The organism is Micromonospora sp. NPDC047467 (genome assembly GCF_040643095.1).
In the GTDB taxonomy this organism is placed as follows: Bacteria; Actinomycetota; Actinomycetes; order Mycobacteriales; family Micromonosporaceae; genus Micromonospora.
In genome coordinates this window covers 43877-100574 of the sequence record NZ_JBEYTO010000002.1, presented here as the reverse complement: position 1 = coordinate 100574, position 56698 = coordinate 43877, and the positions used below count along the sequence as shown (strand labels likewise).

Here is a 56698-nt window from a genome sequence, read left to right as displayed (position 1 = left end):
CAGACCAAGCTGCCGCAGCTGCTCGGGCTGCTGCAACGGCAGGGCTACGCCAGCGACCCGCAGATCATGTTCGGCGCGATCGGCGACGCCACCTGCGACCGGGTGCCGTTGCAGGTCGGCCAGTTCGAGTCGGACAACCGGATGGACGACGACCTCGGACGGATCGTCCTCGAAGGCGGTGGCGGCGGGCAGATGACCGAGTCGTACGAGCTGGCCATGTACTTCATGGCCCGGCACACCGTCACCGACAGTTGGGAGAAGCGCGGCCGGCGCGGCTACCTGTTCATCATCGGCGACGAGCTGGCGTACCCGCAGGTGAAGGCGCGGGAGGTGGCCGGCCTGATGGGCGACGACCTGGCCGAGGACATGCCGCTGCGGCAGATCGTGGACGAGGTGACCCGCCGCTGGGACACCTACTTTCTGCTCCCCGCCGGCAGCCACTACGCCGGCAACGCCAAGGTGCTGGACTTCTGGCGGGACCTGCTCGGGCAGAACACCGTGGTCCTCGACGACCTCGACGCGGTCTGCGAGACCATCGCGCTCACCATCGGCCTCGGCGAGCAGGCCATCGACCTGGACGAGGGCCTGCGCGACCTGGACCGCGCCGGTTCCGGCGCCACCGGCACCGTGTCGAAGGCGCTGGCCCGTCTCAACCGGGGGCGGCGCGCCGAGGTGTCGACGCTGCCGGCCTTCCGTGACACCACCGGCGGGGTGACCCGGCTGTGAGGCACGTGGCGGTGGTCGACCTCGGCTATGGCGATGCCGGTAAGGGCACGGTGGTGGACTGGCTCTGCGCCACCCGCCCCGTGCACACCGTGGTCCGTTTCAACGGGGGCGCGCAGGCGGCACACAACGTCGTGTTGCGCGACGGGCGGCACCACACGTTCGCGCAGTTCGGCGCCGGCACGTTCCACCCCGGTGTCCGTACGCACCTGTCGCGGCACGTGGTGGTGGACCCGCTGGCGCTGGCCGCCGAGGCCGACCATCTCGCCACGGTCGGGGTGCACGACGCGCTCGACCGGCTGACCGTGGACGGGGCGGCGCTGCTCGCCACCCCGTACCACCGGGCCGCCAACCGGGCTCGGGAGATCGCCCGGGGAGCCGACCGGCACGGCTCCTGCGGGCTGGGGGTGGGCGAGGCCGTCGCGTACGGTCTCGCCCACCCCGACGACGCGCCACGGGTCGCCGACTGCCATCGCCCGGCGCTGCTGCGCCGCAGGCTGACCGCCCTGCGGGACCGGCTGACCGCCGAGCTCGGCCCGCTGGACGCGCCGCCGGTCGAGGACTGCCTGCCCGCGTTCACCGGGTTCGCCGGGCGGGTCGCGATCGTCGACGAGAGCTGGCTCGCCGGGGCGCTGCGCGCCGGGACGTGCGTCTTCGAGGGCGCGCAGGGGGTGCTGCTCGACGAGTGGCACGGCTTCCACCCGTACACGACGTGGAGCACCACCACGTTCGCCAACGCCGACAGCCTGCTCGCCGAGGCCGGCCTGCCCGGCGCCGTGACCCGGATCGGAGTCCTCCGGCTGGTCACCACCCGGCACGGGGCCGGCCCGCTGGTGACCGAGGACCCGGCGCTGCCGCTCACCGACCGGCACAACGCCACGAACCCGTGGCAAGGTCCGTTCCGGTTCGGCCACTTCGACGCCGTCGCCCACCGGTACGCCCTCGCCGCAGCCGGCGGGGTCGACGGCCTGGCGCTGACCCACCTCGATCTCGCCGGACCGCAGCTCAAGATCTGCCGCCGCTACGACACCACCGACCGGCTCACCCCCGGCCCGCCCGGCGACCTGGACCGGCAGGCCACGCTCACCGCCCGACTGCTGCGCTCCCGCCCGATCTACGACGACCCGCCGTCGGACTGGGCGGAGGCGGTCGGCGCCGAGCTGGGAGCGCCGGTGGTGCTGACCTCGCACGGCCCCACCACCGACGACAAGACGCCGCACGGCCCGCTGCTCGCCCCGCCAGCCCTGGTCCACTCGGCGTAACGCCCAGGCGGTGGTAGGTGCGTTACGCCCGGACGGGTGGTGGGTGCCCAACTCCCGGGCGGTGGTGATCCGGCGACTCGGCACCCGGGCGGGTCGCGCCCGGCGAGCATGGGGGGCATGGAATCGGCGCTCGACCTGCTCCGGCAGCTGGTCACCTCACCCTGGGTGTACCTGCTGATCTTCGGGCTCACCGCGGTCGACGCGTTCTTCCCCGCCGTGCCGGGCGAGGCGGCGGTGATCACCGCAGCAGTGCTCGCCGCCGACGGCGGTCGCCCCAACCTGGCCCTGGTGATCACCACCGCCGCCCTCGGCGCGCTCGTGGGTGACCACATCTCGTACGCCATCGGGCGTGGCGGCGGCGCGCACCGGCTCGCCCGGTTTCCCGACGGCAGCCGCCGGCAGGCCAGCACCGAGTGGGCCCGACGCGCGGTGGACCGGCGCGGCGGGGTGATCCTGACGACCTCCCGGTACGTGCCGGGAGGTCGGACGGCCGTCACCCTGACCATGGGCGCGGTGCGGTACCCCCGCCGGACGTTCCTGCTCTACGACACGATCGCGGCGATCACCTGGGCGCTGTACTGCGGGCTGCTCGGCTACTTCGGTGGACTCGTCTTCGAGCGCCACCCCATCAAGGGCATCATCGCCGGGATCGGCCTCTCGGTGGCGATCACGTTCCTGCTGGAGTTGATCCGCTGGCTCCGCCGCCGCGCCCACCAGCGCGCCCGTCGCTGACGCGTTCGTTGCGTACCGGCCCCGCCGCCGAGCGGTGGTCAGGCAGCGTCCTGCTGTGGGTGCCAGGTGACGCCGTGCAGAAGTTGGCCGGCACCGAGCCAGGCCACGTTCATCATCCGGGTGGCGGTCTTCTCCGGGTCGGCGTCCGGGTGGTCGGCGAGCCAGTCGGCCAGCGACTCGGTGGCGCCCACCAGCGCGTACGCGACGACCTCCAGGTCGACGGCGCTGACCTCGCGGCCCTCGGCGCGCAGCGCGTGGTCGAGCATCCCGGCGACCACCTCGACCAGCCGGGCTCGCATGGCGGCCAGTTCACCGGCGAAGGGCTGCTCCCCCCGGGCCTGCCGGTAGAGCACCGCCCAGCCGTCGCGGTGCGCGCCCACGAAGCCGAAGAACGCCTTCAGGCCGCGCCAGAGCCGAACGTCCGCCGGCAGATCGGGGGCGGCTGCCCCGGCGATGGCCTGCATCATGCGGGTGCCCTCGCGATGCAGGCAGGCGACGAAGAGTTCCTCCTTCGTCCCGAGGTACGCGTAGACCATCGGCTTGGAGATGCCGGCGTCCTCCGCAATCTCGTCCATGCTGGCTGCGTGAAAGCCACGTTTGGAGAAAACCTTCACCGCCGCGTCGAGCATCTGCTGCTCACGGACGGCGCGCGGTAGGCGCTTGAAGGCGGGAGGGGTGGACACCTTGCGAGCATACCTACTCGTGCGTAGGGTTACGCACCAGTAGGCAAATCTCCCCGGAAGGCGCATCTCATGACTGACTTCGACCCGGCCACCTTTGCCAACGTCGGGCCCAAGGAATTCGCCAAGCTGGTCAAGTCCACCCCGGACGACAAGATCGCTCAGGTGATGTCCGGAGACCTGCGCGGCAAGGTCCTCGGCGAGGTGTTCGGCCGGATGCCGTCGCTGTTCCGCGCGGACCGGGCCGGCTCCACCAACGCGGTCATCCACTGGGTCGTCACCGGTCGCCCGGACGGCGGCAGCGACACCTACGAGGTGGTCATCGCCGACGGCAAGTGCCAGGTGAACGAGACCCCGCAGCACGACCCGAAGCTGAGCCTCACCATGGGCCCGGTGGAGTTCCTGAAGATCGTCTCCGGTGGCGCCAACCCGGTGATGATGTTCATGACCGGCAAGCTGAAGGCCAAGGGCGACCTCGGTCTCGCCGCCAACATCGCCAACCTGTTCGACATCCCCAAGGCCTGACATGGCCGAGTTCTCGCTCGACCTGAACGAGGAACAGCGGGACCTGCGGGACTGGGTGCACGGCTTCGCCGCCGAGGTCGTGCGCCCGGCCGCCGCCGAGTGGGACGAGCGCGAGGAGACCCCCTGGCCGGTGATCCAGGAAGCCGCCAAGGTCGGCCTCTACGGCTTCGAGTTCCTCGCCACCTGCTGGGCCGACCCGACCGGGCTCTCCCTGCCCATCGCCAGCGAGGAACTCTTCTGGGGTGACGCCGGCATCGGGCTGAGCATCTTCGGCACCTCGCTCGCCGTCGCCGCCATCTACGGCGCCGGCACCCCCGACCAGCTCGTCGAATGGGTGCCGCAGTGCTTCGGCGACGTCGACTCGCCGGCCGTCGCCGCGTTCTGCACCAGCGAGCCGGAGGCCGGCTCCGACGTCGGCGCCATGCGCAGCCGCGCCGTCTACGACGAGGCGACCGACGAGTGGGTGCTGAACGGGCAGAAGGCGTACGCCACCAACGGCGGCATCGCCGGCGTGCACGTGGTCACCGCCTCGGTCGACCCCACGCTCGGCTCCCGCGGCCAGGCCGCGTTCGTCGTACCGCCCGGCACCCCCGGCCTGGCCGCCACCCGCAAGCTGCGCAAACTCGGCCTCCGCGCGTCGCACACCGCCGACGTCTTCCTCGACGACGTACGGGTGCCCGGGCGGTGCCTGCTCGGTGGTCGGGACGCGCTGCTGCAACGCCTCGACCGGGCCCGCTCCGGACAGCGGGCCACCGGACAGGCCGCGATGCGTACCTTCGAGTTGTCCCGACCGACAGTGGGCGCCCAGGCGCTCGGCGTGGCGCGGGCCGCCTACGAGTACGCCCTGGACTACGCCAAGGACCGGGTCCAGTTCGGCCGGCCGATCATCGAGAACCAGGCGGTCGCGTTCACGCTGGCCGACATGCGGATGGAGATCGACGCGGCACGGCTGCTGGTCTGGCGGGCCTCCTGGATGGGCCGCAACAACCGCCCGTTCACGGCCGGCGAGGGCTCGATGTCCAAGCTCAAGGCCGGCGAGGTGGCGGTGTCGGTCACCGACAAGGCCGTACAGCTGCTCGGCGGGGCCGGCTTCGTGCGCGACCACCCGGTGGAGCGCTGGTACCGGGACGCGAAGATCTACACCATCTTCGAGGGCACCTCCGAGATCCAACGACTGGTGATCTCCCGAGCGATCTCCGGTATGCAGATCCGCTGACCGATCAGCACGTCGGCCCGACCTCGCGTCCTGGCCGGCTGCTGACCCGGGCCACGTCTCCATCCCGTCGGTTTCCTGGCCCGACTCGCCTTGGCAGGGGCCGGGCCAGGAAACCCGTCCGCGTACCAACCCCAAGGAGGTCTGCGGCATGGACCTGCCGTTTGTCGTTGCCACGCTGACCCGTCGCGGCCTGCTCACCCCCGGCCGGCCGGTCCGCATCGTCTCGCAGCTAAACGCGTTGCGCACCTGGGGGTGGAGTCTCGCCGGCGAACTACGCCAGGCAGCCGCCCGAGACCCCGGCCGTCCGGCGATCATCGACGAGGACGGCGTCGAGCTGACCTATCAGGACCTCCTCGACCGGGCCGAACGAATGGCCCGGTCGATGCGGGCCGGGCTCGGCGTACAGGCCGGCGACCGAATCGGTCTGCTCTGCCGCAACCACCACGGGTTCATCGAGGCGATCGTGGCGGCCACCCTGCTCGGCGCCGACGCGGTCCTTGTCAACACCGGGCTCTCCGCCGCCCAGTTGGGCACGGTCGCCGAGGAACAGCAGCTACGGCTACTGGTGCACGACGACGAGTTCGCCGAACGGGTCCTCGCGCTCCCCGCCGAACTGCCCCGCCTCGACGAACGCGCCCGCGAGGAGCTGGTGGCCGGGGCGCTGCCGGGCGAGCTGCGGCCACCAGAGCGCGACGGCCGGATCATCGTGCTCACCTCCGGCACCACCGGTGCGCCCAAGGGCGCCCGCCGGCGCACACCGAACGGGTTCGGCCCGCTCGTGTCCATCATCGACCGCATCCCGCTGCACGTCCGGGACCGCGTGATGATCGCCGCACCGATCTTCCACACCTGGGGGTTCGCCGCTCTCCAGTTGAGCTTCGCGCTGCGCGCCACAATCGTGCTGCACCGCCGCTTCGACCCGGCCGCCACGCTCGCCGCCCTGGCCGCGCACCGGTGTGACGCCCTGTTCGCCGTACCCGTGATGGTCCAGCGACTGCTGGAGGTGCCCCCACCGGAGCCCCGCCCCACCCTCAAGGCCGTCGCGGTCAGTGGGTCGGCGCTGCCGGGTGGACTGGCGCCGAAGTTCATGGACGTCTACGGCGACGTCATCTACAACCTGTACGGCTCCACCGAGGTCTCCTGGGCGTCCATCGCCGGCCCGCAGGACCTACGCCACGCCCCCACCTCGGCCGGCCGGCCGCCGTACGGCACCCGCGTGCAGATCCTCGACGACGACGGCCAGCCCGTACCGATGGGACACGTCGGGCGGATCTTCGTCGGCAACGAGATGCTCTTCGAGGGCTACACCTCCGGCGCCAGCCGGGAGAGCCGGGGCGGCCTGCTCGACACCGGCGACCTCGGTCGGCTCAGCGCCGACGGGTTGCTCTTCGTCGACGGCCGAGCCGACGACATGATCGTCTCTGGCGGCGAGAACGTCTTCCCGTCCGAGGTGGAGGATCTGCTCGCCCGACTGCCACAGGTACGCGAGGCGGCGGTGATCGGGGTGCCCGACCCCGAGTACGGCCAGCGACTGGCCGCATTCCTCGCCCTGCACCCCGGCGAGACACTCGACCCCGACGCGGTCCGCGAGTACGTCCGGCACTACCTGGCCCGCTTCTCCGTACCCCGGGACGTGGTCTACGTGAAGTACCTGCCCCGCAACGCCACCGGCAAGGTGCTCACGCGGGAGCTGCGCCGCTACGTCAGTTGAGGGTTGGCGTACCGCCGGGGCTCAGCCGGGGATCGTGATCCGGCCGTCGACCGCCGCGGCGGCGATGTCGGTACGGTGCTGCGAGCCGGCCAACTCCACCCCGTCCACCAGCGCGTACGCGGCGTCCCGGGCGGCGGCCAGGTCGGTGCCGGTGGCCGTACCGCAGAGCACCCGGCCGCCGGCGGACAGCAACGCGCCGTCGCTGGCCCGGCGGGCGGTGCCGGCGTGGATGATGCCCGGACGGTCCGCGCCGGTGATCACGTCACCGGTATGCGGCGCGGCCGGATAACCCTGCGCGGCCAGCACCACGGTGACCGCGGCGCCGTCCCGCCAACGCAGCGGCGGGTGCTCGGCCAGCGTGCCGGTTGCCGCCGCGTGCAGCAGCCCGCCCAGCGGGGTCTCCAGCAGCGCGAGCACCACCTGGGTCTCCGGGTCGCCGAAGCGGGCGTTGAACTCGATCACCCGAGGGCCGGCGGCGGTCATCGCCAGCCCGACGTAGAGCAGACCGGCGAACGGCGTGCCCCGACGGCGCATCTCGGCCAGGGTCGGGTGGACCACGTCGCGCATGACGTCGTCGACCAGGCCGGGCGGGGTCCAGGGCAGCGGCGCGTACGCGCCCATGCCGCCGGTGTTCGGGCCGGTGTCGCCGTCGCCGATCCGCTTGAAGTCCTGTGCGGGCAGCAGCGGCAGCGCCGCCTCACCGTCGGTGACCACGAAGAGGCTGACCTCCGGGCCGTCGAGGAACTCCTCGACCACCACACGGCCACACTCCCGCGCGTGGGCCAGCGCGGCGGCCCGGTCGTCGGTGACCACCACGCCCTTGCCGGCGGCGAGGCCGTCGTCCTTCACCACGTACGGTGCGCCGAACTCGTCGAGCGCCCGCGCGGTGCTCTCCGGGTCAGTGCAGGTGTAGGCGCGTGCCGTGGGCACACCGGCGGCCGTCATCACGTCCTTGGCGAAGGTCTTCGAACCCTCCAACTGGGCAGCCTCACCCGAGGGGCCGAACACGGCGATGCCCTTGGCGCGTACGGCGTCGGCGACCCCGGCGACCAGCGGCGCCTCCGGCCCGATCACCACCAGGTCAGCGCCAGTCTCCACGGCCAGCGCCGCCACCGCGGCCGGATCGGAAGCGTTCACGGCCCGCAGCTCAGCCACGCCAGCGATCCCCGGATTACCCGGTGCCGCGATCAACGCAGAAACAGCCGGATCGCCAGCCAACCCGAGCGCAAGCGCATGCTCCCGCCCGCCACCACCCACCAAGAGAACCCGCACGTCCGAGATCCTACTGCCCCCGCCCCCACCCCTGTTGACAGCCGGTGATCAAGAGGTTTGTGTCAAGGTTCGGCTTGTTTCTGACGCAAATCTCTTGATCACGGGGTTCGGTAGCGGGCGGCGGCAATCGCCTGGCGGACGGTGTGCGGGATGTAGTCGGGGTTCAAGGTGTCCTGCCAGGTGAAGCGGAGGATGGTCCAACCGGCGTTGACCAGGCGGTTCTGTCTACGGCGGTCGGTGTAGACCGCCTCCGGTGTGCCGTGGACGTCCCGGCCGTCCGCCTCTGCGATCACCCTCGGGCCGCGCCAGCCCAGATCACCGACGCCGAGCAGGTATCCGTCGTCGTCGCGTACCTCCAACTGGAGGGCGTCCGGAGGCACTCGACCATCGACACATCGCAGCCGGGTGCGGGTTTCCAGGGGTGACTGGGCACGGCCATCCGCTTCGGCGAGGTGACTGCGGGCCGCCACAGCACCCCGCCGCCCCCTAATGAGACCCGGCATCAGGGTCAACTGTTCCGGGGTGAGGTGGTCCTGGTTCAGTGCTGAGTCGAGGACAGAGACGGCCGGGTAGCGATCGACCCGGAGGATGACGTCCGAGACGGTGCGAAGCGGAGAGGTCGCGCGAACGCCCACGACCTCGGCGACGTCGCCGGGACGAACGGTGACCTGATGCACGATCAGCCACGGCGCGAGAGCGCGCTGGGGTCGTGGGTGATCAACCGGCACCGAGACGTGAACCAGCAGAGTCCGGCGAAGACCCGCGATGCCGTGTAGCTCAAGAGCGGTGTCCAGAACAGCAAAGGCGCTCGGCCCGAGGCTCACCAGCGCCGCCCGGATGCGCGCCCGCCGCATTGCCGAATCGCTCAACTCCACACCGGGGACGAAGCATCCACGCAGAATTCGTTGCCAACTGCCGGACCGGTGCAGCTGTCGAACCTGGTCCCTGGTCAGGCCGGCGCGCAGCGCCTGCGCCAGAGTGATCATCCCATCCTGGCGGGCTGCGGCGTCGCGAAGAAGCTGGTGAGGTCCCACCGCCTCACCCTGCCCACCCGCCCCGCTCCACCGAAGCCCCTGTGGACAACCACCGAGGCCCTGTGGAAAACCCCGCCGCCTCTCCCGGTGATCAAGAGATTCCCGTCAGGATTCCGCTCGAATCTGACGCAAACCTCTTGATCACCGGGGAAAGGCGCAGCAGGAGGGTGGGTGGGGTTAGGGGAGGAGGGGGTGGATTTGGACGTTTTCTTCTCGGCCTGGGCCTACGCCTACCACGCTCACTCGGGTGTTGCAGAGTTCCTCTACGCGGGCGATGTAGCGGCGGGCGTTCTCCGGGAGGTCTTCGACCGAGCGGGCCTTGGTGATGTCCTCCCACCAGCCGTCCAGTTCCTCGTACACCGGCGTGGCGTGGTGGAAGTCCGTCTGGCTCATCGGCATGTCGTCGACCCGGACGCCGTTGATCTCGTAGCCGACGCAGATCGGCACCTTGGGCAGGCCGGTGAGCACGTCCAGCTTGGTGATGACCAGGTCGGTGACACCGTTGAGGCGGCACGCGTACCGGGCCACGACCGCGTCGAACCACCCGCACCGGCGCTCCCGCCCGGTGGTGGTGCCGTACTCCGCACCGATCTTGCGCAGGTGCGCGCCGTTCGCGTCGAACAGCTCGGTCGGGAACGGCCCGGCACCGACCCGCGTGGTGTACGCCTTGCTCACCGCGATCACCTTCTTGATCGCGGTCGGCGGGATGCCAGCGCCCACGCAGGCACCACCGGCGGTCGGGTTGGACGAGGTCACGAAGGGGTACGTGCCGTGGTCCATGTCGAGCATGGTGGCCTGCGCACCCTCCAGCAGCACCGTCTCGCCCCGGTCCAGGGCGTCCCAGAGCATCGCCCGGGTCTCCGCGATGTACGGCTTGAGCCGCTCCGCGTACGCCAGGTACTCCTCGACGGTCGCCTCAAGGTCGATCGCCTTGCGGTTGTAGACCTTGAACAGGATCTGGTTCTTCTCGCGCAGGGCGAGTTCCAGCTTCTTGCGCAGGATGCCCGGGTCGAGCAGGTCCTGGAGCCGGATGCCGATCCGGGCCACCTTGTCGCCGTACGCCGGGCCGATGCCCCGCCCGGTGGTGCCGATCCGGGACGAGCCGAGGTAGCGCTCGATGACCCGGTCCAGCGCCCGGTGGTGCGGCATGATCAGGTGCGCGTCACCGGAGATCCGCAGTCGGGACACGTCGACGCCGCGCTCGGCCAGGCCGTCGATCTCGGCGAGCAGCACCTTCGGGTCGACCACCACACCGTTGCCGATGACGATCATCGCGTTCGGCGAGAGCGCACCGGACGGCATCAGGTGCAGCGCGTACTTCTGGCCGTCCGGGGTGATCACCGTGTGGCCGGCGTTGTTGCCGCCGGAGTAGCGCACGACGTAGTCGACCCGCTCACCCAGCAGGTCGGTAACCTTGCCCTTGCCCTCGTCGCCCCACTGAGCGCCGAGGAGCACGATCGCTGGCATCTTTTCCGCCTCCAGAAGGCTCGGGTGCCAGGTGGCGACCGGTTGGCGAGCCCGGGGTGTCAGGTTAACAAGTAGTGACGGCGCGGCCGGCAGGGGTCGCGCCGAGAGTCAGGAGGCCCTCCGTGTACGACGTGGTGCTGCTCACCCTCGCTTCGGAGCGGGACGCTCCCGGGGGCTGCGGCAGCGGCGGAGCCTGCTGCGGCGGCACGACCGGGGCCGACACCAAACCACCGACCGAGGCCGACACGAAACCATCGACCGAGGCCGGCGCCAAACCACCGACCGAGCCCGATGCCAACCCGCCGGCCGAGGCCGGTCGCGGCGCTTCCGGCGGTGGCGGGCAGGGCGACGCCGACGGGTGCGCCACCGATCGGCCCCGGGTGCCGGTGCTGGCCTGCGCGGACGCGCTGACCGCCCGGGGCGCCCGGGTGCAGACGGTCACCGCCCGGTCGGACGCCGAGATCGACGCGGTGCTGGCCCAGCTCGACGGTCCGGTCCGCCCGGACGGCCTCACCTGGCCGGATTCGGACGGCAAGACCCGGCTGGTCATCGCCACGGCGAGCGACGCGCAGTTGCGCGCCGTGCTGCGCCGGCTCGTCCGGCGGTACGCGCCACCGCCGAGCCGCCGCCCGGCGGACCTGCCAGGCGACCGGACCCTGCCCGACCTGCCGCCTGTTGCCGTACTCCCGCTCGACCCGGCCCGTGGTGGCACCCACCGTGACCTGGCCGCGCAGCTCGGGCTGCCCCGCGACCCGGCGGCCGTGGCCGCCGCCGTGCTGGACGGCACGCCGCGCCGCCTGGACCTGCTGCGCAACGACGGCGGCTCGGTGACCCTGGACGGTGCCCTGCTGGGCGCCGCCGACGACGCGGGCCGCCCGCTGCACTGGCGGGCCCGGGTGGAGGTGGACGACGCCATCCTCACCGATGGCGACGAACCGCTGCTGGCCTGCGCGATCGGCAACGCCGGCGGGTACGCGTCGCTCGACGACGTGACGTTGCTGTCCGCACCGGACCCGGCCGACGGCCAGGTCGAGGTCGCGGTGGCCGTCCCGGTGGTCGTCCGCTCGGCGTTGGGGCGCAAGCGGGTACGCCTGGAGGTTCGGCGCGCTCGCGGACGGGCCGTGTCGGTGCTGCCCAGGGAGGGGAAGGTTCCCTACCTCGACGACGGTGTCGAGGGCGAGCTGACCCGCAAGCGTTCCTGGTGGATCGAGCCGGGTGCCTGGGCGGTCTGGGTGATCTGACCCTGGCTGCGTCGCCCGGCCCCCGTCGATCGATGGGCCTATCCTCGCAGGAGGACTGGGGAGGAACCGTAATGGACAAGAACGCCGACCGGGCGCAGGTGCCCGGCCAGCAGCCGGTGCCGGAGCGGGACATCGAACCACTCTGGCCCCCGGAGCCGACCGACCGGGGCACGGATGACGTGGTGCCACCGTGGGCGGCGGTCGCCGAGACGCGGGGCGGCCCGTTGGCGGTGTCGCCGTCGACCGTTTCGCCGCCGGTGGCCGCGCCACCGATCGGCCGTCCGCCGGTCCCCGGGCAGCCGGGGGCGACGCCCCTGCCCCCGCCGTCGCCGTCCGACTATCCGTCGCTGAGCGGTACGGTGCCGCCGCCGACCGGCTGGGGAGCCACCGGTGGCGCGGGATCGGGCTGGGCTCCGGCCCAGCCGAGTTGGCCACCAGCCGACACGCCGGACGACGCCCGACCCGTCACCGCCCCGACGAGCGGTGCCACACCAGGCGCCGAAACGGGGCCGTCGAGCACCGCCACGCCGAACTCGACCGAAGCGGCGGGCACCGCGTTCGGGGCGGCGCAGTCCGGCGAGCCGGGTTCGGCTACCGTCCCCACCCCGCCGATCACGCCGGGCGGCGTCGACCTGGACCTGCCGTTCTCCCTGGACCGCCCGCCGGCAACCACCGCGCCCACCGACCGTCCGACGACCGCGCCAGAAACAGCGACCGGACCCGCAACACCCACGGCAGGCGGACCGGCAGCGGGCGGACCAGGAACTCAGGGCGGACCGGAAACTCAAGGCGGACCAGGAACTCAAGGCGGGTCGGGAAGCGTCGGTAACGGCTCTGGCGAGGACGGTGCCGCGGTCGGTACGGCCCGGCCGACCACCGAGTCGCCGTGGGCGTATCCGCCGCAGCGGCCGGCCGGTTCACCTCCGTCGGCTCACGACCAGGCCGCCACCGCGACACCCCCGATCCCCGCCCCGCCCGTCCCGCAGCCGCCGCAGGTCGCCGGCCCGGCCGCCGGGACGGGGCAGACGTACGCCGGTCAGACCTACTCGGGTCAGGCGTACACGCCGACGATCCCCGGCCAGGCACCGGTCCCGCCCCCACCCGATCCCCAGCAGGCCCCGCCCCCGGGGCCGTTCCCGCCGTCACCGGGCTGGTATCCGCCGCCCTGGCAGCAGGGCGCGGCCGGGGCTCCACCGGCGCCGCCGCAGGCGTACCAGGAGACCGATCCGGTGGCCCGGGTGCCAGCCGCCGGCTACCAGGACGCCACCTGGACGCCGGAGACCACGGCGGCGCCGACCGCCGAGGATTTCGCCCGGCGACGGCAGGTACGGCCCGCCGATCCGGTGGCCACCATGGGTGTACGCGCGGTGGTCAACAAGATCGGGCTGGTCCGGCTCTCACCGGGGCGGCACGAGCAGGAGCTCAAGCGGGACATCGAGATGGTGCGCCGCAACTTCGGCGGGCTGCGGCAGGTGACCGTGGTCAACCCGAAGGGCGGCGCCGGCAAGACGGTGGCCATCCTGCTGCTCGCCATGACGTTCGGTCAGAAGCGCGGCGGCTACGTGCTGGCCTGGGACAACAACGAGACCCAGGGCACCCTCGGGATGCGGGCCCAGCAGGATTTCCACTCCCGCACGGTGCGCGACATGCTGCGTGACCTCGGGCAGTTCCAGGGCGCGCACGGGCGGGTCGGCGACCTGTCGCAGTACGTCCGCTCGCAGGGCGAGGGGATGTTCGACGTGCTCGCGTCGGACGAGTCGGCGACCGGTGGCGAGATGCTCACGGCGGCCGCGTTCGCCGAGATCCGCGAGGTGGTCAGCCGGTTCTACAAGTTGATCTTCGTGGACACGGGGAACAACGTCCGGGCGCAGAACTGGCAGGCCTCGATGGACGCCACCGACCAGCTCGTGGTCACCATGTCCGCCCGTAACGACTCGGCGGAGACCGCCGCCCGAATGCTCGACCACCTGGAGCAGAGCGGCCGGCAACGGCTGGTCCGGCAGGCGGTGACCGTGGTGTCGATGCCGCCGTCGCGCAAGGAGATCGACCTGCCGGCCATCCAGGAGCACTTCGCGGCCCGGACCCGGGCGGTGCTGCTGGCCCCGTACGAGCGGCTCATCGACAGCGGCGAGCCGATCCGCTACGGCGGGCTCTCCTCGGCCACCCGGGACGCCTGGTTGAAGATCGCCGCCGCGGTCGCCGAAGGTCTGTAGCCCACCGAAGGCCGGCCCGGCGCCGGGCCGGCCTTCGGTCGGGTGTCAGTTGCTGGCCAACGCGTCGGCCGCCGCCGGGTCGCAGTCGCGCAGGAACTGGGCGCAGCGGGCCGCCTCGTCGGCCTCGCCGATCTCGTCTGCAGCCCGGGACAGCACGTACAGGCAGCGGAGGAAGCCCCGGTTGGGCTCGTGCGACCACGGCACCGGCCCGTGGCCCTTCCAGCCACTACGGCGCAGTTGGTCGAGGCCACGGTGGTAGCCGGTGCGGGCGTACGCGTACCCCGTCACCACCTGGCCGTTCGCGAACGCTCGCGCCCCGAGCTCGGCCCAGGCCGCGCTGTAGGTCGGGAATCGGGCCGCCACCTCGGCGAACGCCTCGTCGGTGCCGGCCTCCTCGGCGGCGGCCAGGGCGGCGTCGGCCTCGTCGTCCGCCGGCAGGAGGGTGGCCGGTGGCTCTGGCAAAAGGTTCTGCATCGCCCCATTCAACCCGCTGAGCGGGGCGACACGCGAGCGGGTCGGCTGACGTGTTCCGCTGAACGGCTGAGGATTTGGTCACGCCTGCGGCCTATGCCGCCGCCCGGTGTTTTCCACTACAACTAATGGTCCGGAGCCTCCCCAGGACCCGGTTATGCAGGAGCCCGATGGCCACCACCATCGGGCTCCTGTCAGTTCACCCCTCCGCCCGAGGTTTGGCCGACTCCGGCAAGGGGGCAGGATGGCCCGGTGCCGACCCCACCTCCCGCGGACGTCATCGAGCCGCACCTGCACCCCGGCGAGATCCAGACCCGGGACGAGTTCGACCGACAGTTGACCACCGGCCGCCTGACCGGGCTGACCGTGCAGGGGCTGCGCCTCGACCTCGCCCCGGCACCCGACCTGACCGGTATCGAGGTCGCCGGCACCCTCTTCGTCGGCTGCCGGTTCGCCTCCCGGGAGGTCGGCGCCGACCTGGTCCGGCGCGGCGCGAACGTGGTGCCGCCGTTCTCCGGGCTGCCGTACCCGACCCAGCCGACGCATCTCTACACCCCGGAGGAGTTGGCCGCCGGGTTCGCCGAGGGCGGCTTCGCCGGGATGTACGACACCCGGGTGTACGAGCACTACCGGGCGCACGGCGGGGCGCTGCCGGACGTGAAGGAGGCGCTCGGTCAGCGCCTGCACGACCACGGCGTGGACAACGCCCTCGCCGACGCCACCCGGGCCTGGCTGGCCGGGCACGGGCCGCAGTCGGTGGTGGGCATCATGGGCGGCCACGCGGTACGACGCGGCAGCCCCGCGTACCGGATGGCGGCCGTGCTGGGTTGGGAGCTGGCCCGGGCCGACCGGCTGGTGGTGACCGGCGGCGGCCCGGGGGTGATGGAGGCGGCGAACCTCGGCGCGTTCCTGGCGGACCAGCCGGCGACGGAGCTGACGGCGGCGATCGACCTGCTGGCCACCGCGCCCGACTTCGCCGACCACCAGCGGTACACGGCCGTGGCGCTGACGGTGCGGCAGCGGTACGCGGGCGTGCCCCGGCAACGCGGCGACGCCGGCTGGGCACGGGCCGGCGGGCTGGCCATCCCCACCTGGCTGTACGGGCACGAGCCGGCGAACCTGTTCGCCGGGCGGATCGCCAAGTACTTCTCCAACGCGATCCGGGAGGACACCATCCTGCGGCTCGCTCGGGGCGGCATCGTCTTCGCCCCAGGCCGGGCGGGCACCGTGCAGGAGGTGTTCCAGGCGGCCACCAAGACCTACTACGGCACCGACGGGGCCAGCGGCGCGTACATCTTCCTGGACCGCGACTACTGGACGCGGGAGCTGCCGGTGGAGGCGTTGTTGCGCCCGCTGCTGACCGCCTCCCCGTTCGGCGATCTGTCGTCGACGATCCACCTCACCGACGACGTGCACGAGGCCGTACGACTGTTGACGACCTGACGACGACGGCCGGCTCCCCGTGGGAGAGCCGGCCGTCGGACGGTACGTCGTTACTTGGACATCGTGGTGCCGGTGGAGCGCAGGTGCTCGCACGCCTCGACGACGCGGGCGGCCAGGCCAGCCTCGGCGGCCTTGCCCCAGGCACGCGGGTCGTACTGCTTCTTGTTGCCGACCTCGCCGTCGATCTTCAGCACGCCGTCGTAGTTGCGCAGCATGTGGTCCGCGACGGGCCGGGTGAAGGCGTACTGGGTGTCGGTGTCGATGTTCATCTTCACCACGCCGTAGTCGAGAGCCTCGCGGATCTCGCTCAGCAGGGAGCCCGAGCCGCCGTGGAAGACCAGGCTGAGCGGCTTGTCCTTGCCGTACTTGGCGCCGACCGCCTCCTGGATCTGGTTCAGGATCTCGGGGCGGAGCTTCACGTTGCCCGGCTTGTAGACGCCGTGCACGTTGCCGAAGGTCAGCGCCGCCATGTAGCGGCCCTTCTCGCCGAGGCCGAGCGCCTCGACCATGGCCAGGCCGTCCTCGGTGGTGGTGTAGAGCTTGTCGTTGATGGCATTCTCGACGCCGTCCTCCTCGCCACCGACGACGCCGACCTCGATCTCAAGGACGATCTTGCCCTTGGCGGCCTCGTCGAGGAGCTGGGAGGCGATCTGCAGGTTCTCGGCGACCGGCACGGCCGAGCCGTCCCACATGTGCGACTGGAACAGCGGCTCCTCGCCGCGCTTCACCCGCTCCTGCGAGATGGCCATCAGCGGACGGACGAACCCGTCCAGCTTGTCCTTCGGGCAGTGGTCGGTGTGCAGCGCGATGTTGACCGAGTACTTCTTGGCCACCTCGTGCGCGTACGCGGCGAACGCCACCGCGCCGGTGACCATGTCCTTGATCGAGGGACCGGACAGGTATTCGGCACCACCGGTGGAGACCTGGATGATGCCGTCGCTCTCCGCGTCGGCGAAGCCCTTCAGCGCCGCGTTCAGCGTCTGGGAGGAGGTCACGTTGATCGCGGGGTACGCGTACCGGCCAGCCTTGGCGCGGTCCAACATCTCCGCGTAAGCCTCGGGGGAAGCGATGGGCATGTCAAACGCTCCTTACTAACCACTCTCGGCCGTGCTGGCCGCTGTTGTTCATTTGTGCGCCGGACCGCGCTGTCCTCCGCCCGGCAGTATCCCGTAGACGAGGTGCGCGGGGCCAATCGCCCCAGGGCTAGCCGTTCACCGCTCACCCAGGCTGTCCGGCACGATGACGCTGATCAGCCAGGTGACCACGGTCATCACGATCGCTCCCCAGAACGCCGCCCAGAAGCCGTCCACGTGGAACGGCAGGTCGAGCCCGCGGGCGATCCGGTCGGTGAGCAGGAAGAGCAGCGCGTTGACCACCAGCGCGAACAGGCCCAGGGTCAGCAGGTAGAACACACAACCGACGACCTTGATCACCGGCTTGAGCACCGCGTTGATCACACCGAAGATGAGCGCCACCACGATCAGCGTCAACACCGTGTTGCTGCCCGAGCGGCCGTGCACGTCGACCCCGGGCACGATGAGCGTGGTTATCCACAGCGCGACCGCGGTGATCACCAGCCGGATGAGGAAGCCCACCGCCCCATCCTGGCATCGGGTCGCACCGTGACGGGGTGATTCGGCCGAGTCGGCTTCCGCGCGCCGCGCCGGCACAGCCCGTACGGTGGTGGGAACCGTGCCCCGAGAACCCGGGAGGGAGCAGCATGGGTCAGCCCGATGAGGACTTCGTCCCCGGCGACCACCTCGCCGCGGACGAACGCGACCCCGAGGCGGAGCCGGCCGACGCCGTCGAGCAGGCGGCCATGGTCGACCCCGCCGACATCGACTCCGAGCCGCACCGCGGCCTGGAGGTCGACGACTGGGACGCCATGGAGCAGGCCCGGGTGGTCACCGGCGACGAGGACGACTACCGCTGATCCCGCCGGAGGGCGGGCTGCCCGGCCTCCGGCCCAACGGCCGGGAAAGGGTTAACCGAACGTCGCGGAAACGCTTGCCGAACTTTGCGGTGCACCTTGGCGCTGGGTGGTGATCAGGGCAGCGGCGGACCTTGGGAAGTTCTTAAGATCCGCAGGCTGCACTGAATCCCCTACTGGAGGATCCCCTTCATGCTCACCCACTCCACCCGGCGTTGGCTCGCCGGGCTGGGCGTCGCAGGCGCGCTCGTCGCCGCCTCCGCCAGCCCCGCCGCCGCCGAGGAGGCGCCCGTCAAACTGGGCGTCTTCTTCACCGACACCACTGTCGCCGCAGGATCCACGGGCAAGGTCGACTCACCTTTGCTGTCCGCCTCCAAGTCCGTGGTCGTCGACGGGCTCACCGTCCAATACGACTTCCGTGATCTCGACGGAATCCTCACGGTCACTCCTGAAAGCCCGAGTTTCGGGTGCGAGCCACGTCAGTCGGGCGTCCTGGTCTGCACCACCCCCTTCGAGACCGACCTCTACGAGTGGGCCTACAGCGGCCTGTTCAGCGTGGTCATGGCGCCGACCGCGAAGGCTAAGGACGGGGACGCTGGTGACCTCAAGGTCACGGTCGCCGCCAAGGGAATCGCTCCGGCCAGCCACACCGCCAAGGTGCGGATCGGCGAAGGCGTTGACCTGGCTGCCCCAAGCGAGGAGACCACCGTGTCGACCGCGCCCGGGGGCAGGTTCAGCGCGCCGCTCACGCTGCGCAACGCCGGTAATACCGAGGTGAAGGGCGCGGTCGCGGTCTTCGACCTGGACCACTCGATCCGCCCCGAGAAGCAGTACAGCAACTGCACCTACGCGGATGGTCGCCTGCGGACCTGCAGCTTCTCCGAGGCGACCGCCGCCGAGCAAACGCGCTCAGCGTCGCTGCCCTACCTGCTCGGCAAGGACACCTACGCGCCGGGCAAGGAGTACGGCTACTACAACTGGATGACCATCGCCGAGTTCGAGGACTACAGCGCCTACCTCCGCTCGCGCGGCGTCTCGGCGGGGCAGCCGGGCAACGGCCCCGTTCTGAGTCTTTCGGATACCACCAAGACGACGGCGCGCGGGTTCCAGGCCGACACCGATCCCACGAACAACGGGTCCGGGATGACAGTCCAGGTCAACGGCAAGAATGGTGCCGACCTGGTAGCGGTCGGTGACACGCTGGCCGGCAAGGCGGGCGACGTGGTCAAGGCCACCCTCGGGGTTCGTAACGACGGGCCGGCAGCGCTCGACTTCGGTCGCTCGGGCACGCCGGTCACGAAGATCGACATCGCTGTACCGGCGGGCACCACCGCCGTCAAGGTGCCCGACGTCTGCGCGCCCCTCAACGGCGACACGCAGGACTGGGCGAACGCCGGCAAGCCGGGCATGAAGCTCTACCGCTGCTACCCGGACATCTTCATCGGCGTCGGCGAGGAGCAGACGGTCGACATCAGTCTGCGGATCGACAAGGTGATCGAGAACGCGACGGGCACCGTAACCATCAACGCCAAGTGCGAGTGCGATGGCTTCACCGAGGACCTGAAGCCGGCCAACGACGTGGCCAAGATCCTGGTGAACTCGACCGGCGGCAACGGTAACGGTGGCGGTAACGGCGGCGGCAACGGTGGTGGGCAGGGCGGTGACGACGGCGGCGCGCTGCCGATCACCGGTCAGCCCACCGGCCTGATCGCCGGCCTCGGCGCCCTGCTGCTCGCCGCGGGCCTCGGCGGCTTCCTGGTGGCGAAGCGTCGCCGGACCCGTTTCGTGGCCTGATCCGTCCCACCCGACCGGTGCCCCGCCGACCATTTCGGTCGGCGGGGCACCGTCGTTGTGGCAGCGACCACCGTTGATCCCGCCGGAGGGCCGGCCGCCCGTTGGGGCAGACGTGCTCAGCCGTTCGGGTCGATAGACAGGGAACGATCACATTGCACAAGCGGAGGGGCCGGCGCTCTCACTAGGTTGACCGGGCGCCACCTGAATCCCCCCAGGAGGATCCCCCATGCTCAAGCATTCGACCCGCTGGATAGCCGGGCTCGGCGTCGCAGGCGCGTTGGTCGCCGCGTCCGCCACCCCCGCCGTCGCAGCGGCGTCCGCGACCGAGCCCTACTTCCAGGACGCCACTCTGGCTGTCGGCTCGGCACCCACCACCCGCACCCTGTTCCTGTACTCCGACGAGCCGACGGTTCTCACCGACGTCTCCGTGCGGTACGACTACCGCTCCCTCGCCAACAAGATCACCGTTGCTCCCGCCAACGGCCAGCCGTGCGCCGTCCCGGAGCCGGGCGTTCTCGTCTGCACGGAGCCCGGCGACGTCGTCCTGCACGAGATGGTGCCGCCCGGCAGCGGCATCTATCGCAACGCGACCAAGCAGGTACGCATCGCCGCTACCGAAGATGCTCAGCTCGGCGACTCGGGGGACGTCGCTGTGAGCTTCCAGGCAGCCGGCGAGCGGCGGGGCAGCTACACCGCCCGCGTACGTGTCGGCGAGGGGGTCGACCTGGCCGGCGGGCCGTTCACGGACCACGCCTCCAAGCCGGGCGGGACGTTCACGGTGCCGCTGGCCGTGACCAACGTCGGCGACACGACCGTCAAGGGATTCGCCGCGGTCTTCGACCTCGCCTACTCGATCCGCACCAAGGACCGGTTCAGCAACTGCCTCTACTCCGACGACCACCTGGTCTCCTGCCAGTTCGACGAGGAGATCCCGGTCGGCGAGGGCCTCGCCACCACGCTGAACCTCGAACTCGCCAAGGACACCTACGCCCCGTCCAACCAGTCCGGCTATGCCCAGTTTATGACCACCGCCGACTTCGAGGACCTGACCCGGGTGCGGGACGCGGCTGGTGCCCGCACGGCCACGCGCGGCGGCGGCCCGAAGCTGACCCTCACCGAAGCTCCCAACAGGATGCGGCAGGCCGACCAGACCGACGTCGGCCCGGGTTACGACTACACCGGCTGGACCATCAAGACCACCGGAACGAACGGCACCGACCTCGCGGCGATCGGCGACACGCTCAAGGGCGGAGCCGGCGCCGTCGTCACGGCAACCGTCGGCTTCCGGAACAACGGCCCGGCGACGCTCGACAAGGTGAACGAGGACTACGAGGCCGCCACCCACGTGGACGTCGAACTGCCGCCGGGCACCACCGCCGTCGAGGTCCCCGATAGCTGCACCTTGCGACAGGGCACCCGAACGTACCTGTGCGGCTCGGAGATGCTGCTGGTGGCCGGCAGGGCCTACACCATGGAGTTCCGGCTGCGCATCGACAAGGTGATCTCCAACGCCCGGGGTGCGGTGCGGGTCAACGCGCCCTGCGAGTGCCCCGGTGGCGGCGGCTTCGCCGACGACATCACGCCAGCCAACGACAGGGCCCTGATCGTGGTCAACGCGGTCTCGGGCGGCGGCGCGGGTGGCGGTGACGGTGACGGTGGTTCGCTGCCCATCACGGGCTCCCCCACCGGTCTGATCGCCGGCCTCGGCGCCCTGCTGCTCGTTGTCGGCGTGGGCGGCTACCTGCTCGCCAGGCGTCGGACCACCCGCTTCAGCGCCTGACCCTGCCCCGCACCACCGGTGCCCCGTCGACCATCCGATCGGCGGGTCACCGGTGGTGCGGGAGGCGCTGCCAATGGGCGGCTCCGAGCCCACCGCGACTGTGACGTCGAGCACCGGGCGGATCGACTGGCCACCTAGACTACGGTCGTGCCGTCGCCACGGGCGACTCACCGCACACCAACCCGGTACACAATTCGGAGGTCACCTCGTGTCGACGCCCATCACGACCCTGGCCCTGGGCCCGGACTGGCTCGATCCGGAGGTGTTGATCTCGTCATTCGGGCTGCTCGGCATTCTGGTCATCGTCTTCGCCGAGTCCGGCCTGCTGATCGGCTTTTTCCTGCCTGGCGACTCGTTGCTCTTCACGGCCGGCCTGCTGACCGCCGACGGGAAGTACATCACCTACCCGCTCTGGCTGGTCTGCCTGCTGATCACCCTCGCGGCGATCGCCGGGGACCAGGTGGGATACGCATTCGGCCGGAAGGTGGGCCCGGCGCTGTTCCGCCGTCCGAACTCCCGGCTGTTCAAGCAGGAGAACGTCATCAAGGCACACGAGTTCTTCGAGAAGTACGGGGCGCGCTCCATCGTGCTGGCCCGCTTCGTGCCGATCGTGCGGACGTTCACGCCGATCGTGGCCGGCGTCAGCCGGATGAACTACCGCACATTCGTCACTTACAACATCATCGGCGGGGTGCTCTGGGGCACCGGCGTGACGGTGCTCGGCTATTTCCTCGGCCAGCTCCCGTTCGTCAAGGCGAACATCGAGCTGATTCTGATCGCGATCGTGGCGATCTCGGTGGTGCCGATCGTGATCGAGTTGCTCCGGGCTCGCATGGCAGCGAAGCGCGGCACGACCGCAGCGGAGCGCGCCGCAGCCGATGAGGCCATCAAGGAGACCCGCGAGAACTACGGCAAGTACTGATCTGTCGCGATCGGCCCGGCCGGCCGTCCGGTGCTTTCCCCGGTGGAGGATTGCACCGGACGATCGGTACGGGTCAGCGGGCCTTCTTGGTGGCCCGCTTACGCGGCGGGGTCAGCAGGTCGGCGATCGTCGCGATCGCACTCGGGACCAGCCGGTAGTACGCCCAGACACCGCGCTTCTCCCGCTCCAGCAAGCCGGCCTCGGTGAGGATACGCAGGTGGTGACTGACGGTCGGCTGAGAGAGGCCAAGCGGCGCCGTCAGGTCACAGACGCACGCCTCGCCCTCGGGGGCCGACTGGATCAGGCTGAGCAGCCGCAGTCGAGCAGGGTCGGCAAGGGCCTTGAGGACCCCGGCGAGACGCTCGGCATCGGCACGTTCGATCGGCTCGCCGTTGAGCGGCGAGATCTGAGGCATTGTCATTTCGGCCAACGCAGTTCCCACGTATTCCATCCTTCCACCAGCAGCATCGATCCGCCTGCATATCAGCAGATCCGAATCGGCAAACTTTTACGCCACAAGGCCGAGGTCAGCCAACGTATAGGCCGCCTTGTACGGCAATCCGGCGGCTCGCACCGCGTCGCCGGCGCCTCGATCAACAATAACCGCCACGCCCACGACCTCGGCTCCGGCCTCGCGAAGAGCCTCGACAGCGGTCAACACACTTCCGCCCGTTGTGGACGTATCCTCCACCGCCAACACTCGGCGGCCAGCCACCTCCGGTCCCTCGATCCGCCGCTGCAGACCGTGCGCCTTGCCCGCCTTGCGCACCACAAAGGCGTCCAGGGCCCGACCGGCCGGAGCGGCGGCGTGCAGCATCGAGAGCGCGACAGGGTCCGCGCCCAGGGTGAGCCCACCGACGGCCTCGTACTCCCAGTCGGCGGTGAGGTCGAGCAGCACCCGGCCGACCAACGGAGCGGCCTGGTGATGGAGCGTGACGCGCCGCAGATCGACGTACCAGTCTGCCTCGCGCCCCGATGAGAGCACGACCCGTCCGTGGACAACAGCCAGGTCGGCAATGAATTTACGCAGGTCGTCGTGGTCCCCCATGGCGATAGAGGTTACTGCGCAAGTCTGAGCGCCGTGTGCGGGGTCCACCCTGATCAGGCCACTGAGGGACCGATGGTTGGCGATGTTCGACTACGCTCAGCAACTGGCCCACTGGCGGCGCGACAACGTACGACAACGGCACCGACGGTGCCGCCGGGCGCCGGTAGCTCAGTGCTCGTCGCGGCCGATCCGGCCGCGGGTGTCCCGGGCGACCACCTGCAGGAGCCGGCGCGGCGCGTGCCGCAGGCCGGCGACAGCGAGCTTGTACTTCCACGCCGGGACGCTCACCAACTTGCCTTTCCGCAGGTCACGTAGGGCTTCGTCGACGACATCCTCGGCCCGCAGCCACATCCAGTTCGGGGTCTTCGACATGTTGATGCCGGCCCGCTGGTGAAACTCTGTGCGGGTGTAGCCGGGGCAGAGAGCCATCACCCGGACGCCGAATGGGCGCGTCGACTGCCCGACGGACTCGCTGAAGTTGGTGACCCACGCCTTGCTGGCCGAGTACGTGGACCCCGGCATCACCGCGCCAAATCCAGCAACGGAAGAGACATTTATCACTGCCCCGTCCCGCCTTTTGGTCATCGGGCGCAGCGCCGCCAGCGTCAACCGCATGACCGCGTGCACGTTGAGCCGCAGCAGGCGTGCCTCGTCCTCCGCAGTGGAGCGCAGGAACGACTGGTTCAGGCCGATGCCCGCGCTGTTGACCAGCAGGTGCACGGGACTTCCGGTGGTGAGCCGCTGCTCGACGGTGGCGCAGCCGTCATCGGTGGACAGGTCGGCCGAGAGCGTCTCCACCTCGCGGCCGTGCCTGGCCGTCAACTCCGCGGCCAACTCGGCCAGTCGAGCCGCGTCGCGAGCGACCAGCACCAGGTGCCAGCCGTCGACCGCCAGCCGCCGGACGAAGGCCGCGCCGATGCCGGCCGTGGCACCGGTGATCAGAGCCCGTCGCTCAGCGGTCGTGGGATCGGGCGTCACGGGCGGTCCTCACCTGGGCGGGTACGGGGGCGCGGGCTGGTGCGGGGCGGGCGTGAACCCGGGTGGCGCGGACGGCACGGTTGGTGCGGTTGGCCGGCGTCGACCGAACCAGGCGTTGGCCGCCGGCAGGGCCAGCAGCGTTGCTACCACAAGGTAACCGAGGCCCTGCCCCACCGAAAGCCCTCCGTTGAGCGGGATCCACCAGGACGGGTACGCGTCCCCGGTCAGGCCCAGCAACTCGGCGGTGGCCCGCTCGTCGGCACCCAGCCGCAGCGGCGCGGAGCGCTCACCGATGAGGACCGCCACGCTGCAACAACCGGCGAGCAAGCCGAGCCCACAGACCACCCAGGTGGCCACCCGGGCGCCGGAGCGACCGGCCAGCAGCCCGAGGGCGAGGCCCGCGAGCACCGGGGCGGAGAGCGCGGCCACCACCGCCGACAGCACCGCCGACGCGCGCAGCAGGGTCACCACGTCGTCGATCTGCTGCGGGCTCGCCGAGGTGTCCCGGGCCGCGAGGCGGAACGCGTCGACCGTCCGGCCCAGCACCGCCAGGTCCACGACGGCGTACGCGAGTGCGGCGACCGCCATCACCAGCAGCACGGCCGTGGCCAGCACGACCACGGCGGGCCGGCGGAACGGTGCCGATTCGGGGTACGACACGACGAATCCCTCCGGTAGGCGTCGGGTTGCAACCTACTCGGAGGGATCGTCGGCGTCGTGCTTATCGGTCGATCAACTCGTCGACGGCGGGGTCGACCCGGGGCGGTCGGCCGGCGGCGTGTCGTCCGGTCGGTCCGAGCTGGACGGCGGCGGCGTGCCCGGCTGGTCCGAGCTGGGTGCCTGGCCCGGCGTCGACGGGTAGCCCGGCTGACCGGTCGACGGGTAACCCGGAGCCTGCGGGTAGCCCGGCTGACCCGGAGCCTGCGGGTAACCCGGCTGACCCGGAGCCTGCGGGTAACCCGGGTAGCTGGTGCCCGGGGTCGGCGGCTCCCAGGTCGCGGGGGCCTTGCGGAAGAACTCGTTGGCCTTCGGCAGTGCCAGCAGGATCAGCGCCGCGAGCAGGGCGAGCAGGCTGATCACGCCGAGCAGCACGCTGACCGGCGTGAGCCAGGAGGGCAGCGCCTCGTCGAGGCGGCGCTGGATCTCCTCGGCGCTGGGCATGTCGCCGCTGGTGCCGCCGGCGGTGGTGAAACTGCCGGCCGCGCTGGTGAGCAGGGTGCCGCCCACGCAGCACACCATGATGCCGCCGACGATCCAGGTGGTGATCCGGGCACCGTTGCGGCCCTGGTTGTTGAAGAGGGCCAGGACGCCCAGCGCGACCGCGATCAGGAGCACGATGATGCTGCTGCCGAGGCCGAAGGCGTAGAAGAAGCCCGCAATCTGGTCAGCGCCCTCGGCAGTGCTGCCCGCGTACGCGTCGCGGAGCACGTCGCGCGTCTTGCCGAGGGTGGAGAGGGTGAGGATGAGACTGATCACCTGGCACGCCAGGAAGAGGTAGAGCAGGTAGCTGGAAATCGTCACGACGGACGGCCGCTGGCGGGCCGGCGTGCTGGGGGAATCGACCACGATTCTCCTTCCCTAAGATCGCGCCCACACCGTATCGACTGTGAGCCACTCTGGCATGCCGGGCGACTCGCGCCGCGCCCGTCGGGTCGGACTCAGTGATCTTCCCTGCCGGGACGAATCGCCAGGTCGGCGGGGTCGAGCAGGTCACCCCGGGCGACCCGCCAGCCCTCTTCGCCGTACGCCTCAAAGGAGAGCCGGGCGGTCCCATCCGACTGGTAGTCGTGGTAGCGCATCGTCCCGGTCGACCGCAGCCCGGTCTCCCCGGTGGCGGTGTAGCGCGCCTGCCCGGTCTCGGACCAGGTGTACCGCCGCCCGCCGAGCTCGATGGTCGGAGCGCCGGGGGTGACTGTCGCGCCGGGCTCGGCGGTCCAGAGCACCAGTTCCAGGTCGGTGCCGCCGACACCCTCCACGGAGAGCCGATGGCCAGCACCGGAGGCGTCGTCGAGGAGGTACTGCGACCAACTCCAGTCCCCCTCGACGAGGCGGATCGTGCCGCTCACGGCGTACTCCCGCTCGCCGATCCACACGCGGTCGCCGGCGGTCAGACGGTGCGCGCCGCCGCGCGCCGGCCGAACGTCCGGCGGTGCGCCGCCGGGCCGGGTCGCGGCCCGCCGGGTCCGCACGACGATCACGAGCAGGGCCATGATGAGTACGACCATGGCCACGACCAGGTACGCAAGCGCCCCGTCCACCCGACCACCTCCCCAGGTACGTCGGCGCAGACGGTAACAACCGTCGGCACCGGAGCGAGTCGCGTCGTGACCGAAAGCTCAGCTACCGACGGCACCGGGTGTGTCGCCGGGCGTGGTCGGCAGCGGCACTGTGGACTCCCCGGTGGGCGGTTCATCCCCGGGTGGGGTGGGTGTCAGGTGCGCCGCCGGGTCCGGGCAGATCAGATATCCGGCCGGGACGTACTGGCCCGGCGGGAGGAGGCCCGGCGTGCCGGGGGCCGGTGCCACGAACGGCATCGGCGGGTACCCGTAGCCGGCAGGGACGAACTGGGGAGCGGCGTAGCCGGGGGGCGGTGACTCCCAGGGCGGCGCGTCGGCGGCTGCGGGCCGCGGCACGAACCATCCGGCGGCCGGTGGCAACGCCAGCAGCAGGACCACGGCCGCGACGAGCGCGAGAACGGCGAGCACGGTCAGCCCCGCCGCCGGGAAGAACAGCTCGCCGAAGGGGTCGTTGCCGGAGTAGAGCGTGTCGAAGAATTCCGACGTCTCCCATTCCTCGTCGAAGTCCGCCGACGACGGGGCCTCGACTTCCGGGGCGACCAGCATGGGCACGAACAAGCCGGAGCAGCACTGGCCGAAACAGACCAGCAGTTGGGCGCCGCTGGCGACGAAGACCAGGATCCGCGCGATGTTCGAGCCTCGGCGGAGCGGCCCGGCGGTGGCCGCGAGCCACCCCGCCAACAGCACGGCTGGTATGCCGACGATCAGGGCCATCGCGACGTTGCTCTGGCGTTCGCCGCTCACCTCGGCCGGGTCGGCGTCGGGCACCAGTGCCGCCGCGCGAGTGATCTGACCATCGAAGTGCACCGCCTGGGCGACCGCCATCGCGGCCAGGCCGAGCAGGATCAGCGCTGCGGCGAGTTGCAGCCAGAACGCGATGGTGACGGTGCCGGGGCGGGGCGGACGCGGCGCTGCGGCTGGCGAACTCATGGCTCGCAACGTACGGGGGAAGGCCGTCGATGGGCAGCACCGATCGGGCAGGCTCGATCGGCGAATGGATCATGCTGCGGCGAGTCGCTGGGTGGCGTAGTCGCCGACGGTGGAGCGCCCCATGACGCAGCCGACGAACGTGGTGAACTCGGTGGAGTCGCCCCGCAGAGACGTCCAGGCCGCTCGGGCCGCCGCCGGTTCGATCCGCTCCAACAGCGTGGCCGCGTACGCCCGGCCGGCGGGTGAGCCCTCGGCCAGCAGCCGGTCGATCTGGCGACGTACCTCTTCGGGGTGGTCGCGGTGCGCGGCCTCGACCCGGAGGTACGCCTCGGTCACCGGCAGCAGTGTGCCGGCGAAGCCGGTGCCGCCGAAGGCGAGCGTGTCAGCCTCCATCAACTCGTCGACGGCCGCGCCCAGCTCCCGCTCCCACGCCTTTCGCATCCCGAACATGCCCCCATCCTTTCCCCGCCCGTCCCCACTCCACCCTCTTGATCAAGGGGTTTTGCGTCATCAGCGGACAGTGGCGGCGTCAGTAGCCGCGCCATTCCGCGCGGGCGTAGTCGAGGACCCTGGGATGCAGCAGGGTGGAGGCGGGCACGTTCAGGCGCGGACGGTCGGCGGGGAAGGTGGCCGCCGCCCGCAGCACCCCCGGGTCGAGGAAACGCAGCCGGGGCGCGTCGGCCGGCAGTTCCAGCACCGGCGGGGCGGTGCCCGGCGCGGCGAGCAGGAACCCCCAGTCGCCAAAGGACGGCACGTCGACGTGGTACGGCACGGTGGCGAAGCCGGCCTCCCGCAGCGACGCCTCGATCGACCAGTACGACCGGGGCGCGAAGTACGGCGAGCCGGACTGCACCACCAGCCGCCCCTGCTCGGCGAGCACCGACCGGATCAGCGTGTAGAACTCGACCGTGTAGAGCTTGGCGGTGGCCGTCTCGTCGGGGTCCGGCAGGTCGGCGACCACCACGTCGAAGTGCTCGGCGGCGGTACGCAGCCAGCCGAAGGCGTCGGTGTTCAGCACCCGTACCCGGGGGTCGTCGAGCGCGCCGCCGTTGAGAGCGCGCAACTGCGGCTCGGTGCGGGCCAGCGCCACCACCGCCGGATCGAGGTCGACCACCGTCACCCGACGCACGTCCGGGTAGCGCAGGATCTCGCGGACCGCGAGGCCGTCGCCGGCACCGAGAACCAGCACCTCACCGCGCGGCCCGCGCAGCGCCGGATGCACCAGCGCCTCGTGGTAGCGGTACTCGTCGACCGAGCTGAACTGGAGGTCACCGTTGAGGAACAGCCGCAGGTCGGTGGCGGCGTGGCCGACCTCGCGCACCGACCGGGTCAGCACGATCTCCTGGTAACGGGACCGTTCGGCGTGCACCACCGGGTCCCGGTAGAGCTGCTGCCGACTGCTCACCTCGAAGTCGGCGGCGGTCACCCACGCGTACCCCAGGCAGAGCGCGACCACGACGGACCCGGCGCCGATGACGAGCCGCGCCCGACGGCTCAGCTCCGCCCGGAACACCGTGCAGACCAGGGCGACACCGGCCACGGCGTTCACCGCGCCGACCAACAGGGCACCCTTGAGCTGGCCGAAGACCGGGATCAACAGGAACGGGAAGGCGAGTCCGCCGAGCAGCGCGCCGATGTAGTCGGCGGCGAACAGGTCGGCCACGGCGCTGCCGGCGGCCTGCTCGCGGATGCGTTGCAGCATCACCATCAGCAGCGGGATCTCCGCGCCGATCAACAGGCCCAGCACGAAGGCGGTGCCGACCAGCGCCGGGCTGTACAGGTCGAGCCAGGCGAAGGCGGCGTAGAGGCCGAGCACGGACAGGCCACCGAGCAGGGCGAGGGTCAACTCGATCACCGCGAACGCGGCGGCGGCTCGGGACTGCAACGGCTTGGCGACCAGCGCGCCGATCCCCATCGCGAAGACCATCACGCCGAGCACGATCGACGCCTGGCCGACCGTGTCGCCGATCAGGTAACTGCCGAGGGCGACCAGGGCCAGCTCGTAGACCAGCCCGCAGGCGGCACAGACGAAGACCGCCAGCAGCACCGACGCGCGGGCCAGCCGCCAGCGCGGCCGTGCTTCGGAACCGCCGTCGACCGCCGCCGGCGCCTCGGTGCTCACGCTCTTTTCCGGGTACGTTCGGGCATCAAATGATCGCGGCGGCGATGATCGCACCGGTGGCCAGGTGCACTGCGGCCGACACCCACACGGCGGGGTGCGGCTCCGGGTCGACCAGCAGCTCGCCGAGCCGGCCCGGGGTCACCGCGTCGAGCAGCAGGAACGCGGCGGCCATGATGACCAGGCCGACGATCCCGTACGCCCCCGCGCCGACCAGGCCGAGGGTGAAGTCGTTGTCGCTGGCGACGATCGCCGCGACCACGATGATGCCGACGCCGAGCAGGTTCGAGGTGAGCAGCAGCGCCGCGTTGCGGTTGCGCTCGGTCCAGATCAGTTCGTGAAGCTTGCCGGGCGTGGCCAGGTCGACCAGCCCGTAGCCGACGCCCATCAGGACGACACCGACCACCCCGAAGGCGAGGGTGACCAGCAGATCGGTGACGAGGTTCTGCACAGGGGGCTCCAGGGTGAGGGGTCGGTCGTCGGGCTACTTGCCGCTGCCGGGGCCGCCGCCCCGGACGGTGCTGCCGCGTCCCCAGCCCCAGTACGACCCGACGATCGAGTGGTAGCGGGGATAGGCGGTGCTCATGTTCTCCAGCAGGATCACCGAGCCGGCGGCGATCGGCAGGATCACCACCGAGTCGTCGTCGTAGCGCAGGTACACTCCGCTGCCGTCGACGTACCGGTCGGCCGGCCGCCACGCGTCGGTCAGGTCATTGGCGACCTGGGTCGGCGACTTCGACGAGGTGTACGCGATCGCCTGCCTGCCGATGTCCCGGCTGGCCGCCCGGGTGTACCTGTCCTGCACGTAGTCGCGGGGCGAGAAGGTGCCGTTGACGATCGCGAAGCCGGCGACCAGCACGCCGACCACGGCGACCGCCATGCCCATCACGATCCAGCGTCGGTACGTCATCGCAGTGCCACCACCGTCTCGGTCAGGACCAACTCGTTGGTCTGGGGGTACGCGTGCCACGTGCGCCAACCGACCGATCCGTCCGGCGCGTCGGTGCGTACGGCCAACGCGGTGACCGCGTCCGGGTCCCCGGGGAAGACCCCGACCAGGGCGTACGGGGCGTCGGCCAGGTCGGCGCGGAGCGCGGCGATCCGGTCGTGCAACTCACCGTCTGCGGGGCGCAGCACGGTGGCGGTGAACCGGTAGCCGCCCGCCTCGTCGTGCAGGACGCCGGGCAGGTGCGGCGGCCGGCCGGGCAGGCAGGCGACCGTCTCGGTGAGCCCGTCGCCACCAGCGGGGGCGGTCAGCACGACCTGGTGGGACGCGCCGAGCAGGCGCAGTCGTACCCGGATGTCGCCGGGAAGCGTGAGGTCACGAACGTGCAGCGCGGGGCGTTCCGGGCCACCGAGTGCCAGGCTCAGGTCCGCCGCGCAGGTGTCGACGTACGGGGTGTCGAGACTGACCAACACGTCAGGTGGCTCCCGGTCCGGCCTGCGGGTACACCATGACGTCGGCACGGTGCAGCTGCTCGCCCCGGGCAACCTCCCAGCCGGCCTGGCCGTACGCCTCGAAGGAGAGCCGCTCACCACTGGAGGCCCGGTAGTCGTGGTATCGGACGGTGCCGGTGGGGTCGAGGCCGGTGCTGCCGGTGGCCGTGTAGCGGGCCTGGCCAGATTCCTCCGTGGCATAGCGGCGGCCGGCGAAGTCGAGGGTGGACGCGCCCGGGGTGATCGTCGCGGCCGGCTCGGCCGTCCAGAGCACCAACTCCAGGTCGGGGTCCTCCTCCACGGAGAGCCAGCGCTTGTCGCCGTCGACGGTGTCCAGCAGGTGCTCGGCCCAGCTCCAGCCGCCCTCGTTCAGGTGCACCGTGCCGCGGACCGCGTACGACACGCGGCGGATCTCGACGATGTCGCCGGGCTTGAGTCTGCGCGGGTCGCCGCGCAGCGCGTCGGAGTCGGAGTCGCGGAACGGGTCCGCGGGTGCCGTCGGTGCGGCCGGCCGGGCGGCCTTGCGGCCCTTGCGCAGGGCCACCACCGCCACCACGACCCCGGCGACGCCGACCAGACACCCCAGCGTCGTCATCAGGTACGCCACGGAACCGTTCACCCCGACCACCTCCCCAAGTGCGTCGGCGGTGACGGTAACAACCTCGCGCACCTGGTGAAACTCGTGCACTCTCGGGTGATGGGCCGACTACCGCGTGTCCCGGTGGACGGCCGGGCCGACCCCCTGCGGGGTCGGCCCGGAGGCGCGACGGATCAGCCGGCGGTGACGGTCAGCCCCTCCTTGGCGTCGGCCAGGTCGACCTTGACCGTGTCGCCGTCGCGGATGGTGCCGGACAGCAGGGCCTTGGCGAGTTGGTCTCCGATCGCGGTCTGGACCAGGCGACGCAGAGGGCGGGCGCCGTAGATCGGGTCGTAGCCGTGCTCGGCGAGCCACTGACGGGCCGGCTCGGTGATGTCCAGTGCCAACCGGCGGTCGGCGAGACGCCTGCGCATCCGGTCGAGCTGGATGTCCACGATGGAGCGCAGGTCGTCCCCGCGCAGCGCGGCGAAGACCACGATGTCGTCGAGACGGTTGAGGAACTCCGGCTTGAAGTGCGAGCGGACCACCGCGAGGACACCCTCGCGGCGCTCCTCCTCGGCCAACATCAGGTCGCTGATCACCGACGACCCGAGGTTGGAGGTGAGGATCAGGATCGCGTTGCGGAAGTCCACCGTCCGGCCCTGGCCGTCGGTGAGCCGACCGTCGTCGAGCACCTGGAGCAGCACGTCGAAGACGTCCGGGTGGGCCTTCTCCACCTCGTCGAGCAGGATCACCGAGTACGGCCGGCGACGCACCGCCTCGGTGAGCTGCCCGCCCTCCTCGTAGCCGACGTAGCCGGGCGGGGCACCGACGAGGCGGGCGACGGAGTGCTTCTCGCCGTACTCGCTCATGTCGATGCGGACCATCGCCCGCTCGTCGTCGAAGAGGAACTCCGCGAGAGCCTTGGCCAGTTCGGTCTTGCCGACACCGGTCGGCCCGAGGAAGAGGAAGCTACCGGTCGGGCGGTCGGGGTCGGCGACTCCGGCCCGTGCGCGACGGACCGCGTCGGAGACCGCGCCGACCGCCTCGGCCTGGCCGACCACGCGACTGCCCAGCGACTCCTCCATCCGGAGCAGCTTGGCCGTCTCGCCTTCCAGGAGGCGACCAGCCGGGATGCCCGTCCAGGAGGCGACCACGGCGGCGATGTCGTCCGCGCCGACCTCCTCCTTGAGCATCGCGCCGTCGGCCTGGAGCTGGGCCAACTCCTCCTCGGCCTGCTTCAGCTCGACCTTCAGGGCGGGGATCCGGCCGTAGCGCAGCTCGGCGGCCCGCTCCAACTCGCCGTCGCGCTCGGCCCGCTCGGCCTCGCCACCCAGGCGCTCCAACTCCTCCTTGGCGGTGGAGAGCTTGGTGATGTGGCTCTTCTCGGTCTGCCAGCGCTCGGAGAGCACGGTGAGCTGCTCACGCTTGTCGGCCAACTCCTGGCGCAGCCGGGCCAACCGCTCGGCCGAGGCGGCGTCCGGCTCCTTGGCCAGCGCCATCTCCTCGATCTCCAGTCGGCGGACCGCCCGCTCGATCTCGTCCACCTCGACCGGCCGGGAGTCGATCTCCATCCGGAGCCGGGACGCGGACTCGTCGACCAGGTCGATCGCCTTGTCCGGCAGGAACCGGTCGGTGATGTAGCGGTCCGACAGCGACGCTGCGGCGACCAGCGCGGCGTCAGTGATCCGGACGCCGTGGTGCACCTCGTAGCGCTCCTTGAGCCCCCGCAGGATGCCGATGGTGTCCTCGATGGTCGGCTCGCCGACCACCACCGGCTGGAAGCGGCGCTCCAACGCCGGGTCCTTCTCGATGTGCTCGCGGTACTCGTCCAGCGTCGTCGCGCCGACCATCCGCAGCTCGCCGCGGGCCAGCATGGGCTTGAGCATGTTGCCGGCGTCCATCGAGCCCTCGCCCTTGCCGGCGCCGACGACGGTGTGCAGCTCGTCGAGGAACGTGATGACCTGCCCGTTGGAGTTCTTGATCTCCTCCAGGACGGACTTCAGCCGCTCCTCGAACTGGCCGCGGTACTGGGCCCCGGCGACCATCGCGCCGAGGTCCAGCGAGACCAGCTTCTTGTCGCGCAGCGACTCGGGGACGTCGCCGGCCACGATCCGCTGGGCCAGGCCCTCGACGATCGCGGTCTTGCCGACACCGGGCTCGCCGATCAGCACCGGGTTGTTCTTGGTACGCCGGGAGAGCACCTGGATGACCCGGCGGATCTCCGAGTCCCGGCCGATCACCGGGTCGATCTTGCCGTCGCGTGCGCTGGCGGTCAGGTCGACGCCGTACTTCGCGAGGGCCTGGTAGGTCTGCTCCGGGTCGGCCGTGGTGACCCGCCGGTCTCCGCCCCGAACGGTCGGGAAGGCGGCGACAAGCGTCTCCTCGGTGACACCGGCGGACTTCAGCGCGTTGGCCACCGCGCCGCCGACCCGGGCGAGGCCGGCGAGCAGGTGCTCGGTCGAGGTGTACTCGTCGCCCAGCGGGCGGGCGATCTGCTCGGCGGCGCCGATGGCGTTGACGAACTCCCGAGCCAACGTCGGCTCGGCGATGCTGGAGCCCCGCGCGGCCGGCAGGCCGTCGACCGCTCGTTGGGCGGTCCGGCGCAGCTCGGCGGGATCAGCCCCGACGGCGCGCAGCAGGCCGGTGGCGGTCGAGCCGTCGGTGTCCAGCAGGGACAGCAGCAGGTGCCAGGGCTCGACGGTGGCGTGGCCGCGCTGGTTCGCCAGCGCGACGGCGCCGGTGATGGCTTCGCGGCTCTTGGTGGTGAGGCGTTCGGTGTTCATGGGCTCCCCCGGATCGGCGTTGTCCATTGGGTTGGACACAACCAGAGTTGAGCGTATTCCACTCAACCTTAGCGCTATGACGCCCATCACTCCCGGCGACGCCACCGCCAGTCGAACTCCCCGGCCGCCGGGGGCGGACCCGGAAGCGGGTCGACGTCCGGCACTGACCAGCGACATCCGTGAGTTCTTCGCCAGTCTGCGCTGACCCGACCCTCGGGTGCCCGCCCTGTTTCGCGCCGGGGCGGGCACCAGCGTGTTTCCCCCCCGATCCATCCAAGATCTGCTCTCTGGATATGGCGCGGTAGCCTTGGCCGGTGCGAGTACGTGTCGAGCAGACCGCCCTGCCGGGCATCGGCGTACGTCATGATCTGGTGACGGAGTCTGGACGCCGCCTGGGTGTCGTTTCCCACCGAAACGGCCGTCGTGATCTTGTCCTCTACGACCCGGACGATCCCGACTCCTGTCAGGCGGACATCCCGCTGACCGATGACGAGGCGGAGGCACTGGCCGACATCCTCGGCGCGTCGCTGATGCTCGGTCAGCTCTCCGGGCTGCGCGACCAGGCCGCCGGCCTGCTCACCGAGCAGATCGCGATCCCGGCCGCGTCGCGGTACGTCAACCGGATGCTCGGTGACACGAAGGCGCGTACCCGCACCAGCGCCTCCATCGTGGCGGTGCTGCGCGACGGCGAAGTCATCGTCTCGCCGCTTCCCACCTTCCGCTTCGCAGCCGGTGACGTGGTGGTCGTTGTCGGGACCCGCAAGGGGCTCGACGGCGTGTCCGCCATCCTCGCCGACAGTGACCCGGACGGCTGAGGCGGATGCACGATTCCACAACACTGCTCGTCGAAGTCGGCGCACTGCTGCTACTGCTCGGGGTTCTCGGGCGACTCAGCCGCAGGGTGGGCCTCTCACCCATCCCGCTCTACCTCCTAGCCGGCCTCGCCTTCGGGCACGGCGGGCTGCTCCCGCTCGACGCCAGCGAGGAGTTCTTCGCGGTCGGCGCCGAGATCGGCGTCATCCTGCTGCTGGTCATGCTCGGGTTGGAATACTCGGCGAACGAACTCGTCGGCAACCTCCGCTCGGCTGCTCCGGCCGGCCTGATCGACGGGGTGCTCAACGCGCTGCCCGGCGCGGCGTTCGCCCTGCTGCTCGGTTGGGACTGGGTGGCCGCCCTGGTGCTCGGCGGCATCACCTGGGTCTCCTCCTCCGGCGTGATCGCCAAGGTCCTCGGCGACCTGGGCCGGCTCGGTAACCGGGAAACCCCGGTGATCCTCTCGGTCCTGGTCATCGAAGACCTGGCGATGGCGCTCTACCTGCCGCTGGTCACCGCCGTACTGGCCGGCACCGGCCTGATCGGCGGCGGCATCGCCCTCACCGTCGCGGTGGGCACGGTCCTGCTGGTGCTGGTGGTCGCCATCCGGTACGGCCACCTGATCTCCGCCGCGCTGTCGGCGAAGGACCCGGAGGCGCTGCTGCTCGGCGTACTCGGGCTGACTCTGCTGATCGCGGGCGTCGCGGCGAAACTCCAGGTGTCGGCGGCGGTCGGCGCGTTCCTGGTCGGCATCGCGCTCTCCGGCCCAGTGGCGCACCACGCCACCGAGATGCTCTCTCCGCTGCGGGACCTGTTCGCCGCGGTGTTCTTCGTCTTCTTCGGCCTGGTCACCGACCCACGGGACATCCCGCCGGTGCTGCTGCCGGCGCTGGCGTTGGCCGTGATCACGATGGCGACGAAGACACTCACCGGCTACCTCGCGGCCCGCCGGGTCGGCATCGGCGAGCCCGGTCGCTGGCGGGCCGGCCTGGCACTCGTACCCCGTGGGGAGTTCTCCATCGTCATCGCCGGGCTCGCGGTGGCCGCCGGCAGCGTCGAGCCGCGGCTGGCGGCGCTCGCCACGGCGTACGTCCTGATCACCGTGGTGACCGGGCCGATGCTGGCCCGGCTGCCGGACTTCCAGTGGTTCAAGCGGTGGCTGCGCAACCGCGCGTTGATTCAACGGAGCGCACCGATTCCCATTCCCGACTGACGTTCGCCACCGTTGTCGTGCCGCCGATCGGCACCGCAGCGGCGGCCGGTCAGCAGATCATCCTTTCGGTCCGGCCCAACCGACGGTTGCCGAATTGCGCCCTGCGGGTACTACCGCAGCAACCGGGCGGCAGGTTACCGTTTCGCCCCAGCAGCCACGGTCCGCGGGTGGCCAGTGCCAACGCGGGCGAGAGCGGAAGGTTGGCCGGTGAGCGTGCAGGAGTCGACGTTCCACGGCTTTGCCAACCCCGTCGATCCGACTCCGGCGGAGTTGCGAGCTTGGGCATTCCAGCCCGATTCGGTGCCGCTGGCCTCCATGCCACCCGACTGGGATCTCCTCGTCTCCGGTGACCGGCTGGTGCTGACGCTCTTCGACCTGGCGATGGACCCGACCTGCCCGGCGCGACGCTTCGCGCTGCACTGCCTCTACATCTACGCCGCCGACGGCATCCGGACGAACTTCCGCGCCCACCCCAAGCGGCGCTTTCGCAAACTGGTCGAGCAGGCCGAGCGTGACGGCGACGAGCTGATGAGGATCTGGGCGTACAACGGCCGAGTGCTGCTCGCCCGACCGGATCTCTTCGTCTATCGGGACTGGTGCGAGGGCGGCCTGGTCCGCGAGAACCGCCGCCTCGGCTGACGGGCTCCGGGTGGCCGACCGCCGCCAAGGGGCCGAATCGCGTCGCCGGATGGTGCCGGCGGCGGTAGCGGCGTGGCCGCCCCGACCGCGGCTATCACTTCGTGGGCCCTATGGAGCTGATGTCGCAAACGATTCACGGTCCGTCGCCCCCGGCGCGCGCACCGGCAGTCCATGGCCACGGAGTTGGGCGCCGCTTGATGCCGTAAACGATTCAACTCCAAAGGGCCCGTAAGACGGACCCGGACCTCCACCGCGAGGCAGGCGGCCGGACGGCGAACGGGCCGGGACCCCCCGTGGGTCCCGGCCCGCACGTCGGTTACCGGTCAGTCCTGCTTCCGCTCGGGCTCAGCACGGCCCTGGTCGGCGCTGCGGTCACCGTGATCCCCGGAGTCGCCGTGGTCGGCGAACCGCCCCTCGACGACCCGGTCTCGGAAGCTGCCCTCGGTCACCTTGTCGAACTTCTCGCGGACGGTGTCGGCCAGGTGTTCCAGCCGGTCCTCCGTCTGCTGCGCCACCTTCTTCGCCGGCTCCGACATCGCTCCCCCTCGCACCGCGCCGACAGGCCCGAATTGAGGCGGTAGGACCCGTATTGACAGGCTAACGAAACGGCCCGGCCTCCGCCGGAAAACCGACGCGGGCCGGGCCGAGGAAACGACGAAGGGTGAGCTGCGAATCAGCGGTCCGGCGTACGGCGGGGGCGCCACACCACCAGCGCGGTGGACGTGCGGTTGGTCGGCACCAGGTCACGGCCCGGAAAGCGGGCCAGCGACTCCAGTTCGGCCACCCGGCGGTACGCGGCGTCCAGCTCCGCCTCCAGCCGGGCCGCCCGCTGCTGCGCCTGCTCCAGCAGTCGCTCCAGCCCGATGATCCGCTTGACCCCGGCCAGGTTGACCCCTTCGTCCTGACTGAGCCGCTGCACCTCGCGCAGCAGCACCACGTCACGAACGCTGTACCGGCGTCCGCCGCCAGCGGCTCGACCCGGCTGCACCAGCCCCAGCCGGTCGTACTGGCGCAGGGTCTGCGGATGCATTCCCGCCATCCGTGCCGCGACCGAGATCATGAGCACCTTGGCCTCGTAGGCCGGGTCACCCGAACCGAGGAATTCGCCCGACATCCCGCTCACCTCCGCGTCCATCCCACCGGACTAGCTGACCCGACGCACCCGGGCGTCGAGATGTTCTCGCGCCGCCGACGGACTCTGCTCGGCGAACGCCTCCAGTGCCGTCCGTGCCTCGTCCGACAGACGGGCCGGCACCACCACCTCCAGCGTGACCAGCAGGTCGCCGGCCTGCCCGTCACGGCGGACCACACCCTTGCCCCGGGCCCGCAGCACCCGCCCGCTCGGCGTGCCCGGCGGAACCCGCAGGGTCACCGCGCCGTCGAGCGTGGGCACCCTCAGGTCCGTGCCGAGCACGGCCTCCGCGAAGGTGATCGGCACGGTCAACGTCAGGTCGTCTCCGGTACGCCCGAACAGGTCGTCCGGCCGAACCTTGACGTGTACGAACAGGTCACCGGCCGGGCCGCCGCGCTCGCCCGGCTCACCGCGCCCGGCCAGCCGGATGCGCTGACCATCGGCGACTCCCGCCGGGAAGCGCACGTTCAGCGTGCGGGTCTTGGTGACGCCACCGCTGCCGTGGCACTCCGGGCACTTCTCCTCGACCACGGTGCCGACACCCTGACAGTTGCGGCACGGCTCGGAGAAGCTGAACGACCCCTGGTCGCGGGTGGTCACGCCGGCGCCGTGGCACACCGGGCAGGTACGCGGCTGGGTGCCGGGCTTGGCGCCGTTGCCGTGGCAGGTGTCGCAGACACCCGGAGCGCGCAGCGTCAGTGGCAGGGTCACCCCGCGGACCGCGTCGTCGAAGTCGAGAGCCACCTCGGCCTCCACGTCCCGACCACGGGCCGGACCACGCGGAGCGGCCTGCCCGCCGGCCTGCCCGCCCGAGAAGATCGAACTGAACAGGTCCTGGAAGCCGGCACCGCCGAAGCGACGGTCGCCGCCACCGCCCGCGCCGCCGTTGAACAGGTCGGAGACGTCGAACGGCATGCCGCCCGATTGCCCGGGGCCGCGGGCGTTGCGCCGGAAGGCGCCCGAGCCGAACAGGGAGCGCATCTCGTCGTACTCCCGGCGACGGCCGGCGTCCGACAACACGTTGTACGCCTCGGACACGGCCTTGAACCGCTCCTCGGCCTTCGGGTCGCCCGGATTGTGATCCGGATGCGATTCCCGGGCCAGTTTGCGGTACGTCTTCTTGATGTCGTCCGCGGAGGCGGCCTTGTCCACGCCGAGCACGGCGTAGAAGTCCTTCTCGATCCAGTCCTTCGAACTCACCGGTTCACCCCCTTCCGACCGTCGTGGCCCGGCCGTCCCGCCCTCCGCCGTGCGGGGGACGGGACGGCCCGGTCACCGTCTCGCACTATTCCGGATCCGCGACCGCGACCAGCGCGGGGCGCAGCAGCCGCTCACCGAGCTGGTAGCCGCGCCGCATGACCTGCACGCAGGTCGGTTCGCTGACCTCGTCCGAGGTCTGGTGCGCGACGGCCTCGTGCAGGGTCGGGTCGAACGGGTCACCCTGTTCGCCGAAGGCCGCCAGGCCGAACTTGCCCAGCGCGGTGGTGAGCTGTTCCGCCACCGAGCCGAACGGTCCGACCAGGTCGCCGTGTTCCCGGGCCCGGTCCAGGTCGTCCAGGATCGGCAGCAGCGCGGCCAGCACCGAGCCGGTCGCCTGCTCCTGCACCAGACTGCGGTCCCGGTCCACCCGCTTGCGGTAGTTGGCGTACTCCGCCGACACCCGCTGCAGGTCTCTGGTCCGCTCGTCGAGCTCGGCCCGGAGCGCCTCCAACTCGGCGCCGAGCGATGTCCCGCCGCCGTCGACCGGCTGCGCCGGGGCGTCCACCACCGGCGGACCGGACGGCGTCGACCCGTCGACCAAGGTCGCCTCGACCTCGATCTCGTCGACCACGACCTCGGCGTCCTCGACGAGACCCTCGGCCGAGACGTCGCTCCCCGCGTCGGCGGCGGTGCCCTCCGGCTCCGTCGTGTCGGTGAGCTTGCGGTTGTTGCGGATGACCACCCGCTCCCCGTCCCCGGTGGCTGGCTCCGTGGGCGCGGAGCCACCCGGCGTCGACCCGGTGTCGTCCGGGTCGACGGCTCGTGGCTTCTGCGTCATGCGGCTACCTCATCCCTTCGCCGTGGATACGTGTCGGAGGCCGACGGTCACTTCTTGCCGTCCTCGTCCACGATCTCCGCGTCGACCACGTCGTCGGGGCCACCGGCAGCACCCGCCTGCGGACCGGCCGCACCGGGACCTGCCGCACCCGGGCCGGCCTCGCCGCCGGGCTGCTGGCCCTGCTCAGCCTGCTGCGCGTAGAGCAGCGAACCAGCCTGCTGGGAGACCTGCGCCAGCCGCTCGTGCGCCGACTTGATCTTCTCGATGTCCTGGCCACCGAGGGCGCCGCGCAGCTCACCGAGCGCCTCGTTGAGCTGCTCCCGGTTCTCGCTGGGCAGCTTGTCGCCGCTCTCGGCGAGGAACTTCTCGGTCTGCCACTGGAGCGCCTCGGCCACGTTGCGGGTCTCGGCGTCGTCGCGGCGGCGCTTGTCCTCCTCCGCGTGCTCCTCGGCGTCCCGGCGCATCCGCTCGATGTCGTCCTTCGGCAGCGAGGAGCCGCCGGTGATCGTCATCTTCTGTTCCTTGCCGGTGCCCAGGTCCTTGGCGTGCACGTTGACGATGCCGTTGGCGTCGATGTCGAAGGCGACCTCGATCTGCGGCACGCCGCGCGGCGCCGGCGGGAGGCCGGTGAGCTCGAAGGTGCCGAGCTTCTTGTTGTAGGACGCGATCTCCCGCTCACCCTGGAACACCTGGATGAGCACCGACGGCTGGTTGTCGTCCGCCGTGGTGAAGACCTCGGAGCGCTTGGTCGGGATGGTGGTGTTGCGCTCGATCAGCTTCGTGAAGATGCCGCCCTTGGTCTCGATGCCCAGGCTCAGCGGGGTCACGTCGAGCAGCAGGACGTCCTTGACCTCGCCCTTGAGCACGCCAGCCTGGAGGGCGGCGCCGACGGCGACGACCTCGTCCGGGTTGACGCCCTTGTTGGGGTCGCGACCGGTGAGCTGCTTGACCAGGTCGGTGACGGCCGGCATCCGGGTGGAGCCGCCGACCAGGATCACGTGCTCGACGTCGGAGATCTTGATCCCGGCGTCCTTCACGGCCTGCTCGAACGGGCCCTTGCAGCGGTCCAGCAGGTCCTGCGTCATCCGCTGGAACTCGGCCCGGCTGAGCGTCACGTCGAGGTGCAGCGGGCCGGCCGCGCCGGCGGTGATGTACGGCAGGTTGATGTTCGTGGTGGTGGCGGCGGACAGCTCGATCTTGGCCTTCTCGGCGGCCTCACGGAGCCGCTGGAGCGCCATCTTGTCCTGGCCCAGGTCGATGCCGTGCTCGCCGCGGAACGTCTTGACCAGGTGGTCGATGATCCGCTGGTCCCAGTCGTCGCCACCGAGCTGGTTGTCACCGCTGGTGGACTTGACCTCGACAACGCCCTCAGCCAGCTCGAGCAGCGACACGTCGAAGGTGCCGCCACCGAGGTCGAAGACCAGGACGGTCTGCTCCTTGGAGCCCTTGTCCAGCCCGTACGCCAGGGCGGCCGCGGTCGGCTCGTTGACGATCCGCAGCACGTTGAAGCCGGCGATCTCACCGGCCTCCTTCGTCGACTGGCGCTGGCCGTCGTTGAAGTAGGCCGGGACGGTGATCACCGCGTCGGTGATCTGCTCGCCCAGGTACGCCTCGGCGTCCCGCTTGAGCTTCATCAACGTCCGGGCCGAGATCTCCTGCGGGGTGTACTTCTTGCCGTCGATGTCGACGGACCAGTTGGTGCCGATCTCCCGCTTGACCGAGCGGATAGTCCGGTCCGGGTTGGTCACCGCCTGGCGCTTGGCGACCTCACCGACGAGCACCTCGCCGTTACGGGCGAACGCGACGATCGACGGGGTCGTCCGCGAGCCCTCAGCGTTGGCGATGACGGTGGGCTCACCGCCCTCGAGAACGCTGACGCAGGAGTTCGTCGTGCCGAGGTCGATACCGACCGCACGTGCCATCTTCGCTTCCTCGCTTCGTAAGGTTGTGCAGGTGGCGGGTGTTGCCCGCGACTGCTTGGCGGGCGCCGCCCGCAGCGGGCCCCACCACAAGTTGAGTGAACTTGACTCAATAGTGCCACGCGACGGCCAATCGTCAAGTCGAGTTGAGTCGACCCGACGCAACCCAGACGTTATTACCGTCCGGTTGTCTTCCCTTGCATCGGTCGGGCACGCTTTAGCGGTGACGACGCACGGCGATTCCGCCACCCGTTCCGGCGCGCCCGCCGTCGCAGCCCGCACCGGCCCGCCGGACGCCGCGGAGGAGCCGCCCGCCACCACCGGGGACGACAGCCTCCCCGGCGCGCTGTCGGGCCTCCGGGCCGCGATCGGCGCCACCCGCTATCCCCTCGCGCTGCCCTCCGCCAGCTCCGCCCGGCGCACCGCCACCGCGCTCACCGACCAGCTCGACGACTACCTGCTGCCCCGGCTCGCCCGGCTGGACGCACCCCTGCTCGTGGTGGTCGGCGGCTCCACCGGCGCGGGCAAGTCGACCCTGGTCAACAGCCTGGTCAAGGCGCGGGTCAGCGCCGCCGGTGTGCTCCGGCCCACCACCCGCTCCCCGGTGCTGGTCTGCAACCCGGCCGACGCGACCTGGTTCCGGCAGGGTGACCTGCTGCCCGGGCTGACCCGCACCACCGAGCCCAGCGAAGATCCCCGCGCCCTGCACCTGGTCACCGCCCCGGCTCTGCCCCCTGGTCTGGCCTTCCTCGACGCACCCGACATCGACTCGGTCGTCGACGCCAACCGGGCGCTCGCGAGCCAACTGCTCGCCGCCGCCGACCTCTGGCTCTTCGTCACCACCGCCGCCCGGTACGCCGATGCGGTCCCCTGGGAACTGCTGCGCAGCGCGCGGGCCCGAGGCGCGGTGATCGCCATGGTGCTGGACCGAGTGCCCGCCGAGGCCAGCGACGAGATCGCCGCGCACCTGACCGAGATGCTCGCCGCACAGGACCTGGGCCGGGCCCCACTCTTCGTGCTCCCGGAAACCTGGGTCGACGGTCAGGGGCTGCTGCCCGAGGGCGTCACCGCGCCGCTGGCCGACTGGTTCGCCCGGCTGGCCGCCGACGCCGATGCCCGCGCCGCCGTGGTCCGGCAGACCCTGGACGGCGCGCTTGCCGCCCTGCATCCCGCCGTCGAGGAGTTGGCCGACGCCGCCGACGAGCAGGTCACCGCCGCCGACGGGCTGGACGAACGCGTCCGAGGCGCCTACCGGGGCGCGGAGCGGACCGTCGAGCAGGGTCTACAGGACGGCCGGCTGCTCCGCGGTGAGGTGCTCGCCCGCTGGCAGGAGTTCGTCGGCACCGGCGAGTTCTTCCGCACCCTGGAGGCACGGATCGGTCAACTGCGGGACCGGTTGGTGGCCGCCGTCACCGGTCGGCCAGCCCCCGCCGCCGAGCTGCGCAACGCCATCGAGTCGCAGCTCGTCACACTGCTGCGCGGGGTGGCGTCCGAGGCCGCCGAGGCCGCGTACACCGGGTGGAAGGCACATCCGGCGGGCGCCGATCTGCTGGAGCCGGGGCTCGCCCATCCGAGCGACGACCTGCCCGAACGCGCCGAGCGGATGGTCCGGGACTGGCAGCGCGGTGTGCTGGAACTGGTCCGGGTCGAGGGCGGTGACAAGCGGTTCGTGGCCCGCACCGCCGCGTACGCGGTCAACGCCACCGGGCTGGCCGTGATGGTCGCCGTCTTCGCCTCCACCGCGTTCATCCCCACCGGGTTGGAGGTGGCCACCGGGGCCGGCACGACCGTCGCCGCGCAGGCCGTACTCCAGGCGATCTTCGGCGACCAGGCGGTGCGTACCCTCGCTGCCAAGGCCCGCGCCGACCTGCTGGCCCGGGTGCGGACGCTGCTGGAGACGGAGGCCGACCGCTTCCTGACCCGCACCGCCGAGGCGCGGCCCGCCGAGGCGGCCGGCGACGAACTGCGCCGCGCCGCCGGCCAGGTCGAACTGGCCCGGCACCGCAGCGGCCTGGCCACCGGCGGCGACATGCCGGCGGACGGCGACGAGGAGGAGTCCCGGTGACCAACATCGCCGGCCGGGTACGCGAGGCGTTCCGGGGCGACCAGCGGATCGACCCCGACGCGCTGATCGCCCGCCTCGACGGGGTACGCCGGTTCCTGACCGCCGTCGACGGCCTGCTGCCCGACGCCGACCTGGTGCCCGCGCACACCCTCGTCGAGCGGGCCGGCACCCGGCTTGCGCTGTCCCGCGACCACACCGTGGTCGCCCTCGCCGGGGCCACCGGCAGCGGCAAGTCCAGCCTCTTCAACGCCCTGGCCCAACTGGAACTCTCACCGGTCGGGGTCCGCCGGCCGACCACCGGCGTCACCCACGCCTGCGTGTGGGGGCCACTGGAGGGCGCCAACCGGCTGCTCGACTGGATCGGTGTGCTGCCCCGGCACCGCTTCGTCCGCGAGAGCGCGCTCGACGGCAACGACGAGACGGCACTGCACGGGCTGATCCTGCTCGACCTGCCCGACTTCGACTCGGTGCAGCGGTCCCACCGGTTGGAGGTGGACCGACTGCTCGGCCTGGTCGACCAGGTGGTCTGGGTGGTCGACCCGCAGAAGTACGCCGACCGGGTGATCCACGACAGCTACCTGCGCGAGTTCCACCGGCACCGGGACGTCACCCTCGTCGTGCTCAACCAGGCCGACCGGTTGCCCTCGGCCGAGCTGCCCCGGGTCTTGGACGACCTGCGCCGGCTGCTCGACTCCGACGGGCTGACCGGCGTGCCACTGCTGGCCACCACCGCCATCGACCCGGCCGGGATGGTCGGGCTGCGCACCGCCCTGGAGCGGACGGTCGCCGGGCGGCAGGCCGCCCTGCGCCGGCTGGCCGGCGACGTCGACTCGGTGGTCGCCGGGCTGGACGAGCTGGTCGGCTCGACCCGGCCGGCCGCCGGGCCGGACGACGCGGCCGTCGCCGGGCTGAACCGGGCACTGGCCGGGGCCGCCGGTGTGCCGGCGGTGGCCGAGGCGGTGGAGCGGGCGTACCGGCACCGGGCGGGCGCGGCCACCGGCTGGCCGGTGGTGCGGGGCTGGCGTCGGCTCCGGCCCGACCCGTTGCGCCGCCTGCACCTGCCCGGCCCGGCCGGCGACCCGGCCGACCCGGCGGAGAGCCTGGTCGCGGCGACCTCCGTACCGGACCCGACCGCCGCCCAACGCTCGGCGCTCGGCCTCGCGATCCGCGCGGTGGCCGACCGCGCCGCCGCCCACCTGCCCGCCGCCTGGCCGGCCGTGGTCACCGGGGCCGCCCGGTCCCGCCTGGGCGACCTGCCCGACGCGCTGGACCGCGCGATCGCCGGCACCGACCTCGGCCTGGAACGGCGACCTCACTGGTGGCGGGTCGTCGGAGCGGTGCAGTGGCTGGTCACTCTCGCCGCCCTCGTCGGGTTGGGCTGGCTGGTGCTCGGCTACGCGCTGCGGGTGCTCGGCCTGCCGGCGCTGGACAACCCGATGGTCGGCCAGGTGCCGCTGCCCACCCTGCTGCTGCTCGGCGGGCTGCTGGCCGGGCTGCTGGTGGCGGCGCTGACCCGCCCGGTGATCCGCTGGGCGGCCCAGCGGGCCCGCGGCCGGGCACAGCAGCGGCTGACGGTCCGGGTGGCCGAGGTAGGCCACGAGTATGTGCTCGCCCCGGTGCGTACCGTGCTCGCCTCGTACGCCCAGGCACGCGAGGCGCTGCGGGACGCCGCCCACCGCTGACGCCTCGCTACCGCTCTGCACAGCTCCTCCGGCGGCGTAGGGTCGGAGCATGGCCACGCCTCAGACCCCCTACGACGCGGTGCTGCACGCCGCACGCGACGTGACCAAGCTGGAGTCCGCCCTCGACGCCGAGATGCTCGGCAGCGCCCTGCTGGGCAGTGTCTACTCGATCGCGGAGACCGACCGCGACACCGCCGTACGGGAGTTCGTGACCGGGTTCCTCGCCGCCACCGCCCGCCGCCGGATCGCGGCGGCGACCACCATCCGGCAGGTCTTCGCCACGCTCGTCCCGAACGCCGAGGGCACCGAGCGGGTGCGCCCCGGCAGCCAGGCACCCGCCTGGGCAGGCCAGCTCGGCCGGGTCCACCTCACCGGCAGCTGGGCGTACGGCGACGTGTACGGCGACCAGACCTCCTACCTCGCCACCTTCGCGTACGACGACGCGGCCGGCGGCCCGGAGCACGCGCTGGTGGCCCTCGTCGATCACAACATCGGGATCACCAAGGACATCTTCGTCGGCGGGCCGGCCGAACGGATCCTGGACCAGGTCCGGCAGATGTGCGCCGACGACGAGCTGACCTGGTTCCGCACCGAGGACCCGTCCCGGCTGCGGGGCGAGGTGGCCCGCCACCTCTCGGTCACCGACGACCTGAGCGAACTGCCCGGCGAGGGCTCACTCGCCACCGACCGCGCGCTGGTCGGCGCCCGACTGGCGGTGCTGCCCACGGCCGCTGGCCCGACCAGCCCGGCGGAGGTCGAGCCGCTGTCCGCCGCCGAGCGCACCGACCTGGTCCGGCGCTTCCTGGCCGCGCCGGAGGCCGCCCGGTTCGGTCTCGACACCGTCGACGGCCCGGAGCTTGCCTCGCTGCACTTCTGCCTGAGCCTGCTGCTGGACCACTCGGCGACCTTCCCGGACGCCGACCCGATGCGGTGGAGCCCGGCGGTGTCCGGGCTCTTCCTGCTCGACTGGGTGCACCGTCGTGCCGTGCTGGACATGGACGACGCGGCGATGCTGCCCCGGGTGCTGCGCGCCTGGGCCCGGTACGCGTCACGCCAGCGCGGGCTGCCCGAGGCCGCCGCGACGCGCACTGACGAGGCGATCGAGGAGATGGTGCCGGAGTTCGCCCGGCTCTACTCGACCGGCGAGCGGCGCAGCCCAGCCACGGCGGCGGTCGCTCAGCTGATGGCCGACGGCGTGGACCCGGACGACCCGGCCGCGCTGGACGCCTGGATCGAGGCGAACCGGCACCGCCTCGCCGACGACGGCGCCTGACGGCATCCGGGCCGGGCGGCACCACGCGGCCCGGCCCGGATACCGAGCCCGCCCACGCGGCGGCCTCGACCCGCGCGGCACGACGCGGCAGGCGCGGCTCAGCGCCGCGCAACGCGGCGCAACGCGGCGCGGCGCGGCGCGGCGCGGCTGGGTCAGCGCAGCAGGCCGAAGGCGAGCGCGGCGATCAGCGCGCCGAGCACACCACCCGCCAGCACCTGCGGCACGGTGTGGTCCCGCAGTCGCACCCGGGACCAGCCGACGACCGCCAGCAGTGGCGCGGCGACGAGGAGACCACGTCCGAAGGTCATCGACAGGATGACCAGCGTGCCGGCTGCCACCGCCGAGTGGATCGACATCTTCCACCAGTGGCTCACCGACACGGCGACCACCAGCCCGACCAACCCGGCCACCGCCAACGCCAGTAACGGCCGGGGCGCGCCGAGCACGGTGAGCAGGGCGAGCCCCGTGGCGACCGAGCCGAGGCCGACCAGCAGCGGCACCCGGCGCTGCTCCCGACGGCCGATGTGGTGGTCGGTGAGCCGGCCACGACGCACCCCGCCCACGATGTAGGCGAACGGGATGCCGGTGACGAAGAGGGTCGCGAGCAGACCCCACGCCAGGCCGCGACCGTTGCCCGGGGAGCTGTGCCAGCTCACCGCGATCATCAGCAGCGACACCAGCACGGCCGGCGCGGTCAGCTCGGTGACCAGCCGGGCGATCCGCAGCCCTGGGCCGGGCCGGACGGCGACCGGGCGGGGCTCCACACCGCCGCCCACGTCACCCCCTCCGGTACGTGCCTACCGTGGACCGTCGCCTCCGGTTCGGTGGCGTCTGATCGTCACCGTACCGCCGGGGGGACCGCGGGATGCCTCGGTCCGGCCAGCGGCGAACTGACCGTTGGTGACGGCGGACCGGCCGGCGACGGCGGCGCGGTCCGGCTGAGCCGGGTGGCCGACGCCGTGGGAGGAACGGTCCGGGTGGCCGACGCCGTGGGAGGAACGGTCCGGGTGGCCGACGCCGCGGGAGAGGCAGTCGGCGCTGTGGGACTGGCGGTCCGGGTGGCCGGCGCGGCCGTGGGGGCGCACGGCGTCGGTGTGCCGGCCGGCGCGGTATAGGTGCTCGTCGGAACGGCGGTGGGTGTCACCGGGTCGGTCGCCGTGGGTGTGACCGGGTCAGTCACGGTGGGCGTCACCGGGTCGGTCGGCGTCGGGCTCGGCGTGGGGGTGGGGTCGGGGTCCGGCGGCCCGGTGGGCGACGGCACCGGCGACGGGCTGGGCGGGGGCGCGGCCGGCGGGGTGCTCCGGGTGGCGCGCGGCACCGGTGCCGGGGGCACCGTCCGGCGGGTGGGCACCCGGTCGTCGGCCGTCGGCCCGGACCACGACTCGTCGGCGGCACGTCGGGGAGCGGCGGGCAGCCAGCCGGCGGTCGCGGGCGGGCCGGCGCTGGGTGTGCCGGGCGGCGGAAGCGCCGGCTGACTGGTCACGGGCATCGGGATGATCACCGGCCCGACCGACGGCGTGGGGATGAACGGGGTGCCGCTGTCCGGAAGGGCGGTGCTGCCCTGGGTGGCCGAGCCCGTGCTGATCGCGGCGAGGATGGGCATCGACGCGGTGCCCATCAGCAGCGCGACGGTGAGCAGGTAACCCCGTGAGGGACCGCCGACGCCGGGGGCGCGGTGCGCCCCGACCACTCGGCGGTACCCACCGGCGGACCGGTGCCGACCGAGCACCGGTGTGCCGGGACCGTCACCTGGCTCGTCCACCGCGCACCCCTTGTCGTCGTCGCTGTCGGAGAACGCGCAGGGGCTTCGCCGGCTGGAAGCCGGCAAACCACCCGATCGACGCGATCCTGCGGGAATCAGCCTGGCGCAGTTACCGTCCGTCAGCCAGTACCCACCGCGTGTCGACACGCGGCACTGACCGAACGGTGACGAATCATCGCCGGATCGCCCGGTGGACGCGCGACGGCATGATGACGACAAAGGACAGCAAACCGTAGTCGGTCGGAATGCAGGGCGGGCGTACTGTGGGCGCGCTCACCTGCTCTGCGAATATGGAGCACGACGGCAACGCAGCCGTGACCGCCGCGCACCCTCGCGGCAGGCGCGGCCCGGCGCCGGCGCTCCCGAACCGGGTTCGGCCAGAATCCGGCTCACGCCGCGCGGCAACCCCCACCGGGGCTAGGCGCGGCCGCCAGGAACCGGTCCGGCAGCAGCCGGACAGGCGCACGAGTTGCGCGGCCGGGTGACCCCCCGGTGCCGCCGCAGACACGACAGGGAGACACCGATGGCAAAGGGCGACCCCGGGGGTACCACCACCCGCAGCAGGCGGGCGGCACCCCGCTCCAAGAAGCGCGCGGCTGGCGATCCGGAACTGGTACAGCTGCTCACCCCCGAGGGTGAGCGGATCGACAGCGTCACCGGACCCGACGGCATCGAGTACCGCGTCGACTTCACCGACGAGGAGTACCGCGGGCTCTATCGCGACCTGGTGCTGGTCCGCAAACTGGACGCCGAGGCCACCGCGCTGCAGCGCCAGGGTGAGCTGGGCATCTGGGCGAGCCTGCTCGGCCAGGAGGCGGCTCAGGTCGGCTCCGGGCGGGCACTGCGTACCCAGGACATGGCCTTCCCGACCTATCGGGAGCACGGCGTCCTCTACTGCCGGGGCATCGACCCGATCATGCCGCTCGGCCTGTTCCGCGGCGTCGATCAGGGCGGCTGGGACCCGAACGAGTTCAAGTTCAACATGTACACGATCGTGATCGGGGCGCAGACCCTGCACGCCACCGGCTACGCCATGGGCATCAACATGGACGGCAAGACCGGCAACGAGGACGGCGAAGCCGTGATCGCCTACTTCGGCGACGGGGCGACCAGCCAGGGTGACGTCAACGAGGCGTTCGTCTGGGCCGGCGTGTTCAACGCGCCGATGGTCTTCTTCTGCCAGAACAACCAGTACGCGATCTCCGAGCCGCTGGAGCGGCAGACCCGCATCCCGCTCTACCAGCGGGCCGCCGGGTTCGGCTTCCCCGGCATCCGGGTGGACGGCAACGACGTGCTGGCGACGTACGCGGTGACGCGCACGGCGCTGGACAACGCCCGGCACGGGCAGGGCCCGAGCCTGATCGAGGCGTACACCTACCGGATGGGCGCGCACACCACCTCCGACGACCCGACGCGTTACCGGATCGCCAGCGAGGTCGAGGCGTGGCAGGCCAAGGACCCGATCGCGCGGGTACGGGCGTTCCTGGAGAAGCAGCAGATCGCCGACGCGGACTTCTTCGCCGAGATCGACGAGCAGGCCCGCCGCGAGTCGGTGCACCTGCGCGAGCGTGTGCTCGCCATGCCCAACCCGGAGCCGGTGACGATGTTCGACCACGTCTACCCCAACGGGTCCCCGCTGCTCGACGAGCAGCGCGCGCAGTTCAGCCGCTACATGGAGTCGTTCGAGGGGAGCGCCCACTGATGGCCACGGAGACGCTCACCCTCGGCAAGGCCCTCAACACCGGCCTGCGCCGCGCCCTGGAGAACGACCCCAAGGTCATCATCATGGGCGAGGACGTCGGCAAGCTCGGCGGCGTCTTCCGGATCACCGACGGGCTCCAGAAGGACTTCGGCGACCAGCGGGTCATCGACACCCCGCTCGCCGAATCCGGCATCATCGGCACCGCCGTCGGCCTGGCCATCCGTGGCTACCGGCCGATCTGCGAGATCCAGTTCGACGGCTTCGTCTATCCCGCGTACGACCAGATCGTGTCGCAGGTCGCCAAGATGCACTACCGCTCGCGCGGCAAGCTCAGCATCCCCATGGTCATCCGGATTCCGTTCGGCGGCGGCATCGGCGCGGTCGAGCACCACTCCGAGTCGCCGGAGGCGTACTTCGCGCACACCGCCGGCCTGAAGGTGGTGTCCTGCTCCAACCCGCAGGACGCGTACGTGATGATCCAGCAGGCTGTCGCCTCGGACGACCCGATCGTCTTCCTGGAGCCCAAGCGGCGCTACTGGGAGAAGGGCCAGGTCGACCTGGACGCGCCGCTGTCCGACGCGTACCCCCTGCACTCGGCCCGGGTGGTGCGGCCCGGCACCGACGTGACGGTGCTGGCGTACGGGCCGATGGTCCGGACGTGCCTGGAGGCGGCGACCGTCGCCGCCGAGGACGGCCGGGAGCTGGAGGTCATCGACCTGCGCTCGCTGTCCCCGCTGGACCTGACGGCCGCGTACGAGTCGGTGAAGCGCACCGGCCGCGCGGTGGTGGTGCACGAGGCGCCGTCCAACATCGGTCTCGGTGCCGAGCTCGCCGCGCGGATCACCGAGGAGTGCTTCTACTCCCTGGAGTCGCCGGTCCTGCGGGTGACGGGCTTCGACATCCCCTACCCGGCCGCCCGGGTGGAGGAGGAGTTCCTGCCCGACCTCGACCGGGTGCTCGACGCCGTCGACCGCACGTTCGGCTGGTGAGCGGCATGTCTCGGATCAAGGAGTTCAACCTGCCCGACCTGGGCGAGGGGTTGACCGAGGGCGAGATCCTGGCCTGGCTGGTCAAGGTCGGCGACACCATTGAGCTGAACCAGCCGATCGTCGAGGTCGAGACGGCCAAGGCGGCGGTGGAGATCCCGGCGAAGTGGGCCGGGCAGGTGCAGGCGATCTTCCACCCGGAGGGCACGACGGTCGAGGTCGGTACGCCGATCATCGCGATCGACACGGACCCGGGCGCCGGTCCGCTGGACGTGCCGTCGACCACGGCGACGCCCACCGGTGACCTGCCCACTCCGTCGGCGGCCTCGCTGGCGGCGGTGGAGGTGGCACCGGCCGAGGGCATGGTCGAGCCGGGCCTGATCGGTGGCCCGGCCCCGGGCGGGCGCACGGCGGTCCTGGTCGGCTACGGCCCCCGCACCACAACCGCAAAACGCCGCCCCCGCAAGGGTGCCTCGACCTCCTCAGCGGTCGATCATGGAGTTGTGGTGGGTGACAAACCTGCCCCTACCGCCACGATCCCGGCACCACAAGTCCATGATCGGCGCAACGGGGCGGGTCAGCAGGGCGGGCTGGTGCTGGCGAAGCCGCCGGTGCGCAAGCTCGCCAAGGACCTCGGCGTCGACCTGCGTGCGCTTTCCGGGTCGGGTCCGCTGGGCTCGATCACCCGGGAGGACGTGCAGCAGGCGGCGAGCGGGGCCGCCGAGCCGGTCGCGGTCACGTCGGTGGTGACGAGCGCCGCGAGCTTCGGCGCCGACCGCGAGCAGCGCATTCCGGTCAAGGGGGTACGCAAGCTCACCGCCGAGAACATGTCCCGCTCGGCGTTCACCGCCCCGCACGTGACGGAGTTCCTGACCGTCGACGTGACCCGGGCGATGAAGGCGCTGGACCGGCTGCGTGGCCGGCGGGAGTGGCGCGACGTACGGGTCTCGCCGTTGCTGCTGGTGGCGAAGGCCGTGCTCCTGGCGGTCAAGCGGCACCCGATGGTCAACTCGACCTGGGCCGGCGACGAGATCGTGGTCAAGGAGTACGTCAACCTCGGCATCGCGGCGGCCACCGAGCGCGGCCTGATCGTGCCGAACGTGAAGGACGCCGGCCGGCTCTCGCTCCGCGAGCTGGCGGACGCGCTGAACGGGTTGGTGCAGACGGCGAAGTCCGGCCGCACCTCGCCGGCGGACATGTCCGGCGGTACCCTGACCATCACCAACGTCGGGGTGTTCGGGGTGGACACCGGCACGCCGATCCTGCCGCCGGGCGAGTCGGCGATCCTGGCCTTCGGCGCGGTGCGGGAGATGCCCTGGGTGCACAAGGGCAAGGTCAAGGCGCGTCAGGTCACCACGCTGGGGCTGAGCTTCGATCACCGGATCATCGACGGTGAGTTGGGCTCGAAGTTCCTGCGGGACATCGGCGACTTCCTCGCCGATCCCGAGGCGGCGCTGCTCGCCTGGACCTGACGGTCCGAACGCCAGGCCACGGCCGGTGTGTCACGGGTTAACACCCGGCACACCGGCCGTGTCCGTTGGGCGACGGAACAACCGGTGGAGCACCCCTCTGGCCTTCGATCGTTAGGCAGGTGTCTCAGCTCACCTAATAATCGATGGCATCTCGCCGTCTCATGCGGTTAAATAGACGCATCAGGGGCCGACAACCGAATAGCCAGGGGGACCCACCAATGAGCATGATTGAGCGAATCCGCAACCACCGCGACGCTGCCCGCCGCGCCCGTGCCATCGAGCACGCGCTGCGCTCGGCCAACTCGCCGTCGGTTCGTGACGAACTCCTCGTCATCGCCCAGCGTCACATCCGCTGACGCTCCACGACATTCCGCACCCTCCTCCAGATCGATGGCCCACCCGGTTCCGGGTGGGCCATCGGCGTTCCTCCACCACCTGGCACCGGGATTCCGCCCTGCCGCGACGCCCGGTACGGTGAGCTTCGGTCGCCACCCGCCGGCACGGCCGATGTCGAGCCGATAGAAGCTGCTCGACACCGACCGGCGACGCGGAGTGATGACCGGTGCTCCTTGGACACCTCGTGCGGCCACCGGATACGGTGCGGGGAGCCTGCACGGCGGTACGCCGGCGACGCCGGCAGCCATGCCGAGGAGACCGATCGGCACCGGCGGCCGACATGTGATGGAGGAGGCGCACCCATGACGTCCGAGGGCCCGCACCGCCCCGGCCAGGAGCCGGACGAGGTGTCACCGGGCGCCGGACCGGCGCCGTACGGCGACCGCCCGGCGCAGCCGGACAACGGCTACAACGCCGCCGGCCCCGACCTGGGCTGGGCGCCGCCGCCGCCCGCGCGGCCGAACCCGCCGGCTCCGGCCTGGGCGACCCAGTCCGAGCAGCAGTCGAACCCCGCCTGGGGTGCCGCCGCCGCACAACCCAGCGACCCCGCACAGCCCGCCTGGGCCACCGGTGGTGGCGCTCCCGAGCAGGGGCAGCCCGCCCAGTGGGCCGCCGCTCCGCAGCAGGGCTGGACGCCGCCCGACCAGGCCGCCCCCGCCTGGCCCGCCAGCGCCCCCGAGCAGCCTGACTGGGCGCAGGCCCAGCCGCCCGTGCGGGGAGCAGCGCAGGTGCCGCCAGCGACCACCGCGTGGCCAGCACAGGAAGACCCGGCCCGCTCCGGTGGCTGGAGCACCGACACCCCGCCGGACGAGGCGTCCGGGCCCGCCGGCTGGAGTGGCGCGGCGCAGGCCAACCCGCCCGCCGCCGAGTGGCGCGGTGCCGAGCCGCCGCAGCCCGCCGGCTGGTCCGGCAGCCCCGCGCAGCAGGACGACCAGTCCGGCTCCGGTGGCTGGGCAGTGGGTGCCGCCGCCCGGGACGACCAGCCGGTGTGGACTCCGGCCGAGCAGTCATCCCAGACCTGGGGCCAGCCCACCGACCAGGCCGAGCAGCCGGCCCCCGCCTGGGGGCAGGCCGAGTCGGCCGGTGCCCGTGGGGCGGCCCAGGTGCCGGCGGCGAACTGGCCCGGCCAGGACGACCCGGCCCGCTCGGGCGGCTGGGCCGCACAGCAGCAGCAACAGCAGGCGCAGCCGGCTGGGTGGGGCGACGGCGCCGACGTGAAGCAGGGCGAGCCCGCGCAGCCCGCCGCCTGGGGTGGCGCCGAGGGCCGTCCACAACAGCCGGACTGGGTGCTCTCGACCCAGGACCAGCCGGCCGAGCGGCCGGAGCCGGCGGGATGGCCCCAGACGGAGCAGGCCGGCCCTCCGGCGGCCCGAGCCAGTGCCAGTGTGCCCGGCAGCGACGCGACGCCCGGCTGGGCCGCCGCTGACCCGGGCAACGCCGCGCAGGGCGGTGCCGGTGTGCCGCAGGTCCAGCCGTGGGCTCCGGGCGAGGTGTGGGGTCGCGCCGAGGCGGAGGCCTCCGCGCAGTCCCGCGGTGGCTGGGACGCTGACCGGGGCGATGAGTCACCGGTCTACCAGCCCGGTCCCGCGCCGGGCATCTCGCCGGCCAACGCGGTCCCTCTGCCGCCGCAGGAGCAGCGTGTGCCGGGCGCGAGCCTGGCCGCCGCGCCGCCGGTCGACTACGCGCCGCCGGCCCAGTACTCCCCGATCCCCGAGCAGCCGGCGTACGCCGAGCGGGACACCCCGGACGCCGCCGCGCAGTACGAGGCGGAGCCGGCCGGTTGGGGTCGCGTCGAGGAGGCTTCGGCGAGTGGTGCCGTGGTTCCCGCTCCGCGTACCTCGCCGGAGTCCGGGGCGGGGCGTGCGGCCGTACCGGTTGCGGACGCCGGGCCGGCCGGCGCGGCGGGCCGCGCCTCGGCGAGCGCCTCGGTGCCGCTGGCCAGCCGGGTGATGCCCCCGGCCGACCAGGCGATGCGGCCGGCCAGCGCGGCCGCGCCACAGCCCCGGGTGTACGGCCGCCCGGCCCAGCCGGAGAGCGAGCCGGAGCAGTCGGCGGCGGAGGCGTTCCAGGCCGACCCAGGCTCCGAGCGCCCGGCCACGCCCGACTGGCGGAGCGGCTCCGCCCAGCCGGGCGCCCCGGACTGGCAGAACGGCGCCGACCGCCAGGGCCCACCAGACTGGCAGAGCGGTCCGGAGCGTCCGGGCTTCCCCGGTTGGGGTGGCGAGTCGTCGCCCGAGCCGCGCTTCGACGGCCGGGACCGGTCGCCGGCGCCCGACGGTTTCGGCGAGCCCGCCTCGGCCGCCGCCGTGCCACCCGCGTTCCCGCCGGGGGTGCCGTCCTTTGTCGACGCTCCCGGTAACAACCGGCCGGTGAACGGCGTCCGGCCGCAGTCCGGTGCCGAGCGCCCGGACGACCGCTTCGGCGGTCCGGCGGCACCGGTCGCCGGCTCCGCCGCGGTGAACGGCACGCCGGGCTTCGGCGGACCGGGCTTCGGCGGCGGATCGGCCACCGAGCAGGCGCCGGGGGCTCAGTTCCCGGCCTTCCCGCCGCCGCAACAGCCCGCGCCCTCCTGGGGCCAGGAGGCCGGCGGATCGGAGCAGGGCCGGTTCGACGCGTTCAAGCCGGACGCCGACGAGCCCAAGGCGGAGCCGCCGGCACCGAAGGTGCGCAACGGGCGGGTGCTCGCGGCGGTGCTGGTCGCGGCGGTGCTCATCCTGGCGGTGCCCCTCGGCCTGCTGATGCTGCTCGGCAAGTTCGGTGGTAACGACAACGCACCGGCCTTCGACCCGGCGGTCGGCAGCTGCGTGAAGCAGGCCGGTCAGGCCGCCTCGGCGGTGGACTGCGGCGAGGCGGGTGCCTTCACGATCGTTTCCAAGGTGGACGCGAAGGACAAGTGCGCCGACCCGGCCCAGCCCCACGTGGTGCTGCCCGGTGACGGTGCCAACCGGGTGCTCTGCCTCAAGCCGGCCGCGAGTTAGACCGACCGGCGGCGGGGCCACGGGCAACCGTGGCCCCTCC

The 56698-nt window shown here is 71.9% G+C and carries 55 protein-coding genes (1 of these 55 only partly in view); 28 read left to right on the top strand and 27 right to left on the bottom strand.

Going from position 1 to position 56698, the window contains the following annotated elements; translation table 11 throughout:
- The 3 genes from ABZ780_RS04700 to ABZ780_RS04690 all read left to right on the top strand — a co-directional run.
- A protein-coding gene (locus ABZ780_RS04700) for a hypothetical protein (RefSeq protein ID WP_357003549.1) crosses the window boundary here: on the top strand, window positions 1-726 show its 3' portion. The gene continues 234 nt to the left of window position 1, outside the view; the window shows 726 of its 960 coding nt (coding positions 235-960); its start codon lies beyond the left edge, outside the window; it ends in the stop codon at window positions 724-726.
- Window positions 723-1985 carry an adenylosuccinate synthetase gene (locus tag ABZ780_RS04695; RefSeq protein ID WP_357484218.1) on the top strand — a complete coding sequence of 421 codons (1263 nt, stop codon included), beginning with the start codon at window positions 723-725 and terminating at the stop codon, window positions 1983-1985. The genes ABZ780_RS04700 and ABZ780_RS04695 overlap by 4 nt, the downstream gene beginning before the upstream one ends.
- Before the next feature lie 117 nt (window positions 1986-2102).
- On the top strand, window positions 2103-2717 hold the full coding sequence (locus tag ABZ780_RS04690) for a DedA family protein (protein ID WP_357003545.1): 615 nt from the start codon (window positions 2103-2105) through the stop codon (window positions 2715-2717).
- Window positions 2718-2755: 38 nt separating this feature from the next.
- Here ABZ780_RS04690 and ABZ780_RS04685 read toward each other — a convergent pair whose 3' ends face one another.
- Complete coding sequence (locus ABZ780_RS04685; RefSeq protein WP_357484215.1) at window positions 2756-3400, bottom strand: TetR/AcrR family transcriptional regulator; 645 nt, start codon at window positions 3398-3400, stop codon at window positions 2756-2758.
- 69 nt (window positions 3401-3469) lie between these two features.
- Here ABZ780_RS04685 and ABZ780_RS04680 point away from each other — a divergent pair, with 69 nt between their 5' ends.
- The 3 genes from ABZ780_RS04680 to ABZ780_RS04670 all read left to right on the top strand — a co-directional run bounded on the left by ABZ780_RS04680 (window position 3470) and on the right by ABZ780_RS04670 (window position 6849).
- Window positions 3470-3922, top strand: coding sequence for an SCP2 sterol-binding domain-containing protein (locus ABZ780_RS04680; protein WP_357003541.1), 453 nt, complete (start codon window positions 3470-3472; stop codon window positions 3920-3922).
- A 1-nt stretch (window position 3923) separates the two neighbouring features.
- On the top strand, window positions 3924-5138 hold the full coding sequence (locus tag ABZ780_RS04675) for an acyl-CoA dehydrogenase family protein (RefSeq protein ID WP_357484212.1): 1215 nt from the start codon (window positions 3924-3926) through the stop codon (window positions 5136-5138).
- A 148-nt stretch (window positions 5139-5286) separates the two neighbouring features.
- Window positions 5287-6849, top strand: a complete 1563-nt coding sequence (locus ABZ780_RS04670) for an AMP-binding protein (protein ID WP_357484210.1) — start codon at window positions 5287-5289, stop codon at window positions 6847-6849.
- Window positions 6850-6870: 21 nt separating this feature from the next.
- Here ABZ780_RS04670 and purD read toward each other — a convergent pair whose 3' ends face one another.
- The 3 genes from purD to ABZ780_RS04655 form a co-directional block, all read right to left on the bottom strand.
- Complete coding sequence (gene purD / locus ABZ780_RS04665) at window positions 6871-8121, bottom strand: phosphoribosylamine--glycine ligase (RefSeq protein ID WP_357484208.1); 1251 nt, start codon at window positions 8119-8121, stop codon at window positions 6871-6873.
- Between the two features lie 98 nt (window positions 8122-8219).
- A complete protein-coding gene (locus ABZ780_RS04660; RefSeq protein ID WP_357484206.1) occupies window positions 8220-9155 on the bottom strand; it encodes a type IV toxin-antitoxin system AbiEi family antitoxin domain-containing protein in 936 nt (311 codons plus the stop codon).
- Between the two features lie 177 nt (window positions 9156-9332).
- Complete coding sequence (locus tag ABZ780_RS04655; RefSeq protein ID WP_357003533.1) at window positions 9333-10622, bottom strand: adenylosuccinate synthase; 1290 nt, start codon at window positions 10620-10622, stop codon at window positions 9333-9335.
- Between the two features lie 122 nt (window positions 10623-10744).
- Between ABZ780_RS04655 and ABZ780_RS04650 the strand changes: the two genes are divergently transcribed.
- The gene (locus ABZ780_RS04650; protein WP_357484203.1) at window positions 10745-11863 is read left to right on the top strand and encodes a hypothetical protein; all 1119 of its coding nucleotides are present in this window, start codon (window positions 10745-10747) and stop codon (window positions 11861-11863) included.
- Window positions 11864-11934: 71 nt separating this feature from the next.
- Complete coding sequence (locus tag ABZ780_RS04645; protein WP_357484200.1) at window positions 11935-14076, top strand: chromosome partitioning protein; 2142 nt, start codon at window positions 11935-11937, stop codon at window positions 14074-14076.
- A 45-nt stretch (window positions 14077-14121) separates the two neighbouring features.
- Here ABZ780_RS04645 and ABZ780_RS04640 read toward each other — a convergent pair whose 3' ends face one another.
- The gene (locus tag ABZ780_RS04640; protein ID WP_357003527.1) at window positions 14122-14550 is read right to left on the bottom strand and encodes a DUF3151 domain-containing protein; all 429 of its coding nucleotides are present in this window, start codon (window positions 14548-14550) and stop codon (window positions 14122-14124) included.
- A gap of 249 nt (window positions 14551-14799) precedes the next feature.
- Here ABZ780_RS04640 and ABZ780_RS04635 point away from each other — a divergent pair, with 249 nt between their 5' ends.
- Window positions 14800-15990: a hypothetical protein gene (locus ABZ780_RS04635; RefSeq protein WP_357484198.1), complete on the top strand. Its 1191-nt coding sequence runs from the start codon at window positions 14800-14802 to the stop codon at window positions 15988-15990.
- Between the two features lie 50 nt (window positions 15991-16040).
- Here ABZ780_RS04635 and fbaA read toward each other — a convergent pair whose 3' ends face one another.
- Both fbaA and ABZ780_RS04625 read right to left on the bottom strand, forming a co-directional pair.
- Window positions 16041-17066: a class II fructose-bisphosphate aldolase gene (fbaA, locus tag ABZ780_RS04630; RefSeq protein ID WP_357484195.1), complete on the bottom strand. Its 1026-nt coding sequence runs from the start codon at window positions 17064-17066 to the stop codon at window positions 16041-16043.
- A 135-nt stretch (window positions 17067-17201) separates the two neighbouring features.
- Entirely contained in the window at window positions 17202-17585 is a 384-nt protein-coding gene (locus ABZ780_RS04625) for a phage holin family protein (RefSeq protein WP_357003521.1), read from the bottom strand.
- A gap of 125 nt (window positions 17586-17710) precedes the next feature.
- On the opposite strand from ABZ780_RS04625, the gene ABZ780_RS04620 reads away from it, so the two are divergent.
- From ABZ780_RS04620 to ABZ780_RS04605, 4 genes are all read left to right on the top strand, one after another.
- Window positions 17711-17923 (top strand): hypothetical protein, encoded by a 213-nt coding sequence (locus ABZ780_RS04620; RefSeq protein WP_357484192.1) that lies wholly within the window; start codon window positions 17711-17713, stop codon window positions 17921-17923.
- Window positions 17924-18112: 189 nt separating this feature from the next.
- A complete protein-coding gene (locus ABZ780_RS04615) occupies window positions 18113-19714 on the top strand; it encodes an LPXTG cell wall anchor domain-containing protein (protein WP_357484189.1) in 1602 nt (533 codons plus the stop codon).
- 226 nt (window positions 19715-19940) lie between these two features.
- On the top strand, window positions 19941-21494 hold the full coding sequence (locus ABZ780_RS04610) for an LPXTG cell wall anchor domain-containing protein (RefSeq protein WP_357484187.1): 1554 nt from the start codon (window positions 19941-19943) through the stop codon (window positions 21492-21494).
- 208 nt (window positions 21495-21702) lie between these two features.
- Window positions 21703-22416: a VTT domain-containing protein gene (locus ABZ780_RS04605; RefSeq protein WP_357003513.1), complete on the top strand. Its 714-nt coding sequence runs from the start codon at window positions 21703-21705 to the stop codon at window positions 22414-22416.
- Between the two features lie 73 nt (window positions 22417-22489).
- Here ABZ780_RS04605 and ABZ780_RS04600 read toward each other — a convergent pair whose 3' ends face one another.
- The 14 genes from ABZ780_RS04600 to clpB all read right to left on the bottom strand — a co-directional run bounded on the left by ABZ780_RS04600 (window position 22490) and on the right by clpB (window position 34588).
- Window positions 22490-22867, bottom strand: a complete 378-nt coding sequence (locus tag ABZ780_RS04600; RefSeq protein WP_357003511.1) for a metalloregulator ArsR/SmtB family transcription factor — start codon at window positions 22865-22867, stop codon at window positions 22490-22492.
- Between the two features lie 57 nt (window positions 22868-22924).
- On the bottom strand, window positions 22925-23464 hold the full coding sequence (gene pyrE, locus ABZ780_RS04595; protein ID WP_357003509.1) for an orotate phosphoribosyltransferase: 540 nt from the start codon (window positions 23462-23464) through the stop codon (window positions 22925-22927).
- Window positions 23465-23632: 168 nt separating this feature from the next.
- Entirely contained in the window at window positions 23633-24442 is an 810-nt protein-coding gene (locus tag ABZ780_RS04590) for an SDR family NAD(P)-dependent oxidoreductase (protein ID WP_357484184.1), read from the bottom strand.
- Between the two features lie 9 nt (window positions 24443-24451).
- Window positions 24452-25102, bottom strand: a complete 651-nt coding sequence (locus ABZ780_RS04585; protein ID WP_357003505.1) for a hypothetical protein — start codon at window positions 25100-25102, stop codon at window positions 24452-24454.
- Window positions 25103-25174: 72 nt separating this feature from the next.
- A complete protein-coding gene (locus ABZ780_RS04580) occupies window positions 25175-26008 on the bottom strand; it encodes a hypothetical protein (protein ID WP_357484181.1) in 834 nt (277 codons plus the stop codon).
- Between the two features lie 92 nt (window positions 26009-26100).
- Window positions 26101-26700 (bottom strand): DUF4178 domain-containing protein, encoded by a 600-nt coding sequence (locus ABZ780_RS04575; protein ID WP_357484178.1) that lies wholly within the window; start codon window positions 26698-26700, stop codon window positions 26101-26103.
- Between the two features lie 78 nt (window positions 26701-26778).
- Window positions 26779-27669: a hypothetical protein gene (locus ABZ780_RS04570; RefSeq protein WP_357484175.1), complete on the bottom strand. Its 891-nt coding sequence runs from the start codon at window positions 27667-27669 to the stop codon at window positions 26779-26781.
- 69 nt (window positions 27670-27738) lie between these two features.
- On the bottom strand, window positions 27739-28119 hold the full coding sequence (locus ABZ780_RS04565; protein ID WP_357484172.1) for a hypothetical protein: 381 nt from the start codon (window positions 28117-28119) through the stop codon (window positions 27739-27741).
- Window positions 28120-28198: 79 nt separating this feature from the next.
- Window positions 28199-29791: a polyamine aminopropyltransferase gene (locus ABZ780_RS04560; protein ID WP_357484169.1), complete on the bottom strand. Its 1593-nt coding sequence runs from the start codon at window positions 29789-29791 to the stop codon at window positions 28199-28201.
- Between the two features lie 25 nt (window positions 29792-29816).
- The gene (locus tag ABZ780_RS04555; RefSeq protein WP_357484166.1) at window positions 29817-30239 is read right to left on the bottom strand and encodes a DUF350 domain-containing protein; all 423 of its coding nucleotides are present in this window, start codon (window positions 30237-30239) and stop codon (window positions 29817-29819) included.
- A 33-nt stretch (window positions 30240-30272) separates the two neighbouring features.
- A complete protein-coding gene (locus ABZ780_RS04550) occupies window positions 30273-30698 on the bottom strand; it encodes a DUF4247 domain-containing protein (protein WP_357484163.1) in 426 nt (141 codons plus the stop codon).
- Window positions 30695-31207 (bottom strand): DUF2617 family protein, encoded by a 513-nt coding sequence (locus ABZ780_RS04545; RefSeq protein WP_357484161.1) that lies wholly within the window; start codon window positions 31205-31207, stop codon window positions 30695-30697. Before ABZ780_RS04545 ends, ABZ780_RS04550 begins: the two co-directional genes overlap by 4 nt.
- 1 nt (window position 31208) lies before the next feature.
- Window positions 31209-31844 (bottom strand): DUF4178 domain-containing protein, encoded by a 636-nt coding sequence (locus ABZ780_RS04540; RefSeq protein WP_357484158.1) that lies wholly within the window; start codon window positions 31842-31844, stop codon window positions 31209-31211.
- A gap of 152 nt (window positions 31845-31996) precedes the next feature.
- On the bottom strand, window positions 31997-34588 hold the full coding sequence (gene clpB, locus ABZ780_RS04535; protein ID WP_357484156.1) for an ATP-dependent chaperone ClpB: 2592 nt from the start codon (window positions 34586-34588) through the stop codon (window positions 31997-31999).
- 76 nt (window positions 34589-34664) lie between these two features.
- On the opposite strand from clpB, the gene ABZ780_RS04530 reads away from it, so the two are divergent.
- The 4 genes from ABZ780_RS04530 (at window position 34665) to ABZ780_RS04515 (ending at window position 37253) form a co-directional block, all read left to right on the top strand.
- Complete coding sequence (locus ABZ780_RS04530) at window positions 34665-34793, top strand: hypothetical protein (protein WP_357484153.1); 129 nt, start codon at window positions 34665-34667, stop codon at window positions 34791-34793.
- 109 nt (window positions 34794-34902) lie between these two features.
- A complete protein-coding gene (locus ABZ780_RS04525; RefSeq protein WP_357003482.1) occupies window positions 34903-35403 on the top strand; it encodes a TrkA C-terminal domain-containing protein in 501 nt (166 codons plus the stop codon).
- 5 nt (window positions 35404-35408) lie between these two features.
- Complete coding sequence (locus ABZ780_RS04520; RefSeq protein WP_357484150.1) at window positions 35409-36614, top strand: cation:proton antiporter; 1206 nt, start codon at window positions 35409-35411, stop codon at window positions 36612-36614.
- Between the two features lie 207 nt (window positions 36615-36821).
- Window positions 36822-37253 carry a hypothetical protein gene (locus ABZ780_RS04515; protein ID WP_357003478.1) on the top strand — a complete coding sequence of 144 codons (432 nt, stop codon included), beginning with the start codon at window positions 36822-36824 and terminating at the stop codon, window positions 37251-37253.
- A gap of 323 nt (window positions 37254-37576) precedes the next feature.
- Here the strand turns inward: ABZ780_RS04515 and ABZ780_RS04510 are convergent, their stop codons facing one another.
- From ABZ780_RS04510 to dnaK, 5 genes are all read right to left on the bottom strand, one after another.
- Window positions 37577-37789, bottom strand: a complete 213-nt coding sequence (locus ABZ780_RS04510) for a hypothetical protein (protein ID WP_357003476.1) — start codon at window positions 37787-37789, stop codon at window positions 37577-37579.
- Between the two features lie 137 nt (window positions 37790-37926).
- On the bottom strand, window positions 37927-38367 hold the full coding sequence (locus tag ABZ780_RS04505) for a helix-turn-helix transcriptional regulator (protein ID WP_357003474.1): 441 nt from the start codon (window positions 38365-38367) through the stop codon (window positions 37927-37929).
- Between the two features lie 30 nt (window positions 38368-38397).
- Complete coding sequence (dnaJ, locus tag ABZ780_RS04500; RefSeq protein WP_357003472.1) at window positions 38398-39585, bottom strand: molecular chaperone DnaJ; 1188 nt, start codon at window positions 39583-39585, stop codon at window positions 38398-38400.
- An 85-nt stretch (window positions 39586-39670) separates the two neighbouring features.
- Window positions 39671-40423: a nucleotide exchange factor GrpE gene (grpE, locus tag ABZ780_RS04495; protein WP_357003470.1), complete on the bottom strand. Its 753-nt coding sequence runs from the start codon at window positions 40421-40423 to the stop codon at window positions 39671-39673.
- A 47-nt stretch (window positions 40424-40470) separates the two neighbouring features.
- Window positions 40471-42345: a molecular chaperone DnaK gene (gene dnaK, locus ABZ780_RS04490; RefSeq protein WP_357003468.1), complete on the bottom strand. Its 1875-nt coding sequence runs from the start codon at window positions 42343-42345 to the stop codon at window positions 40471-40473.
- Between the two features lie 220 nt (window positions 42346-42565).
- On the opposite strand from dnaK, the gene ABZ780_RS04485 reads away from it, so the two are divergent.
- The 3 genes from ABZ780_RS04485 to ABZ780_RS04475 are packed head-to-tail and all read left to right on the top strand — an operon-like array spanning window position 42566 to window position 47362.
- Complete coding sequence (locus ABZ780_RS04485; protein ID WP_357003466.1) at window positions 42566-44407, top strand: ABC transporter; 1842 nt, start codon at window positions 42566-42568, stop codon at window positions 44405-44407.
- Window positions 44404-46089 carry a GTPase gene (locus tag ABZ780_RS04480; protein WP_357003464.1) on the top strand — a complete coding sequence of 562 codons (1686 nt, stop codon included), beginning with the start codon at window positions 44404-44406 and terminating at the stop codon, window positions 46087-46089. Before ABZ780_RS04485 ends, ABZ780_RS04480 begins: the two co-directional genes overlap by 4 nt.
- Window positions 46090-46138: 49 nt before the next feature.
- A complete protein-coding gene (locus ABZ780_RS04475; protein WP_357003462.1) occupies window positions 46139-47362 on the top strand; it encodes a hypothetical protein in 1224 nt (407 codons plus the stop codon).
- 152 nt (window positions 47363-47514) lie between these two features.
- On the opposite strand, the gene ABZ780_RS04470 is transcribed toward ABZ780_RS04475, so the two are convergent.
- Entirely contained in the window at window positions 47515-48138 is a 624-nt protein-coding gene (locus ABZ780_RS04470; RefSeq protein ID WP_357003460.1) for a phosphatase PAP2 family protein, read from the bottom strand.
- Between the two features lie 48 nt (window positions 48139-48186).
- On the opposite strand from ABZ780_RS04470, the gene ABZ780_RS04465 reads away from it, so the two are divergent.
- The 8 genes from ABZ780_RS04465 (at window position 48187) to ABZ780_RS04430 (ending at window position 56658) form a co-directional block, all read left to right on the top strand.
- Window positions 48187-48477 carry a hypothetical protein gene (locus ABZ780_RS04465; protein ID WP_357003458.1) on the top strand — a complete coding sequence of 97 codons (291 nt, stop codon included), beginning with the start codon at window positions 48187-48189 and terminating at the stop codon, window positions 48475-48477.
- A gap of 18 nt (window positions 48478-48495) precedes the next feature.
- A complete protein-coding gene (locus ABZ780_RS04460; protein ID WP_357003456.1) occupies window positions 48496-48837 on the top strand; it encodes a hypothetical protein in 342 nt (113 codons plus the stop codon).
- A gap of 18 nt (window positions 48838-48855) precedes the next feature.
- The gene (locus tag ABZ780_RS04455) at window positions 48856-49005 is read left to right on the top strand and encodes a hypothetical protein (protein WP_357003454.1); all 150 of its coding nucleotides are present in this window, start codon (window positions 48856-48858) and stop codon (window positions 49003-49005) included.
- A 642-nt stretch (window positions 49006-49647) separates the two neighbouring features.
- Window positions 49648-50826, top strand: a complete 1179-nt coding sequence (gene pdhA / locus ABZ780_RS04450; RefSeq protein ID WP_357003452.1) for a pyruvate dehydrogenase (acetyl-transferring) E1 component subunit alpha — start codon at window positions 49648-49650, stop codon at window positions 50824-50826.
- A complete protein-coding gene (locus ABZ780_RS04445; protein ID WP_357003450.1) occupies window positions 50826-51815 on the top strand; it encodes an alpha-ketoacid dehydrogenase subunit beta in 990 nt (329 codons plus the stop codon). The genes pdhA and ABZ780_RS04445 overlap by 1 nt, the downstream gene beginning before the upstream one ends.
- A 5-nt stretch (window positions 51816-51820) precedes the next feature.
- Complete coding sequence (locus ABZ780_RS04440) at window positions 51821-53284, top strand: dihydrolipoamide acetyltransferase family protein (protein WP_357004804.1); 1464 nt, start codon at window positions 51821-51823, stop codon at window positions 53282-53284.
- Window positions 53285-53502: 218 nt separating this feature from the next.
- On the top strand, window positions 53503-53640 hold the full coding sequence (locus ABZ780_RS04435) for a hypothetical protein (RefSeq protein ID WP_357003448.1): 138 nt from the start codon (window positions 53503-53505) through the stop codon (window positions 53638-53640).
- Window positions 53641-53982: 342 nt separating this feature from the next.
- Window positions 53983-56658 carry a hypothetical protein gene (locus ABZ780_RS04430; RefSeq protein WP_357003446.1) on the top strand — a complete coding sequence of 892 codons (2676 nt, stop codon included), beginning with the start codon at window positions 53983-53985 and terminating at the stop codon, window positions 56656-56658.
- Window positions 56659-56698 lie beyond the last annotated feature (40 nt).

Excerpts from the sequence above, each read along its gene's own strand:
- ABZ780_RS04440 (WP_357004804.1), top strand. The coding sequence starts at position 51,821 with ATGTCTCGGATCAAGGAGTTCAACCTGCCCGACCTGGGCGAGGGGTTG.
- ABZ780_RS04530 (WP_357484153.1), top strand. The coding sequence starts at position 34,665 with ATGACGCCCATCACTCCCGGCGACGCCACCGCCAGTCGAACTCCCCGG.
- pyrE (WP_357003509.1), bottom strand. The coding sequence starts at position 23,464 with ATGGGGGACCACGACGACCTGCGTAAATTCATTGCCGACCTGGCTGTT.
- ABZ780_RS04615 (WP_357484189.1), top strand. The coding sequence starts at position 18,113 with ATGCTCACCCACTCCACCCGGCGTTGGCTCGCCGGGCTGGGCGTCGCA.
- ABZ780_RS04645 (WP_357484200.1), top strand. The coding sequence starts at position 11,935 with ATGGACAAGAACGCCGACCGGGCGCAGGTGCCCGGCCAGCAGCCGGTG.
- ABZ780_RS04565 (WP_357484172.1), bottom strand. The coding sequence starts at position 28,119 with ATGTTCGGGATGCGAAAGGCGTGGGAGCGGGAGCTGGGCGCGGCCGTC.
- ABZ780_RS04675 (WP_357484212.1), top strand. The coding sequence starts at position 3,924 with ATGGCCGAGTTCTCGCTCGACCTGAACGAGGAACAGCGGGACCTGCGG.
- ABZ780_RS04600 (WP_357003511.1), bottom strand. The coding sequence starts at position 22,867 with ATGGAATACGTGGGAACTGCGTTGGCCGAAATGACAATGCCTCAGATC.
- fbaA (WP_357484195.1), bottom strand. The coding sequence starts at position 17,066 with ATGCCCATCGCTTCCCCCGAGGCTTACGCGGAGATGTTGGACCGCGCC.
- ABZ780_RS04550 (WP_357484163.1), bottom strand. The coding sequence starts at position 30,698 with ATGACGTACCGACGCTGGATCGTGATGGGCATGGCGGTCGCCGTGGTC.
- ABZ780_RS04445 (WP_357003450.1), top strand. The coding sequence starts at position 50,826 with ATGGCCACGGAGACGCTCACCCTCGGCAAGGCCCTCAACACCGGCCTG.
- ABZ780_RS04690 (WP_357003545.1), top strand. The coding sequence starts at position 2,103 with ATGGAATCGGCGCTCGACCTGCTCCGGCAGCTGGTCACCTCACCCTGG.
- ABZ780_RS04655 (WP_357003533.1), bottom strand. The coding sequence starts at position 10,622 with ATGCCAGCGATCGTGCTCCTCGGCGCTCAGTGGGGCGACGAGGGCAAG.
- ABZ780_RS04640 (WP_357003527.1), bottom strand. The coding sequence starts at position 14,550 with ATGCAGAACCTTTTGCCAGAGCCACCGGCCACCCTCCTGCCGGCGGAC.
- ABZ780_RS04610 (WP_357484187.1), top strand. The coding sequence starts at position 19,941 with ATGCTCAAGCATTCGACCCGCTGGATAGCCGGGCTCGGCGTCGCAGGC.
- ABZ780_RS04435 (WP_357003448.1), top strand. The coding sequence starts at position 53,503 with ATGAGCATGATTGAGCGAATCCGCAACCACCGCGACGCTGCCCGCCGC.
- ABZ780_RS04430 (WP_357003446.1), top strand. The coding sequence starts at position 53,983 with ATGACGTCCGAGGGCCCGCACCGCCCCGGCCAGGAGCCGGACGAGGTG.
- ABZ780_RS04670 (WP_357484210.1), top strand. The coding sequence starts at position 5,287 with ATGGACCTGCCGTTTGTCGTTGCCACGCTGACCCGTCGCGGCCTGCTC.
- dnaK (WP_357003468.1), bottom strand. The coding sequence starts at position 42,345 with ATGGCACGTGCGGTCGGTATCGACCTCGGCACGACGAACTCCTGCGTC.
- grpE (WP_357003470.1), bottom strand. The coding sequence starts at position 40,423 with ATGACGCAGAAGCCACGAGCCGTCGACCCGGACGACACCGGGTCGACG.
- ABZ780_RS04570 (WP_357484175.1), bottom strand. The coding sequence starts at position 27,669 with ATGAGTTCGCCAGCCGCAGCGCCGCGTCCGCCCCGCCCCGGCACCGTC.
- pdhA (WP_357003452.1), top strand. The coding sequence starts at position 49,648 with ATGGCAAAGGGCGACCCCGGGGGTACCACCACCCGCAGCAGGCGGGCG.
- ABZ780_RS04510 (WP_357003476.1), bottom strand. The coding sequence starts at position 37,789 with ATGTCGGAGCCGGCGAAGAAGGTGGCGCAGCAGACGGAGGACCGGCTG.
- clpB (WP_357484156.1), bottom strand. The coding sequence starts at position 34,588 with ATGAACACCGAACGCCTCACCACCAAGAGCCGCGAAGCCATCACCGGC.
- ABZ780_RS04520 (WP_357484150.1), top strand. The coding sequence starts at position 35,409 with ATGCACGATTCCACAACACTGCTCGTCGAAGTCGGCGCACTGCTGCTA.
- ABZ780_RS04505 (WP_357003474.1), bottom strand. The coding sequence starts at position 38,367 with ATGTCGGGCGAATTCCTCGGTTCGGGTGACCCGGCCTACGAGGCCAAG.
- ABZ780_RS04475 (WP_357003462.1), top strand. The coding sequence starts at position 46,139 with ATGGCCACGCCTCAGACCCCCTACGACGCGGTGCTGCACGCCGCACGC.
- ABZ780_RS04680 (WP_357003541.1), top strand. The coding sequence starts at position 3,470 with ATGACTGACTTCGACCCGGCCACCTTTGCCAACGTCGGGCCCAAGGAA.
- ABZ780_RS04620 (WP_357484192.1), top strand. The coding sequence starts at position 17,711 with ATGGGTCAGCCCGATGAGGACTTCGTCCCCGGCGACCACCTCGCCGCG.
- ABZ780_RS04455 (WP_357003454.1), top strand. The coding sequence starts at position 48,856 with ATGATCACCGGCCCGACCGACGGCGTGGGGATGAACGGGGTGCCGCTG.